General features: G+C 52.9%; 49 protein-coding genes and 2 tRNA genes (2 of these 51 only partly in view). 32 read left to right on the top strand and 19 right to left on the bottom strand.

The window, feature by feature from the left end; genetic code table 11:
• The 6 genes from JWF83_RS17820 to orn all read right to left on the bottom strand — a co-directional run.
• Positions 1-2,157, bottom strand: partial view of a molybdopterin-dependent oxidoreductase gene (locus JWF83_RS17820; RefSeq protein WP_413651742.1) — the 5' portion only. Its footprint begins 147 nt before the window's first position; 2,157 of the gene's 2,304 nt are visible here — the first part of the coding sequence; the start codon lies at positions 2,155-2,157; the stop codon falls past the left edge of the window.
• A 32-nt stretch (positions 2,158-2,189) separates the two neighbouring features.
• Complete coding sequence (locus tag JWF83_RS17815; RefSeq protein WP_413651741.1) at positions 2,190-2,951, bottom strand: amino acid ABC transporter ATP-binding protein; 762 nt, start codon at positions 2,949-2,951, stop codon at positions 2,190-2,192.
• The gene (locus JWF83_RS17810) at positions 2,944-3,879 is read right to left on the bottom strand and encodes an amino acid ABC transporter permease (RefSeq protein ID WP_413651740.1); all 936 of its coding nucleotides are present in this window, start codon (positions 3,877-3,879) and stop codon (positions 2,944-2,946) included. The genes JWF83_RS17815 and JWF83_RS17810 overlap by 8 nt, the downstream gene beginning before the upstream one ends.
• Positions 3,879-4,772: an ABC transporter substrate-binding protein gene (locus tag JWF83_RS17805; RefSeq protein WP_413651739.1), complete on the bottom strand. Its 894-nt coding sequence runs from the start codon at positions 4,770-4,772 to the stop codon at positions 3,879-3,881. Before JWF83_RS17805 ends, JWF83_RS17810 begins: the two co-directional genes overlap by 1 nt.
• Before the next feature lie 435 nt (positions 4,773-5,207).
• Positions 5,208-5,283 (bottom strand) — tRNA-Gly (locus tag JWF83_RS17800).
• A 124-nt stretch (positions 5,284-5,407) separates the two neighbouring features.
• Entirely contained in the window at positions 5,408-5,953 is a 546-nt protein-coding gene (orn, locus tag JWF83_RS17795) for an oligoribonuclease (RefSeq protein WP_413651738.1), read from the bottom strand.
• Positions 5,954-6,055: 102 nt separating this feature from the next.
• On the opposite strand from orn, the gene rsgA reads away from it, so the two are divergent.
• The 3 genes from rsgA (at position 6,056) to mscM (ending at position 11,437) form a co-directional block, all read left to right on the top strand.
• Positions 6,056-7,102, top strand: coding sequence for a small ribosomal subunit biogenesis GTPase RsgA (gene rsgA / locus JWF83_RS17790; protein WP_413651737.1), 1,047 nt, complete (start codon positions 6,056-6,058; stop codon positions 7,100-7,102).
• Between the two features lie 99 nt (positions 7,103-7,201).
• Positions 7,202-8,101, top strand: coding sequence for an archaetidylserine decarboxylase (asd, locus tag JWF83_RS17785; protein WP_413651736.1), 900 nt, complete (start codon positions 7,202-7,204; stop codon positions 8,099-8,101).
• A 9-nt stretch (positions 8,102-8,110) separates the two neighbouring features.
• Positions 8,111-11,437 (top strand): miniconductance mechanosensitive channel MscM, encoded by a 3,327-nt coding sequence (mscM, locus tag JWF83_RS17780; RefSeq protein ID WP_413651829.1) that lies wholly within the window; start codon positions 8,111-8,113, stop codon positions 11,435-11,437.
• 34 nt (positions 11,438-11,471) lie between these two features.
• Here mscM and mqo read toward each other — a convergent pair whose 3' ends face one another.
• Positions 11,472-13,118, bottom strand: a complete 1,647-nt coding sequence (gene mqo / locus JWF83_RS17775; protein WP_413651735.1) for a malate dehydrogenase (quinone) — start codon at positions 13,116-13,118, stop codon at positions 11,472-11,474.
• Between the two features lie 156 nt (positions 13,119-13,274).
• Positions 13,275-14,252 carry an elongation factor P--(R)-beta-lysine ligase gene (epmA, locus tag JWF83_RS17770; RefSeq protein WP_413651734.1) on the bottom strand — a complete coding sequence of 326 codons (978 nt, stop codon included), beginning with the start codon at positions 14,250-14,252 and terminating at the stop codon, positions 13,275-13,277.
• 238 nt (positions 14,253-14,490) lie between these two features.
• Here epmA and frdA point away from each other — a divergent pair, with 238 nt between their 5' ends.
• From frdA to JWF83_RS17745, 5 genes are all read left to right on the top strand, one after another.
• A complete protein-coding gene (frdA, locus tag JWF83_RS17765; protein WP_413651733.1) occupies positions 14,491-16,281 on the top strand; it encodes a fumarate reductase (quinol) flavoprotein subunit in 1,791 nt (596 codons plus the stop codon).
• The gene (locus JWF83_RS17760) at positions 16,274-17,008 is read left to right on the top strand and encodes a succinate dehydrogenase/fumarate reductase iron-sulfur subunit (protein WP_413651732.1); all 735 of its coding nucleotides are present in this window, start codon (positions 16,274-16,276) and stop codon (positions 17,006-17,008) included. The genes frdA and JWF83_RS17760 overlap by 8 nt, the downstream gene beginning before the upstream one ends.
• A 10-nt stretch (positions 17,009-17,018) precedes the next feature.
• The gene (gene frdC, locus JWF83_RS17755) at positions 17,019-17,414 is read left to right on the top strand and encodes a fumarate reductase subunit FrdC (protein ID WP_413651731.1); all 396 of its coding nucleotides are present in this window, start codon (positions 17,019-17,021) and stop codon (positions 17,412-17,414) included.
• A 10-nt stretch (positions 17,415-17,424) separates the two neighbouring features.
• Positions 17,425-17,781, top strand: coding sequence for a fumarate reductase subunit FrdD (gene frdD, locus JWF83_RS17750; protein ID WP_413651730.1), 357 nt, complete (start codon positions 17,425-17,427; stop codon positions 17,779-17,781).
• A gap of 73 nt (positions 17,782-17,854) precedes the next feature.
• A complete protein-coding gene (locus JWF83_RS17745) occupies positions 17,855-18,379 on the top strand; it encodes a lipocalin family protein (protein WP_413651729.1) in 525 nt (174 codons plus the stop codon).
• A gap of 46 nt (positions 18,380-18,425) precedes the next feature.
• Here JWF83_RS17745 and JWF83_RS17740 read toward each other — a convergent pair whose 3' ends face one another.
• From JWF83_RS17740 to efp, 3 genes are all read right to left on the bottom strand, one after another.
• Positions 18,426-18,560, bottom strand: coding sequence for an entericidin A/B family lipoprotein (locus tag JWF83_RS17740; RefSeq protein ID WP_413651728.1), 135 nt, complete (start codon positions 18,558-18,560; stop codon positions 18,426-18,428).
• A gap of 110 nt (positions 18,561-18,670) precedes the next feature.
• Positions 18,671-18,802 carry an entericidin A/B family lipoprotein gene (locus JWF83_RS17735; RefSeq protein WP_413651727.1) on the bottom strand — a complete coding sequence of 44 codons (132 nt, stop codon included), beginning with the start codon at positions 18,800-18,802 and terminating at the stop codon, positions 18,671-18,673.
• Positions 18,803-18,859: 57 nt separating this feature from the next.
• The gene (gene efp / locus JWF83_RS17730) at positions 18,860-19,426 is read right to left on the bottom strand and encodes an elongation factor P (RefSeq protein ID WP_413651726.1); all 567 of its coding nucleotides are present in this window, start codon (positions 19,424-19,426) and stop codon (positions 18,860-18,862) included.
• Between the two features lie 40 nt (positions 19,427-19,466).
• On the opposite strand from efp, the gene epmB reads away from it, so the two are divergent.
• Positions 19,467-20,495: an EF-P beta-lysylation protein EpmB gene (gene epmB / locus JWF83_RS17725; protein ID WP_413651725.1), complete on the top strand. Its 1,029-nt coding sequence runs from the start codon at positions 19,467-19,469 to the stop codon at positions 20,493-20,495.
• Between the two features lie 79 nt (positions 20,496-20,574).
• On the opposite strand, the gene JWF83_RS17720 is transcribed toward epmB, so the two are convergent.
• From JWF83_RS17720 to JWF83_RS17705, 4 genes are all read right to left on the bottom strand, one after another.
• Entirely contained in the window at positions 20,575-20,922 is a 348-nt protein-coding gene (locus JWF83_RS17720) for a DUF4156 domain-containing protein (RefSeq protein WP_413651724.1), read from the bottom strand.
• Positions 20,923-21,112: 190 nt separating this feature from the next.
• A complete protein-coding gene (groL, locus tag JWF83_RS17715) occupies positions 21,113-22,762 on the bottom strand; it encodes a chaperonin GroEL (protein WP_413651723.1) in 1,650 nt (549 codons plus the stop codon).
• A gap of 47 nt (positions 22,763-22,809) precedes the next feature.
• Positions 22,810-23,103: a co-chaperone GroES gene (locus tag JWF83_RS17710; RefSeq protein ID WP_413651828.1), complete on the bottom strand. Its 294-nt coding sequence runs from the start codon at positions 23,101-23,103 to the stop codon at positions 22,810-22,812.
• 220 nt (positions 23,104-23,323) lie between these two features.
• A complete protein-coding gene (locus JWF83_RS17705) occupies positions 23,324-23,782 on the bottom strand; it encodes an FxsA family protein (RefSeq protein WP_413651722.1) in 459 nt (152 codons plus the stop codon).
• 344 nt (positions 23,783-24,126) lie between these two features.
• Here JWF83_RS17705 and aspA point away from each other — a divergent pair, with 344 nt between their 5' ends.
• From aspA to JWF83_RS17620, 17 genes are all read left to right on the top strand, one after another.
• Entirely contained in the window at positions 24,127-25,563 is a 1,437-nt protein-coding gene (aspA, locus tag JWF83_RS17700; protein WP_413651721.1) for an aspartate ammonia-lyase, read from the top strand.
• A 121-nt stretch (positions 25,564-25,684) separates the two neighbouring features.
• Complete coding sequence (locus tag JWF83_RS17695) at positions 25,685-26,986, top strand: anaerobic C4-dicarboxylate transporter (protein WP_413651720.1); 1,302 nt, start codon at positions 25,685-25,687, stop codon at positions 26,984-26,986.
• Between the two features lie 124 nt (positions 26,987-27,110).
• On the top strand, positions 27,111-27,434 hold the full coding sequence (gene cutA / locus JWF83_RS17690; protein WP_413651719.1) for a divalent cation tolerance protein CutA: 324 nt from the start codon (positions 27,111-27,113) through the stop codon (positions 27,432-27,434).
• A complete protein-coding gene (locus JWF83_RS17685; RefSeq protein WP_413651718.1) occupies positions 27,410-29,137 on the top strand; it encodes a protein-disulfide reductase DsbD in 1,728 nt (575 codons plus the stop codon). Before cutA ends, JWF83_RS17685 begins: the two co-directional genes overlap by 25 nt.
• A gap of 31 nt (positions 29,138-29,168) precedes the next feature.
• Positions 29,169-29,747, top strand: coding sequence for a division control transcriptional repressor DicD (gene dicD / locus JWF83_RS17680; RefSeq protein WP_413651717.1), 579 nt, complete (start codon positions 29,169-29,171; stop codon positions 29,745-29,747).
• Positions 29,748-29,846: 99 nt separating this feature from the next.
• Positions 29,847-29,922 (top strand) — tRNA-Phe (locus tag JWF83_RS17675).
• Positions 29,923-30,748: 826 nt separating this feature from the next.
• Positions 30,749-32,152 (top strand): mannose-1-phosphate guanylyltransferase/mannose-6-phosphate isomerase, encoded by a 1,404-nt coding sequence (locus tag JWF83_RS17670; protein ID WP_413651716.1) that lies wholly within the window; start codon positions 30,749-30,751, stop codon positions 32,150-32,152.
• Positions 32,153-32,166: 14 nt separating this feature from the next.
• Positions 32,167-33,552: a phosphomannomutase CpsG gene (locus JWF83_RS17665; RefSeq protein WP_413651715.1), complete on the top strand. Its 1,386-nt coding sequence runs from the start codon at positions 32,167-32,169 to the stop codon at positions 33,550-33,552.
• A gap of 8 nt (positions 33,553-33,560) precedes the next feature.
• Positions 33,561-34,346 carry an ABC transporter permease gene (locus JWF83_RS17660; protein WP_413651827.1) on the top strand — a complete coding sequence of 262 codons (786 nt, stop codon included), beginning with the start codon at positions 33,561-33,563 and terminating at the stop codon, positions 34,344-34,346.
• Positions 34,347-34,349: 3 nt separating this feature from the next.
• Entirely contained in the window at positions 34,350-35,642 is a 1,293-nt protein-coding gene (locus tag JWF83_RS17655; protein ID WP_413651826.1) for an ABC transporter ATP-binding protein, read from the top strand.
• A gap of 7 nt (positions 35,643-35,649) precedes the next feature.
• Positions 35,650-37,770 carry a methyltransferase domain-containing protein gene (locus tag JWF83_RS17650; RefSeq protein ID WP_413651714.1) on the top strand — a complete coding sequence of 707 codons (2,121 nt, stop codon included), beginning with the start codon at positions 35,650-35,652 and terminating at the stop codon, positions 37,768-37,770.
• Positions 37,771-37,772: 2 nt separating this feature from the next.
• Positions 37,773-40,871 (top strand): glycosyltransferase, encoded by a 3,099-nt coding sequence (locus tag JWF83_RS17645; RefSeq protein WP_413651713.1) that lies wholly within the window; start codon positions 37,773-37,775, stop codon positions 40,869-40,871.
• A gap of 45 nt (positions 40,872-40,916) precedes the next feature.
• Positions 40,917-41,957, top strand: coding sequence for a GDP-mannose 4,6-dehydratase (gene gmd / locus JWF83_RS17640; RefSeq protein ID WP_413651712.1), 1,041 nt, complete (start codon positions 40,917-40,919; stop codon positions 41,955-41,957).
• Positions 41,957-42,853 (top strand): GDP-mannose 4,6-dehydratase, encoded by an 897-nt coding sequence (locus JWF83_RS17635; protein WP_413651711.1) that lies wholly within the window; start codon positions 41,957-41,959, stop codon positions 42,851-42,853. The genes gmd and JWF83_RS17635 overlap by 1 nt, the downstream gene beginning before the upstream one ends.
• The gene (locus tag JWF83_RS17630) at positions 42,853-43,992 is read left to right on the top strand and encodes a glycosyltransferase family 4 protein (RefSeq protein WP_413651710.1); all 1,140 of its coding nucleotides are present in this window, start codon (positions 42,853-42,855) and stop codon (positions 43,990-43,992) included. The genes JWF83_RS17635 and JWF83_RS17630 overlap by 1 nt, the downstream gene beginning before the upstream one ends.
• Before the next feature lie 7 nt (positions 43,993-43,999).
• A complete protein-coding gene (locus tag JWF83_RS17625; RefSeq protein ID WP_413651825.1) occupies positions 44,000-45,121 on the top strand; it encodes a glycosyltransferase family 4 protein in 1,122 nt (373 codons plus the stop codon).
• A 40-nt stretch (positions 45,122-45,161) separates the two neighbouring features.
• A complete protein-coding gene (locus tag JWF83_RS17620; protein WP_413651709.1) occupies positions 45,162-45,950 on the top strand; it encodes a metallophosphoesterase family protein in 789 nt (262 codons plus the stop codon).
• Between the two features lie 331 nt (positions 45,951-46,281).
• Here the strand turns inward: JWF83_RS17620 and JWF83_RS17615 are convergent, their stop codons facing one another.
• The 4 genes from JWF83_RS17615 to JWF83_RS17600 form a co-directional block, all read right to left on the bottom strand.
• On the bottom strand, positions 46,282-47,142 hold the full coding sequence (locus JWF83_RS17615; RefSeq protein WP_413651708.1) for a D-amino-acid transaminase: 861 nt from the start codon (positions 47,140-47,142) through the stop codon (positions 46,282-46,284).
• 40 nt (positions 47,143-47,182) lie between these two features.
• Positions 47,183-48,163, bottom strand: coding sequence for an N-acetyl-D-Glu racemase DgcA (dgcA, locus tag JWF83_RS17610; RefSeq protein ID WP_413651707.1), 981 nt, complete (start codon positions 48,161-48,163; stop codon positions 47,183-47,185).
• Positions 48,160-49,161: an N-acetyltransferase DgcN gene (gene dgcN / locus JWF83_RS17605; protein ID WP_413651706.1), complete on the bottom strand. Its 1,002-nt coding sequence runs from the start codon at positions 49,159-49,161 to the stop codon at positions 48,160-48,162. Before dgcN ends, dgcA begins: the two co-directional genes overlap by 4 nt.
• A gap of 630 nt (positions 49,162-49,791) precedes the next feature.
• On the bottom strand, positions 49,792-49,956 hold the full coding sequence (locus tag JWF83_RS17600; RefSeq protein ID WP_413651705.1) for a hypothetical protein: 165 nt from the start codon (positions 49,954-49,956) through the stop codon (positions 49,792-49,794).
• Between the two features lie 624 nt (positions 49,957-50,580).
• On the opposite strand from JWF83_RS17600, the gene JWF83_RS17595 reads away from it, so the two are divergent.
• The 6 genes from JWF83_RS17595 to JWF83_RS17570 form a co-directional block, all read left to right on the top strand.
• Positions 50,581-51,213: an RraA family protein gene (locus JWF83_RS17595; protein ID WP_413651704.1), complete on the top strand. Its 633-nt coding sequence runs from the start codon at positions 50,581-50,583 to the stop codon at positions 51,211-51,213.
• 69 nt (positions 51,214-51,282) lie between these two features.
• Positions 51,283-52,623, top strand: coding sequence for an MFS transporter (locus tag JWF83_RS17590; protein WP_413651703.1), 1,341 nt, complete (start codon positions 51,283-51,285; stop codon positions 52,621-52,623).
• 52 nt (positions 52,624-52,675) lie between these two features.
• Positions 52,676-54,763: a hydantoinase/oxoprolinase family protein gene (locus JWF83_RS17585; RefSeq protein WP_413651702.1), complete on the top strand. Its 2,088-nt coding sequence runs from the start codon at positions 52,676-52,678 to the stop codon at positions 54,761-54,763.
• On the top strand, positions 54,763-56,445 hold the full coding sequence (locus JWF83_RS17580) for a hydantoinase B/oxoprolinase family protein (protein ID WP_413651701.1): 1,683 nt from the start codon (positions 54,763-54,765) through the stop codon (positions 56,443-56,445). The genes JWF83_RS17585 and JWF83_RS17580 overlap by 1 nt, the downstream gene beginning before the upstream one ends.
• Before the next feature lie 2 nt (positions 56,446-56,447).
• Positions 56,448-57,257 (top strand): SDR family oxidoreductase, encoded by an 810-nt coding sequence (locus JWF83_RS17575; protein WP_413651700.1) that lies wholly within the window; start codon positions 56,448-56,450, stop codon positions 57,255-57,257.
• A gap of 32 nt (positions 57,258-57,289) precedes the next feature.
• Positions 57,290-57,671, top strand: the 5' portion of a protein-coding gene (locus JWF83_RS17570; protein WP_413651699.1) for a pyridoxal phosphate-dependent aminotransferase. It continues 782 nt past the right edge of the window; 382 of the gene's 1,164 nt are visible here — the first part of the coding sequence; its start codon is at positions 57,290-57,292; its stop codon lies off the right edge, out of view.

The raw sequence follows: 57,671 nt of genomic DNA, 5'->3' as shown, positions 1-57,671 counted from the left end.
GGGATTACCATGACGGCACATCGGGCGGGCGGCCAGCGGGTCCACCGGGTCATACCAGGCGCCGGTGGGCAACTGCACCACTCCCGGCATAATCGCGTCGCTGATATCCACGCAGGCCAGCGCAATACCGCGCGTGTTTACAATCTGCACCACATCATGCTGATTAATCCCGCGCTGACGCGCGTCATGCGGGTGCATCCGGCACACTTCTCTGCCGCGCCGTTTCATCTCCATACTGTGCTGACCAAAATCGAGCTGGCTGTGCAGACGCGAAGCGGGCTGATTGGCAATCAGATACAACGGATGCTGTGCGTCCGGCTGTTCCCGCGGCGTCAGCCACTGCCCATGGCCGGGGCAATCCGCATCGGCAAAGCCAGCAATGGTGGCGGAGAAAATTTCAATTTTTCCGCTGGGCGTGGCTAACGGCTGTTGCTGCGGATCGGCGCGAAACGCTTTCAGCATGCGGCCGCCATCCTTAATTTGCGGTAATTCCAGCACCCCCTGCCGCCAGAACTTGTCAAAATCGGGAAGGGTTACCTGCTGCGCGGCCAGCCGCTGCTGCAACTGCTGGTAGTGATAGATCAGCCACTGCCGCGCGCTGCGCCCTTCGGTAAATTCCGCTGCACGTCCTGCACGCCGGGCCAGTTCCGTAAAGATCTCATAGTCATCTTTCGCCTGCCCATATGGCTGCGCCACCTGCTGCATCGCGATCAGATGGCGGTCAGTGGGTGCGCCGCCAATATCTTCCCGTTCCAGCGTCATGGTGCTGGGTAACACCAGATCGGCATGGCGGGCAGTGGCGGTCCAGGCAACTTCGTGGACAATTAACGTATCCAGCTGGCTGAAAGCCTGACGTAAACGCGCCAAATCCTGGTGATGATGGAAAGGATTACCACCGGCCCACCACGCCAGTTTGATTGTCGGGTAGGTCAGATCGCGGCCGTTATAGCGAAACCGCTGGCCGGGGTGCAGCAGCATATCAACAATGCGCGCCACCGGGATAAAACGGTCAATGCCATTTTTTCCCTGCGGCAGAGCGGGAAACGATACCAGGTTATGATGTTTACCATAGTGTCCCAGCGCGCCCAGCGCATAAGCGAAACCACCGCCGGGCAGGCCCGGTTGTCCTAAGGCTGCGGCCAGCACCAGTCCCAGCCATACCGGTTGTTCACCATGCTGCGCGCGCTGTAAGGCATGCGCCACGCTGATCACGACCCGTCGGCCCGGCAACTGTGCCGCCAGCGCTTCAATACGTCCGGCATCGATGCCACAAATCGCCGCCGCCCACTGCGCATCACGCGGCTGGCCGTCGTTTTCGCCGCTGAGGTACGCTGCCAGCGTTTCCCAACCGACACAATAACGCGTCAGGAAGTCCCGATCGTGCCAGCCATTTTTCATCAGCGTGTGCAATAGCGCCAGCATCAATGCCGCATCGGTGCCGGGACGGATCGGGATCCATGCCCCCTGCGCCTCCTCCGGCAGATCGCTGCGCAACGGACTGACCGACAGGAACTGCGTGCCACGTGCCGCGGCGGCGCGGATAAAGCCGCGCTCCGTATGTTCACTCAGGCCGCCGCTGGCAACCTGTGAGTTTTTTAGCGCCAGCCCGCCGAAAGAGAGCAACACATCGGTATGCTGCGCAATCTCTTCCCAGCTGACGCCACGGCGCGCCACTTCATTCATATCGCCGACGATATGCGGCAGGATCACCGCCGCCGCCCCGGAACTGTAGCTGTTTACCGAACGGACATAGCCACCGATCACCGTATTCAGAAAGCGATGAACCTGACTCTGCGCATGATGAAAACGTCCGGCGCTCGACCAGCCGTAAGAACCGCCAAATACGGCCTGTGGACCGAATTCACCACTGACGCGCTGCAGTTCTGCAGCAGCCAGTTGATAAGCCTGCTCCCAGCTAATGGCGAGATATTCGTCCGCGCCGCGCCGGGCATCGGCGCCGGGGCCATTTTCCAGCCAGCCGCGTCGCACCATCGGTTGCCGGACGCGCACCGGATGATTCAGTACGTTTGCAAAGTTTTTTAACAGCGGGCTGGGATCGGGATCGCCGGGGAACGGCGTGATATCAAGACGGTTATTCTGCAGGCGCGCGCTAAACGCGCCCCAGTGGGAACTGTGTACCGCGGATCGGTCAGTCATAACGGAGGTCCGGCAGAGAGAGAAAGATGGCGCTATAACACCGTCGATAAGAAATGGCGAAAACGAACATTTTGCGTGTCATCGAGCACGGTTTTTCCTGGTCCTGACGCGATAATTTTCCCCTCTTCCATAAAAATAATGTTGTCGGCCACCTCGCGGGCAAAACCCACTTCATGGGTTACCACCACCATAGTAATGCCGGAATGGGCCAGTTTTTTAATCACCTGCAGCACCTCCCCCACCAGTTCCGGATCGAGCGCCGATGTCGGTTCATCAAACAGCATCACTTCGGGATCCATTGCCAGCGCACGGGCGATCGCCACACGCTGTTGCTGGCCACCGGACAGTTGCTGCGGCCAGTCATCTTCACGCGTCGCCAGCCCCACCTGTTGCAATAGCGAACGCGCTTTGGCGATCGCCTGCCGACGGCTCTGTTTTTTCACCCGTATCGGCGCATCAATGATATTTTGCAGCACGGTGCGGTGCGGAAACAGGTTGAACTGCTGAAACACCATCCCGGTGCGGCTGCGCTGGGCGGCGATTTGCCGGCTGCTCAGCTCATACAGCGTCTGGCCAGCCTGCTTATAGCCCACCAGTTCGCCGCCAATACGAATGGTACCGCCATCCAGTTTTTCCAGGTGGTTGATACAACGCAGCAGCGTCGACTTGCCGGAGCCGGATGGCCCGAGGATCACCGTCACCGAACCGGCGGGAATGTCGAGATCGATACCATCAAGAATGGTATTGCCGGAGAAACGCTTGGTGACCTTCCGTAACTGAATCGCCTCACCCATTGCTGGTTCTCCCTGACTCCATGCTATATACCGCTACCGGCGTTTTAGGTTTTACGCTTTCCGGCTTCACTTTGCGGCGAATGCTGCTGCGGCTGAAGTGGCGTTCAACATAGTATTGCGCAATCGACAGCAACGAGGTCATCACCAGATACCACAGGGTGGCCACCAGCAACAACGGGATCACTTCATAGGTGCGCTGATAGATAATCTGCGCCGAAAACAGCACATCCTGCAGCGAAATCACGGAAACCACCGCGGTGGTTTTCAACTGGCCGATAACTTCATTGCCGGCGGGCGGTAATATGGCGCGCATCGCCTGTGGCAGGACGGTGTGGCGAAAAATTTGCGCCGGGCGATAGCCCAACGCTCTGGCGGCTTCAATTTGCCCGTTGCCGACACTCTGGATCCCGGCACGCACAATCTCTGCGGCATAGGCGGACTGATGCATCACCAGCGCAATCACCGCCGCGCTAAACGGGCTGATCAGTGAATTAGCCGAGGCGCTCCAGATCTCCCCGACCCACGGCAGCGACAGTGAAATAGTGGGGTAAAGCGCCGCAATGTTGTACCAGAGGAACAGCTGTACCAGCATCGGCACGCCACGGAAAAACCACGTATAGGCCCAGCTGACGGCCACCAGTACCGGGTTAGCCGACAGTCGCATCAGCGCCAGCAGCGTGCCGCCGGCAAAACCGAGGATCACGGAAATCGCCGTCAGCTTCAGCGTCATCAGCACCCCCTGCAGAATCGACTCTTCGGTGAAGCTGGCGGCGATCACCGACCATTCGAAACGGGGGTTATTCATCATTGAGTTAGCGATGGCCAATAGCACCAGCGCGACTAACAGGGCGCTGATCCAGCGCCCGATATAGCGCTTACCGACAATGCGTAGTTCTTCAGTATGCTGCTCTGTTTGCCTGGCGCTCATCACAGGATCTCTTCATTACGCTTCGCTTCTTTTACCGCACCGAAACCAATCGACCACTTATCAAGGATCTGTTGATAAGTCCCGTCTTTGATTAACGAATTTAGCGCCGCCTGAACCGCTTCTTCCAGCGGGGACGCTTTCGGGAAGGCAATCGATACCGGCGCATCATTAACATGAATTTCGCCACTCATGGTCAGTGGCTTAACCTGCTGTACCTGCCAGCTGAGACCTTCAAACGGGCCAAAAAACATCGGCACGCGTCCGCTCACCACCGCCTGCACGCCCGACGGGCGATCCGGGAATACGGCAGTCTTAATCGGCGCTTTGCCCGCTGCCTGACACGCTTTGCTGGCGTCCTCCAGTCGGGTCAGCTGCGTGGTGCCGGCACCGGCGCCAATCTGCTGGCCGCAGACCGCAAGGAATGAGGTGAAAGCAGCAATATTGGCGTCTTTGCGCGAAATCACGCCCAGACGAGAGGCATCGTAATAGCTGACGAAGTCCACCTGGTCCATACGTTTTTTGGTGGCATTAATATTCGATAACGCCACATCGTAGCGGCCAGATTTCAGGCCAGGGATAATATTGTCGAAACCACCGGTGTCCTGCCAGTGCACCGCTACGCCTAATCTGCCGGCAACGGCACTCATAATATCGATTTCGCGTCCGGCGAGAGTCTTATTATCTTCCTGATAAAAAGTGGTCGGCGGAGTGTTCGGATTGGTTCCGGCCAGAATATATCCGCGTTTAAGAATATCCGCCGGTAATTTACTTTTCAGCTGATTATCCGCGGTCACGGTGAAAGTGGTATGCGCCGGCACATTTTGTTCTTCCGCCCATGCCGAAGAGAAACTTCCCGCCATCAATAGCGGCAGCATTAATGTGGATAATTTCATAGAGGAAGCCTTTTCCTGATATAACCAAGACAATCACGTTCGCTGTGGTAAATACAACGAAAAACACAAGGTTGCGTGAGCTATTTTTAATCTAATAAATACAGGCGGAATGCAGAGTTACGGCCTGGAAATTCATTCTGAAGGCATAGCCCATTTGCTGACAAATGATAAAAATGGCTAAGTAAACCCGAATAGCGGATAAGGGCAAGGTGATAACGGCTGGGGGGAACGAATTAAAATTCAGCAGGTAACAAAGGGGCTAAAAGGCTAATGCCAGTCAGTTAAGCTACAGGGTTTCAGATAGCCGTAGGGATAATGCCCCAGACTCCCGGAACAGCTCCGACAGGGAATGCCCCGAATACAGAATGCAAAAAAGGGCCAAAAGGCCCTTTTTCGCTTTGCTTGCCGGGGTAAACACCTCAACAAGACTTAATCTGGAGCGGGAAACGAGACTCGAACTCGCGACCCCGACCTTGGCAAGGTCGTGCTCTACCAACTGAGCTATTCCCGCTTAGGCGTATCGGATGAAATTGTTCATCGGTACGGGGAGCGCATTATACGAGTATTCTGCGCATCCGCAAGCCCCGGCGGCAATTTTTTTATCATCCTGGTGAAAATCTTTCCCGCCGCAGGCGTCAGAGCTGAATAAAATGCTCGCGGTAGTATGCCAGTTCGGCCACCGACTCACGAATATCATCCAGCGCCTGGTGGGTTCCCTGTTTTTTAAAGCCTGGCAGGATCGCCGGTTTCCAGCGACGCGCCAGCTCTTTTAGGGTACTGACGTCAAGGTAACGGTAGTGGAAGTAAGCTTCCAGTTCCGGCATATATTTAAACAGAAAACGACGATCCTGGCCGACGCTATTACCGCAAATCGGCGAGCTATTCGCCGGGCACCACTGCTGCAGAAAGGCGATGGTCGCCAGCTCCGCCGCATGATCGTCATACTGGCTGGCTTTCACCCGCTCCACCAGACCGCTGCCGGTGTGGGTACGCACGTTCCAGTCATCCATTAGCGCCAGCTGTTCATCACTCTGATGCACCGCCAGTACCGGCCCTTCCGCCAGCACATTCAAATTGGCGTCGGTGACCAGGGTGGCGATTTCAATAATGCGATCGCGCTCCGGATCGAGGCCAGTCATTTCAAGGTCGATCCAAATCAGGTTATTTTCATTTCCGCTCATGGTTAATCCCGCAGTTGCCAAAGTCGTCATATTAACGAATAAGGGTGTATCATAGACGTTTTGCCCGGTATGGGCGAACAGCCGTCAGTCCTGTGAGGAAGAGTGAGCAAAAATAAACTGTCCAAAGGTCAGCAACGTCGCGTAAGCGCCAACCACGATCGCCGCCTGAAACAACGTGAGGGCAAGCCAGAACCAGACGATAGCATGTTTGGTGAAGCGCGTGACGGGGTGGTGATTAGCCGTTTTGGCATGCACGCCGACGTCGAGGATGCTGATGGATCGGTGCATCGCTGCAACATTCGTCGCACCCTGCGTTCGCTGGTCACCGGCGACCGCGTGGTCTGGCGTCCCGGTCAGGGAACCATGGTCAAAGGCATTGTCGAAGCGGTGCATGAGCGCACCTCGGTGCTGACGCGCCCGGACTTCTACGACGGCGTAAAACCGATTGCCGCCAATATCGATCAGATCGTGATTGTTTCCGCCATCCTGCCAGAGCTGTCGCTGAATATTATCGACCGTTATCTGGTCGCCAGTGAAACACTGGAGGTGGAACCGCTGCTGGTACTGAATAAAACCGATCTGCTGGATGATAAAGGGCGTGCCTTTGTTGATGAGCAGATGGAGATTTACCGGCATATTGGTTATCGCGTACTGATGGTCTCCAGCCATGAAAAACAGGGTCTGGAAGAGCTGGAAAGCGCACTGACCGACCGTATCAGCATCTTTGCCGGTCAGTCCGGCGTCGGCAAATCCAGCCTGCTGAACGCCCTGCTCGGCCTGGATTTGGGTCGCGATGAGATCCTGACCAACGATGTTTCCGGCGTTTCCGGTCTTGGTCAGCACACCACCACCGCCGCCCGCCTCTATCACTTCCCCCATGGCGGCGACGTTATCGACTCCCCAGGCGTACGCGAATTTGGCCTCTGGCATCTCGAGCCGGAACAAATCACCCGTGGATTTGTCGAATTCCGTGAGTTTTTAGGCGATTGTAAGTTCCGCGACTGCAAGCATGACACCGATCCAGGTTGTGCCATCCGCGCGGCGGTAGAAAACGGTACGATCAATGAGTCACGTTTCTACAATTATCATCGCATTCTGGAAAGCATGTCAGAGATGAAGACGCGTAAGAACTTTGCTAACGAAGAGTGATCTTATGTTACAGGTGGTTGCATAGCCTTATAGATTGCGCACTGCTACAATTCGCCCCCATTTTTCTCTCAACGTCGTGAATTAAGCCAGGAGGCTAACGTGTTGGATCGTATAAAACTCCGCCTGAATTATCTGCTGCCAAAGAAGTGGCTGACTGAATTAGCCGGATGGGGCGCCAGCAAGCGCGCGGGATGGCTGACCAAAGCGGTGATCGATATTTTTGTCTGGTACTACAAGGTGGATATGTCTGAGGCGCAAAAGCCAGACACCGCCGCCTATCGTACCTTCAATGATTTCTTCGTGCGCCCGCTGCGTGACGACGTGCGCCCTCTCGATACTGACCCTAATCTGCTGCTGCAACCGGCCGATGGCGCCATCAGTCAGCTCGGGCATATCGACGGCGACAGCATTTTCCAGGCGAAGGGACATCTCTACTCGCTGGAAGCGCTGCTGGCAGGTAACTACCAGATGGCCGATCGCTTCCGCGACGGTGAGTTTGTGACCACTTACCTCGCACCGCGCGACTATCACCGCGTGCATATGCCATGTAACGGTATTCTGCGCGAAATGATCTATGTCCCGGGCGATCTGTTCTCGGTGAATCCACTGACTGCGCAGAATGTGCCGAATCTGTTTGCACGTAATGAACGCGTCATCTGCTACTTCGATACTGAGTTTGGCCCGATGGCCCAGATCCTGGTGGGCGCGACGATCGTCGGCAGCATCGAAACCGTCTGGTCAGGCACCGTGACGCCACCGCGTACCGGGGTGATTAAACGCTGGAGCTGGCCGGGCGCCGATGAAGATGGCGCCGTGGTGCTGTTAAAAGGTCAGGAGATGGGCCGTTTTAAATTGGGCTCCACGGTTATCAACCTGTTTGCCCCTGGCCGGATAAAGCTGGCAGAGAGTCTGACGCCAGAAGCTAAAACCCGTCTGGGCCAACCGCTGGCGATCTCATTGCAGAAGACCGATGCGGACACTGTGTTACATCACCCATAGCAGACTCCTATTGTGCGCCTGATTCTCTCAATATTGCTGGGCTGCTGTTTAAGTTTGCCCGTTTTCGCCGCCGGCTTGCCGGATGAGTCCCAGGTTAAGCAGGAGCTTGATCAGGCTAAGTCTGGCAAGAGCTCAGCGGGACAGACCGAGCTGGTGCAAACGCTGGAGACCGCCCTTAACTGGCTGAATGAGCGCAAAGCCTCGCTCGATCTCACCCAGCAATATCAGCAGGTGATCGACGATTTCCCGAAGCTGTCACGTGAACTGCGCCAGCAGATCACCAGTCTGACGGACAGCACCAGGCCGGTACGCGCCAATATGAGCAGCGCCGAGCTGGATCAGGAGATCCTGCAGATTAGCAGCCAGCTGCTGGAAGAGGGCCGTCAGGCCCAGCAGGAGCAGGATCGCGCACGGGAAATCAGTGATTCGCTGTCACAACTGCCGCAGCAGCAGACCGAAGCGCGTCGCGCGCTAAGTGACGTTGAGCGGCGGCTACAGTCACAGCCCAGCCCCACGACGCCGCTGGCGCAGGCGCAGGCTTACGCGCGTCAGGCGGAGTCCGCCGCGCAGAAAGCGCGGGTGGATGAGCTGCAGCTGGCCCAGCTGTCGGCGAATAACCGTCAGGAACTGGCGCGGATGCGCGCCGAAGTGCATCAGAAAAAAGCCGCCCAGCTGGATAACTACCTGCAGGCGCTGCGTAATCAGCTAAACAGCCAGCGCCAGCGCGAAGCGGAGCTGGCGCTGGAGCGCACCGAACAGCTGGCGGAAAACAGCGGCGATCTGCCGCCGGGCATCACCGAACAGTTCCGCGTCAACCGCGAGCTTTCCGGCGCGTTGAATCAGCAGGCGCAGCGCATGGACCTGATGGCGTCGCAACAGCGTCAGGCCACTAACCAGACCATTCAGGTGCGTCAGGCGCTGAGTACCATCCGCGAACAGTCACAGTGGCTGGGCGCCTCCAATTTGCTGGGTGAAGCCCTGCGCGCCCAGGTCTCACGTCTGCCCGACATGCCGAAATCCCAGCAGCTGGATAGCGATATGGGTCAGCTGCGGGTGCAGCGCCTGAACTACGAAGATCTGCTTAATCGTCAGGCACAACTCAGGCAGCAAAAGCAGGAGAATGGCGAGGAACTGACCAACGAACAGAAACGGATTCTGGAAGCCCAGCTGCGCACCCAGCGTGAGCTGCTCGGCTCGCTGATCTCCGGCTGCGATACCCTGATTCTGGAAGTCACCAAACTGAAGGTGGCCAACAGCCAGCTGGAAGACGCGCTGACCGAAATCAAACAGGCCGCCCACCGCTATCTGTTCTGGACGGCGGACGTCAGCCCGATCGGTCTGAGTTATCCGATCGATCTGGCCCACGATCTTACCCGCCTGCTGTCGCTGGATACTCTGGGTCAGCTCGGCGGCGCTTTTGTCATGATGGTTACCAGCCGGGAAACGGTACTGCCGATTATCGCGGCGCTACTGCTGGTCGGCATAAGCATCAGTTCACGCCGCCATTACCATGCGTTCCTCGAACGTGCCACCAGCCGCGTGGGAAAAGTGACGCAGGATCAGTTCAGCCTGACCCTGCGCACGGTCTTCTGGTCGATTGTCGTCGCCTTGCCGCTGCCGGTACTCTGGGCGGCGCTGGGCTACGGTTTGCAACATGCCTGGCCCTATCCCATCGCCGTGGCGATTGGCGATGGCGTCACCGCCACGCTGCCGGTACTGTGGGCGTTTATGATCAGCGCCGCCTTTGCCCGGCCGCAGGGGCTGTTTGTGGTGCATTTCCGCTGGCCGCAGCTACGGGTAGCGCGGGCGATGCGTTACTACTTACTGTCGATCGGCTTTATTGTGCCGCTGATTATGCTGCTGATTGCTTTCGATAATCTGGAAGATCGCCAGTTTTCCGCGACCCTCGGCCGGCTGTGCTTTGTGCTGATTTGCGGCGCCCTGAGTCTGGTAACCGTCAGCCTGAAGCGTGCCGGGCTGCCGCTCTACCTGGATAAAGAAGGCAACAGCGATAACTTTCTGAATAAGATTCTGTGGAATCTGATGTTCTGTATTCCGCTGATCGCCGCGCTCGCCTCCTGCATTGGCTATCTGGCTACCGCCCAGGCGCTGCTGGCAAGGCTGGAAACCTCGGTCGCTATCTGGTTCCTGCTGCTGATCATCTACCATATTATCCGCCGCTGGATGCTGATTCAGCGCCGTCGTATCGCCTTTGACCGTGCGCGTCAGCGCCGTGCCGATATGCTGGCGCATCGCGCCCGTGGTGAAGAAGAGAGCTCGCATAATGGCGAGGGCGTAGAGGTTGATGAACCGGTTATCGACCTTGACGCCATCAGCGCCCAGTCGCTGCGGCTGGTGCGTTCCATTCTGACCCTGATAGCGCTGGTTTCGGTGATTGTGCTGTGGTCGGAAATCCATTCCGCCTTCGGCTTTCTGGAGAATATCAAGCTGTGGGACGCCAGCACTACGGTACAGGGTGTGGAAAGCATTGAACCCATTACCCTCGGTGCGGTACTTATCGCTATCCTGGTGATTATTATCACCACCCAGCTGGTACGCAATATGCCCGCCCTGCTGGAGCTGGCGCTGTTACAGCATCTGAATTTAACCCCGGGCACCGGTTATGCCATCACCACACTGACCAAGTATCTGCTGCTACTGATTGGTGGCGTGGTCGGGTTCTCAATGATTGGCATTGAGTGGTCGAAATTGCAGTGGCTGGTCGCCGCCCTCGGTGTCGGTTTAGGCTTTGGCTTGCAGGAGATTTTCGCCAACTTTATCTCGGGCCTGATTATTCTGTTTGAAAAACCGATTCGTATCGGCGATACCGTCACCATCCGTGATTTAACCGGCAGCATTACCCGGATCAATACCCGCGCCACCACCATTACCGACTGGGACCGTAAAGAGATTATCGTGCCGAATAAGGCCTTTATCACCGAGCAGTTTGTTAACTGGTCGCTGTCGGACTCGGTGACACGTGTGGTGCTGACTATTCCGGCGCCGGCCGCCGCCAACAGCGAAGAGATCAGTCATATCCTGCTGCAAGCCTCAGAGCGCTGTACCTATGTGCTGGATACGCCGCAGCCGGAAGTGTTCCTGGTCGATCTGCAGCAGGGCATCCAGCTGTTTGAGTTGCGTATTCATGCCGCAGAGATGGGGCACCGTATGCCGCTGCGTCACGAGCTGCATCAGCTGATTCTGCACGGATTCCGTGAGCATGGTATTGAGATGCCGTTCCCGCCCTTCCAGGTGCGAATGGAGACGCTGGGACGTAAAACCCCCGCCAGCAATGGCGCGCCAGCGGCAAGAACCTTTAAATCCGGGGGATTGTAAGCCCCGCGCCGCGGATGCGGCGCGGGAGACCCGCTTACAGCGCCATATCGTGCTGTGGGCTGGTGGTTACTTTTGGCTGAGCTGGCGCTTCAGCCGTTTTCTCTGTCATCTGAATCACCGGCGGCTTTGTCAGCTGCAGTGTCGCGGCAGTATCATCCCAAACCTGCTGGGTCAGCGCGACATTATCATTCAGCTTCTGGCCGAAGCTCGGCACAACTTTACGGATTTTGCTCTGCCACTCTGGCGTTTTGAACTGTTCAGGGAACAGTTTTTCCATCACGCTCAGCGCAATCGGAGCGGCCGTTGAAGCTCCCGGAGAAGCGCCCAGCAATGCCGCCACGGTTTTCTGCTGATCGGTGACAATTTCAGTACCCAGCTTGAGTACGCCGCCTTTCGCTTCATCTTTTTTGATGATCTGCACGCGCTGGCCAGCCTGAATCAGCTTCCAGTCCTCTTTCTTCGCGTCCGGGTAGTACTCTTTCAGCGCAGCGAAGCGATCGTCATCATTTAACATCACCTGACCGATCAGATATTTGACCAGGTCAAAGTTATCCATCCCGACATGGGTCATTGGCAGGAAGTTACTGGTGGTGGTGGTGCTCAGCAGATCAAACAGCGATCCATTCTTCAGAAACTTGGTGGAGAAGGTGGCAAAAGGACCAAACAGCACCACTCTTTTGCCATCGAGGAAACGGGCATCCAGATGCGGTACCGACATCGGCGGCGCACCGACCGAGGCCTGACCGTAAACCTTCTCCTGATGACGGCTGGTTATCGCCGGATTGTCCGCGACCAGGAAGGAGCCGCCGACCGGGAAACCGGCATAGTTATCGGCTTCAGGAATGCCGGTTTTTTGCAGCAACTTCAGCGCGCCGCCACCGGCGCCAATAAACACATATTTAGCATCAACCGCGCGTTGCTCACCGCTGTTGCCATCTTTAATCGTGACATGCCAGGAGTTATCGCTATTACGCTTAAAGTCGGTAACTTCTGCCGAGGTCTGCAGCGTGAAGTTGTGGTTCTTCTTCAGGCTGCCAATCAGCTGACGGGTAATTTCACCGTAGTTGACGTCAGTTCCCACCGGCGTCCAGGTCGCCGCCACTTTCTGCTGCGCGTCACGCCCTTCCATAACCAGTGGCGCCCACTGCTGGATCTGCTGGTGATCGGTAGAGAACTGCATGCCCTGGAACAGGGTGGTTTTTTGCAGTGCTGCGTAGCGCTTCGTCAGATACTCAACGTTCTTATCACCCCAGACAAAACTCATATGTGGCGTGGAGTTAATGAAGGAGTGCGGATTATTCAGCACGCCGCTCTTCACCTGCGCCGTCCAGAACTGACGTGAAATCATAAAGGCTTCATTGATCTCCAGCGCTTTGCTGACATCAATGGTACCGTCCGGGCGCTCAGGGGTATAGTTGAGTTCCATATTGGCCGAGTGGCCGGTGCCGGCATTGTTCCAGCCATTGGAGGATTCGAGCGCGACCCCATCCAGCTTTTCAACCATAAGTTGTTTCCAGCCGGGCTGCAGCTCTTCCAGCCAGGTGCCCAGCGAGGCACTCATGATGCCGCCGCCGACCAGCAGCACGTCTGTTTTTTGTGGTGAGGTTTCAGCGCGCGTCGCTGAACAAATCAGCAATGCTGAGAGGGAAATCGCGGTAACTAATTTTGTTGCTTTAGGCATGCTAAATCTACACTTTGTTACTTGATGATATTAAAAAGTACGCAAAGTTTAAAATATTGTTATCGCCAGGTTGGAGAGTTTTTAGTTTTTTAATTAAAAATAATGATGCTTATTGTGTTAATGACCAAAGGCGGCATCTATGCCGCCCCTGGTGTATCAGCAGCGATCGACCGCGAATGCCAGCACATCGCTTAAACTTTCGGCTTTTAGCGCCAGCATCACCAGACGATCCACGCCCAGCGCCACGCCTGAACAATCCGGCATACCGTGCTCCAGCGCATCCAGCAGATTGGTGTCGATCGGCTGCTGCGGCAAGCCACGCGCTGCACGACGGCGGTTATCCTGCTCAAAACGCTGACGCTGTTCGCGGCTGTCGGTCAGTTCGCGGAAGCCATTCGCCAGCTCAATGCCTTTGTAATAGACCTCAAAACGCTCCGCCACCCGATGATCCTCGGTACTGATTTCGGCCAGTGCCGCCTGGCTCGCCGGAAAGTGATAAACAAATGCCGGTTTATCCTGACCAATTTTCGGCTCGACACCGAGCATAAAGAGCAGTTGCAGCAGGGTATCACGATCCTCTTCGGCATTCGCCAGATCGCCGGCGCCCAGTTTATCCGCCACTTCACGCAGCTGGGTTTTATCCGCAGATAACGGATCCATATCCAGATGGCGAATAAACGCCTGCTGATAGGAGAGCGTTTCCGCGCTGTCGCACTCCAGTACCTGCTGCAGCAAATCGTCCACTTCATTCATCAGCCGATACATATCGTAATGCGGACGGTACCACTCCAGCATGGTGAATTCCGGATTATGATGGCGCCCCGCTTCTTCGTTGCGGAAGCTGCGGCACAGCTGGTAAATCGGGCCGCTACCTGCCGCCAGCAGGCGCTTCATATGGTATTCCGGGCTGGTCATCAGATAGAGATCCAGCCCTGCCGCTGCGCCCGGTCCGACAAAACGTGTCTGAAACGGGAACAGGTGAATATCCGTCACCGTTGCCTGACTCATCGCCGGGGTTTCCACCTCCAGCACGCCACGATCGGCAAAGAAACGTCGAATTTCAGCCATAATTGCTGCACGTTTCAACAAATTGGCAATAGTTGCGCTCGGCCGCCAGCTTGCCGTATCGCTCATGGTGTTCACTCCTCAGTCAAACAGGGGGATGAAGTCTACCCGTATCATCGGGAGCAGACAAACTTCTGTGCATTTTCCCACCCAAATAGCCGAACACATCAAATTCCCACACTATTTACCGGCTTATACTGCCTGCGTCGAAAGAAAGAGTTTCCACGCCTTAAATGGCCAATTTGTGGCGAAAAGAGCCTTTCGCTGCATACATCCGAATACATCGACCTGAAACAGGGAGGGAACCGTGCAAACCTTTAATGCCGATTTGGTGATAGTGGGCGCCGGTGGCGCCGGGCTGCGCGCAGCAATTGCCGCAGCTGAAGCAAATCCACAGATGAATATTGCACTGGTATCAAAAGTGTACCCCATGCGCAGCCATACCGTGGCTGCTGAAGGTGGCTCCGCCGCCGTCACCCAGGAATCCGACAGCTTCGACTTCCATTTTCACGATACCGTTGCCGGTGGCGACTGGTTGTGCGAACAGGATGTAGTCGACTACTTCGTCAGGCAGTGCCCGCGCGAAATGACCCAGCTGGAGCTGTGGGGTTGTCCGTGGAGCCGCAAAGCTGATGGTTCCGTCAACGTGCGCCGCTTTGGCGGTATGAAGATCGAGCGTACATGGTTTGCCGCCGATAAAACCGGCTTCCATATCCTGCACACCCTGTTTCAGACCTCGCTGAAGTACCCACAGATTAAACGCTTCGACGAACATTTTGTTCTCGACTTACTGGTCGATGACGGTCAGGCGCGCGGTCTGGTGGCGATGAATATGATGGAAGGCAGCCTGGTGCAGATCCGCGCCAATGCGGTGGTTCTGGCCACTGGCGGCGCCGGTCGCGTCTATCGCTATAACACCAATGGCAGTATCGTCACCGGTGATGGTATGGGCATGGCATTTCGTCATGGCGTACCGCTACGCGATATGGAATTTGTCCAGTATCACCCGACCGGCCTGCCGGGTTCCGGCATCCTGATGACCGAAGGCTGTCGTGGTGAAGGCGGCATTCTGGTGAACAAAGATGGCTACCGCTATCTGCAGGATTACGGCATGGGGCCGGAAACACCGCTCGGCGAACCACGCAACAAGTATATGGAGCTGGGGCCGCGCGATAAAGTTTCCCAGGCTTTCTGGCATGAATGGCGCGCCGGTCGCACCATATCAACGCCGCGTGGCGATGTGGTGTATCTCGATTTACGCCATCTGGGTGAAAAGAAACTGCTGGAACGCCTGCCGTTTATCTGCGAACTCAGCAAAGCCTATGTCGGCGTCGATCCGGTTACCGCGCCGATCCCGGTACGCCCGACTGCCCACTACACCATGGGCGGTATTGAAACCAATCAGCAATGTGAAACCCGTATTCACGGGCTGTTCGCCGTCGGCGAATGTTCCTCAGTCGGTCTGCACGGCGCCAATCGTCTCGGCTCCAACTCGCTGGCGGAACTGGTGGTATTTGGTCGTCTCGCCGGTGAACAGGCGGTTGAGCGCGCACAAAGCGCCAGCGCGGCCAACAGTACCCTGCTGGATGCGCAAGCCAACGATATCAGCCTGCGCTTGCGTGGTCTGGTCAATCAGAGTGGCAGCGAAAACTGGGCCACGCTGCGTGACGAGATGGGCACCGCAATGGAAGAGGGTTGCGGTATCTATCGCACCACCGAACTGATGCAGAAAACCGTCGATAAGCTGGCAGAGCTGAAGCAGCGTTTTCAGCGGGTGCGCATCAGCGACAGCTCCAGCGTATTTAATACCGAGCTGCTGTACAGCCTTGAACTGGCGCACGGTCTGGAAGTGGCGGAGTGTATGGCGCATTCGGCGATTAATCGTAAAGAGTCCCGTGGCGCGCATCAGCGTCTGGATGAAGGTTATACCGAGCGTGACGACGTTAACTACCTGAAGCATAGCCTGACCTTTTATAACCCTGGCGGCGCACCACGTATGGAGTATGACGCGGTGAATATCACCCGCTTACCGCCAGCGAAGCGTATGTACGGCGGGGAAGCCGACGCGGCTGATAAAAAGGAGCAGAAACATGTCTGAGATGAAAACCCTGAAAGTTAACGTACAGCGTTATAACCCGGAACAGGACCTTGTACCGCGTAACGAGATCTATCAGGTGCCGTACGATGAGCAGACTTCGCTACTGGATGCGCTGGGCTATATCAAAGATAACCTGGCCTATGACCTCGCCTGGCGCTGGTCGTGCCGGATGGCGATTTGCGGCTCCTGCGGCATGATGGTCAACCGCGTACCCAAGCTGGCCTGTAAAACCTTTTTGCGTGATTACCCCAATGGCGTCACGGTAGAACCGCTGGCGAATTTCCCGGTTGAGCGCGATCTGGTGGTCGATATGACCCACTTTATCGAAAGTCTCGAAGCGATTAAGCCATGGATTATTGGTAACGATCGCACGCCAGAACAGGGACCGAACCTGCAGACGCCGGCACAGATGGCGAAATACCATCAGTTTTCCGGCTGTATCAATTGCGGGCTGTGCTATGCCGCCTGCCCGCAGTTTGGCCTCAATCCGGAGTTTATCGGTCCGGCGGCGATTACTCTGGCGCACCGTTACAATCTCGACAACCGCGATAAAGGTAAAGCACAGCGTATGCCGCAGCTGAATGGCGAAAATGGCGTCTGGCGCTGTACTTTTGTCGGCTACTGCTCGGAAGTCTGTCCGAAGCATGTCGACCCCGCCGCCGCGATTCAGCAGGGAAAAGTGGAGAGCAGTAAAGACTTTATGATCGCTATGCTGAAGCCACAATAAGGAGACCCCGATGATCACTAAACGTAAACCCTATGTCCGCAGCATGAAGCGTGACTGGTGGCAACAGCTGGGATTTTATCGTTTCTATATGCTGCGCGAAGGCACCGCCATCCCGGCGCTGTGGTTCAGTATTGAACTGATTTTCGGTCTGTTTGCCCTGAAAAATGGCGCGGAAAGCTGGGCCGGTTTTGTCGGCTTCCTGCAGCACCCGGTGGTGTTATTGCTCAATATCATCGCGCTGCTGGCCGCGTTGCTGCACAGCAAAACCTGGTTCGACCTGGCGCCAAAGGCGGCAATTATCGTAATCAAAGATCAAAAAATGGGGCCAGCGCCGGTGGTGACGGCGCTATGGGCGGTGATGCTGCTGTTCACCGTGGCGGTTCTTGCCATTGCGCTATTTGCTTAAGGAGATGCCAGTGAAACCACAACCTCGTCGTTCTGATGAACCGATCTTTTGGGGACTGTTTGGTGCCGGTGGTATGTGGGCGGCAATTGTCACCCCGGTGCTGTTGCTGCTGATCGGTTTGCTGCTGCCGCTGGGCGCTTACCCTGGTGGCGCCCTCGACTATCCGCGTCTGCTGACATTTGCGCAGTCATGGATTGGCCGATTGTTTATTCTGTTGATGATTGTGTTGCCCGTCTGGTGTGCGCTACACCGTCTGCATCACTGTATGCACGATCTGCAACTGCATATCCCGGCAGGTAAATGGCTGTTTTACGGCCTGGCGGCCATTCTCAGCGTGGTCACGCTGATTGGGGTAGTCACCCTGTAACTGTACGTCATGCGGCCCGACAGCGGGCCGCTAATCATCTATACTTAAGCTATTCATCATAAAGGAATAGCTTATGCAACTGTGGAAAACGCTGGCTGCCGTTGCCGGCACCCTACTCTCTGTCGCCTGCAGCACCACCCCACCGAAAAATGTCACGGTTATTGAAGGCTTCGATGCCGATCGTTATCTCGGTCGCTGGTACGAAATCGCCCGTCTCGACCACCCTTTTGAGCGTGGACTGGATCAGGTTACGGCAACTTACAGCAAACGTGAGGATGGCGGCCTGAAGGTGGTCAATCGCGGCTTTAATCTGAAGAAACAGCAGTGGCAGGAGAGTGTCGGTAAAGCTTACTTTACCGGTGATACCCGGCGCGCGGCGCTGAAAGTATCGTTCTTTGGCCCGTTCTACGGCGGCTATAATGTGATTGCGCTGGATGAACACTACCAGCATGCGCTGGTTTGCGGGCCAAATCGCGACTATCTGTGGATTTTGTCACGCACACCGCAACTGGATAGCACGGCGAAACAGCAGTTGGTGGCACAAGCGCGTCAGGCAAACTTCCCGGTGGATAAGTTAATCTGGGTGGCGCAGCGCTAAGCATTACCCTGCCCGGTACGGGCGATAGCCGTACCGGTACCACAGATTACTCAGCGCTTTTTTGAATCGCTTTACCACCTGCCTGCACATCCTCGCCAACGCCACGTGTGGTATTACAGGCAGACAGCAGAGTGGAAAGGATCAGTACGGAAAAAATCGCTGCAATACTCTTCTTAAACATAACAATTTCCTTTTAGTAGAAATATAAACACAACGCTATAAGCATAGGCGGTGAATAACCACTCTGCTCACGACATGTCGTTAAAAGAAGATTTTTCAGAAGAAAGGAAATTAATCCGCTGCGCGCGAGATGGCGCCGCCCAGGTGGCGAACATCCTCGCCGAAACCATGGAAAGTATTGCAGGCGCTAAGCGCAGTGGTCATCAACAACGCGATGGCGATCAATTTAGCGAGCTTAATCATCGTCCAGTACTCACATTGAAAAAGAGAGGCGTACCAGCAGTACGCCCTTCAGCAAACTTATTTTACGCGTGACACATATTCGCCAGAACGCGTGTCAACTTTGATCACTTCGCCAATCTGCACAAACAATGGCACTTTAACCGTTGCGCCGGTAGACAGCTTCGCGGGCTTGCCGCCGGTACCTGCGGTATCACCCTTCAGACCTGGATCGGTATCAACCACTTCCAGCTCAACGAAGTTTGGCGGTAATACCTGAATCGGACGGCCATTCCACAGCGTCACGATACACTCAGCGTTGTCCAGCAGCCATTTCACCGCATCACCGACAGCTTTCTCATCAACCTGATGCTGTTCAAAGGTTTCCGGGTGCATGAAATGGAAGAATTCACCGTCGTTGTACAGGTAATTCAGGTTGGTATCTACCACGTCAGCGCCTTCAGCGGAGTCGGTAGATTTAAATGTTTTCTCAACGCGGCTACCGGTCAGCAGGCGACGCATTTTTACACGTGCAAAAGCCTGACCTTTACCAGGTTTAACAAACTCACTGGATTCGATAGCGTAAGGCTCGCCTTCGAACATGATTTTAAGACCGGGACGGAAATCGTTGCTAGAATAAGTCGCCATAAAGGCCCTCTAATATGAATACTGGTACTTAGCCAAAAAAATGGCAAACATTGTAACCCTAAATACCCCCGACAGAGAAGGTTGGTTGCAGCAACTTGCTGATGTAATCACTGAACCGAATGAATTATTGCAACTTTTAGCTCTCGATTCACATCCTGAGCTGGTTGCCGGACGTGACGCACGACGGCTTTTTGCCCTGCGCGTGCCACGCGCCTTCGTCGGGAGGATGAAAAAAGGCGATCCGCAGGATCCGCTACTACTGCAAGTTCTCACTGCGCAGCAAGAGTTTGTTAATGCGCCTGGCTACAGTACTGACCCGCTGGATGAACAGAGTAGCGTGGTACCCGGACTGCTGCATAAGTATAAAAACCGGGCGCTGCTGCTGGTGAAAGGCGGCTGTGCGGTTAACTGTCGCTACTGCTTCCGCCGCCATTTCCCCTATCAGGATAATCAGGGTAATAAGCGTAACTGGCAGACCGCTATCGACTATGTGCGTCAGCATCCGGAACTGGACGAGATCATCTTCTCCGGCGGCGACCCGCTGATGGCGAAAGATTACGAGCTGGACTGGCTGATTAGCCAGCTGGAATCGATCACGCATCTGAAGCGGCTGCGCATTCACAGCCGCCTGCCGGTGGTAATCCCGACGCGCATTACGGAAGGTCTCTGCCAGCGTCTGGCGCAATCGCGTCTGCAGGTGCTGCTGGTCACCCATATTAACCATGCGCAGGAGATTGACGACGCGCTGCGTCACGGTATGAAGATGCTGAAACGCGCGGGCGTCACGCTGCTCAATCAGAGTGTCCTGCTGCGCGGAGTGAATGACAACGCCGCCACCCTGGCGGCGCTGAGCAATGCGCTGTTTGATGCCGGCGTACTGCCCTACTATCTGCATGTGCTGGATAAAGTTCAGGGCGCAGCGCACTTCTACGTGCCCGATGACGAGGCGCGTGCCATTGTGCGTGAGTTGCTGGCGATGGTATCGGGTTATATGGTGCCGAAGCTGGCACGCGAGATTGGCGGTGAGCCGAGTAAAACGCCGCTGGATTTGCAGTTACGTCAGGAATAGCCACATCAGGCAGCCGGTATTAATGCCGTCAACCTCCCCGGAACGGGAGCCATAGATGGCTCCCGTACGCTGTTTCAGGTTACGGGCACTTATAAACCTGGCCGCTCATTTTGCTGTCCAGCGGTGCAAAGCTGGACCAGATATTCTGCGTTGGACTGGTGGCGCCGTAAATCACATTGCCGCCCATTTCAGCCGCACGGTTACGTAAATCGTTGGCTGCACCACGCAGCGAGCTACCTTCACCACCGGAACCACTCAGCCAGTTGCTCTGCGATCCCGTCACATTACCCAACAGCTGACAGCTACTTGCCGGCTGTTTATCGGTAAAAGTCACGCGCTGGCCAGCTGAATCCAGCTGTTGAGTGCTGCCACAGCCTGTCAGCAGCAGCGCCGCGACAGCGAGTCCCGGCAAGACGTTAATCCGCATTTTGTTCCCCATTTATTATCATCAGAGTCAGGCAGCAGCGTATCAGAAAACCCCGGGTTTTCTTGCACATCCCTTGCCAATTCATCCATTCAGTATCAGCCCTGCGCCATTACTTATACTATCTTCGCCTGAAAAAGAAAAACCCCCTGCCATTACTGACAGAGGGTTCCGCTGCAAAGCGAGGGGGGGATTACATCATACCGCCCATACCGCCCATGCCGCCCATACCACCACCAGCGCCACCTAAATCAGGTGCATCGGTTTTCGGCAGGTCAGTCACCATACATTCGGTGGTGATCATCAGGCCGGCAACAGAAGCCGCGTACTGCAGAGCAGAACGGGTCACTTTAGTTGGGTCAAGGATACCGAAGTCGATCATATCGCCGTACTCTTCGGTCTGGGCGTTGTAACCGTAGTTACCTTCGCCTGCTTTGACTTTGTTAGTCACTACCGATGGTTCTTCACCGGCGTTAGCCACGATCTGACGCAGTGGTGATTCCATCGCGCGCAGCGCAACTTTGATACCGACAGTCTGGTCTTCGTTCTGACCGACCAGGCCAGTCAGACGGGAAGCAACACGCACCAGCGCAACGCCACCACCAGCAACCACGCCTTCTTCAACCGCCGCACGGGTAGCGTGCAGGGCATCTTCAACGCGGGCTTTCTTCTCTTTCATTTCAACTTCAGTTGCCGCGCCCACTTTCAGTACGGCTACGCCGCCTGCCAGTTTCGCTACGCGTTCCTGCAGTTTTTCTTTGTCGTAGTCAGACGTCGCTTCTTCGATCTGCTGACGAATCTGCGTGACGCGATTAGCGATAGTGGCTTCTTCGCCGACGCCATCAATAATGATGGTGGTGTCTTTGTTGATCACTATACGTTTAGCCTGGCCCAGATCTTCCAGAACCGCTTTTTCCAGCTCCATACCGATCTCTTCAGAGATCACGGTACCACCGGTCAGGATAGCGATATCCTGCAGCATTGCTTTACGACGGTCGCCAAAGCCTGGTGCTTTAACCGCAGCCACTTTAACGATGCCACGCATGGTGTTAACCACCAGAGTAGCCAGCGCTTCGCCTTCAACATCTTCAGCGATGATCAGCAGTGGCTTACCGGCTTTAGCAACGGCTTCCAGTACTGGCAGCATTTCACGGATGTTGGAGATTTTTTTGTCAGCCAGCAGGATGAACGGGGTTTCCAGTTCAATTGAACCTGTTTCTGGCTTATTGATGAAGTACGGAGAGAGGTAGCCACGATCAAACTGCATACCTTCAACTACGTCCAGCTCGTCCTGCAGACCGGTGCCTTCTTCAACGGTGATAACGCCTTCTTTACCCACTTTTTCCATCGCCTGAGCGATCAGGGTGCCGACGGTTTCATCGGAGTTAGCAGAGATGGTACCAACCTGAGCGATAGCTTTAGAGTCGGAACAAGGAACAGACAGCGCTTTCAGCTCTTCGACCGCAGCGATAACCGCTTTGTCGATGCCGCGCTTCAGATCCATCGGATTCATACCAGCTGCAACCGCTTTCAGACCTTCGTTAACGATGGACTGTGCCAGTACGGTTGCGGTAGTGGTGCCGTCACCTGCAGCGTCGTTCGCTTTAGAGGCAACTTCTTTCACCATCTGCGCGCCCATGTTTTCGAACTTGTCTTCCAGCTCGATTTCACGCGCAACAGAAACACCATCTTTAGTGATGGACGGCGCACCAAAAGATTTATCCAGCACCACATTACGGCCTTTCGGGCCCAGGGTAACTTTTACTGCATCTGCCAGAATGTTCACACCACGCAGCATTTTTACGCGCGCGTCATTACCGAATTTTACGTCTTTAGCTGCCATTTTGAAATTTCCCTTAAATTCGTTTCGTTCAGTGAATTACGCGTAAATTACGCTTCAACAATTGCCAGAATGTCGCTTTCGGAGATGATCAGCACTTCTTCGTTGTCGATTTTTTCAGTTTTCGCGCCGTAGCCTTCGTTGAAAATGACAACATCGCCAACTTTCACGTCCAGTGGTTTCACATCTCCGCTTTCGAGGATGCGGCCATTGCCAACCGCCAGAACTTCACCGCGGGTCGATTTCGCTGCCGCAGAGCCGGTCAGAACGATGCCGCCAGCAGATTTGGATTCAACTTCTTTACGCTTAACAATTACACGATCGTGCAATGGACGAATTTTCATGTGATAGCTCTCCTTTGAGAAGTCCAATCTATTTTGGGATGAAAGCCGCGCATTTTTGCTATCGGCCTCGTGACGGAAGAGATAGGGCCAGAGTCGACCGCTTTCAAGGGCAAAAAAATAATTTTTTTTCTTTTCACACGAATAACCAACGATTGCGGCCTTTGCGCGGACAAAAAAATGGGTGGAGCAGGCTCCACCCAGGGTGTTGATCTCAGTACAGTTAGCGATCCTGACGGTCGTCATGCTCAATACGATCGACATTTTTACGTTCAAACTCGCCGTCAAAGGTCTGCCCGCTAGCCGGGCCAGCGCCGGTGCCGCGCCAGACGCGCAAATGCGGCATCAGTTTTAACGTCAGATGTTTCTGTACCGGCGGCAGCAACAGCAGCAGGCCGAGAAGATCCGTGAAGAAGCCGGGCAGCAACAGCAGGAAGCCGGCGATAATCAGCGAGACGCTTTTAATCATCTCGGCTGCCGGACTTTCACCCGCCGCCATCTTCTGCTGCATCAGCATAAAGTTTTTCACTCCCTGATTTTTCACCAGCGACACGCCGATGCAGGAGGTGAACACCACCAGCAGCATGGTGAGCAGTACGCCCAACACATGTGCGACCTGAATAAAGAGCGAAATTTCAATCCAGGCCAGCAGAAAAAACACTAATAAAGGTAACCAGCGCACAGTAATCTCCTGGCTGTAGAGGCCGCCCCGCAGCGTGCGCGACGGCAGAAAATGGCGATCTTAGCGATCCTATCCAAATAGATGGTAGCGCCCGGCGGCTTTTTCAACCTGAAATGTGGAATTTCCTCTATGGACTTATTTTTGCGCTTAAGATCACATATCGTTAACACCGCTTCGTTAGCAAAGTGCCGGAAAGTGATCTGGGTTCAGGCATTTCTAACATAACAGCATATGATCGTGCTCACTCTGCCGATAACGGATAATATGTCGGCGCGGGTTCTCCACGACGAAATAATCACTACATTTATGATTATGTAACCGGTAGCTATAACAAGAAGGTTCCCATGGTAAATAACATTCGTATCGAAGAAGACCTGTTAGGCATGCGGGAAGTTCCGGCTGACGCCTACTATGGTGTTCATACTCTGCGTGCGATTGAAAATTTCTATATCAGTAACAGCAAAATCAGCGATATCCCTGAATTTGTGCGCGGCATGGTAATGGTGAAAAAAGCAGCGGCAATGGCGAATAAGGAACTTCAGACCATTCCGCGCAATATCGCCAACACCATTATTCAGGCCTGTGATGAAGTCCTGAATAACGGCAAATGCATGGATCAGTTTCCGGTCGATGTTTACCAGGGCGGCGCCGGAACCTCCGTTAATATGAATACCAATGAGGTGCTGGCAAACATTGGCCTTGAGCTGATGGGCCATCAGAAAGGTGAGTATCAGTTCCTCAACCCAAACGACCATGTTAATAAATGTCAGTCCACCAACGATGCTTACCCTACCGGTTTTCGTATCGCGGTTTATAGCTCGATCCTGAAACTACTCGATGCCATTGCGCAGTTAGGCGAAGGCTTCGAGCGTAAAGCGGTGGAATTTGAATCGATCCTGAAAATGGGCCGTACCCAGTTGCAGGATGCCGTGCCAATGACCCTGGGCCAGGAGTTCCACGCATTTAATGTGCTGCTGAATGAAGAGATCCGAAGCATTCTGCGTACCGCTGAGCTGCTGCTGGAAGTTAACCTTGGCGCAACGGCGATCGGTACCCGTCTGAATACCCCGGAAGGCTATCAGCATCTGGCGGTACAGAAGCTGGCGGAAGTCAGTAGCCTGCCTTGCGTCCCGGCGGAAGACCTGATTGAAGCCACCTCCGACTGCGGCGCTTATGTCATGGTGCACTCGTCGCTGAAACGCCTGGCGGTGAAACTGTCGAAAATCTGTAACGACCTGCGCCTGCTCTCTTCCGGCCCGCGCTCCGGCCTGAATGAGATCAACCTGCCGGAATTGCAGGCTGGCTCATCGATCATGCCAGCCAAAGTGAACCCGGTGGTGCCGGAAGTGGTGAATCAGGTGTGCTTTAAGGTGATTGGTAACGATATTACCGTCACCATGGCGTCCGAAGCGGGTCAGTTGCAGCTGAACGTTATGGAGCCGGTGATCGGCCAGGCGATGTTTGAGTCCATCCATATCCTCACTAACGCCTGCTACAACCTGCTGGAGAAATGCGTTAACGGCATTACCGCCAATAAAGCGGTCTGTGAGGCTTACGTATTTAACTCCATCGGCATCGTAACCTATCTCAACCCGTACATTGGCCACCATAACGGCGACATCGTCGGTAAGATCTGTGCGGAAACCGGTAAGAGCGTCCGGGAAGTGGTGCTGGAGCGCGGTCTGCTGACCGAAGCGGAACTCGACGATATTTTCTCGATTCAGAACCTGATGCATCCGGCTTACAAAGCCAAACGCTATACCGATGAAAATGAACAATAAAATAATTATATTTTAGTTATTCAGAAGGCACGTCAGTTCTCCGAACGGCGTGCCTTTTTCATTACTGTAACCTACAAATCATTAACGGTTGGTTATCAATAGCCACCCTAAGGAGCACATTATGATCACAGTTGAGTTGATCATCGTTCTGTTGGCCATCTATGCCGGCGCCCGTCTGGGCGGGATTGGCATTGGATTCGCCGGCGGGCTGGGCGTACTGGCATTGACTCTTGGCTGCCAGATAAAACCCGGCGCGATTCCCTTCGACGTGATTGAAATTATTATGGGGGTGATCGCCGCGATCGCCGCGATGCAAGTGGCGGGCGGAATGGACTATCTGGTCAGTCTTGCCGAGCGCCTGCTGCGTCGCCATCCACGTTATATTACCTTTCTCGCGCCGCTAGTTACCTACCTGATGACTCTGCTGGCCGGAACCGGTCATACCGCATTTTCCACCCTGCCGGTCATTGCCGAAGTGGCAAAAGAGCAGGGGGTGCGCCCTTCGCGTCCGCTGTCGATCGCCGTGGTCGCCTCACAGATCGCCATTACCGCCTCGCCGATTTCCGCCGCGGTGGTGTTCTTTGCCGGTATTCTGGAACCGAAAGGCATCAGTTACCTGTCACTGCTGGCGGTGGCCATTCCTTCAACCATGGCGGCGATTTTTTTCGCTGCGCTGATCACCAACTTCCTCGGTAAAGAACTGAAAGATGACGAGGTGTATCAGGCACGGCTGGCGAAAGGTGAAGTGGTGCTGCGCGGCGCCAGCGTCTTTGAGGAGAAACCGGGGGCGAAACGCTCGGTGGTGCTGTTCTTACTGGGGATCGCCGCGGTGATTTTCTACGCCACCGCCATCAGCGATACCGTCGGTCTGATCAGCAATCCGCTGTTGCCGCGTAACGAAGCGATTGTGGTGTTTATGCTGACCGTGGCGACGCTGATCTGTGTGAGCTGTAAAATCGATACCAGTGAAATTCTCAGCGCCAGTACGTTTAAATCGGGTATGAGCGCCTGTATTTGCGTACTGGGTGTGGCATGGCTGGGCGACACCTTTGTTAAAGCGCATATCAGTGATATTCAGACCGTTGCCGGTCAGCTACTGCAAAGCTATCCGTGGATGCTGGCGCTGGTGCTGTTCTTCGCCTCCACCCTGCTCTATTCACAGGCGGCCACCGCCAAGGCGCTGATGCCTGCCGCCCTGATGCTCGGCGTCTCCCCGGTGACGGCGGTGGCCTCTTTTGCCGCGGTATCGGCGCTGTTTGTGCTGCCAACCTATCCGACACTGCTGGCGGCGGTAGAAATGGATGACACCGGTTCAACGCGTATTGGCAAATATGTATTTAACCACTCATTCCTGATCCCCGGCGTCATTGCGATTAGCCTGTCAGTGCTGTTTGGCTTTTTCTTTGGTCACCTTATTTTGTAACAACATCACGTCGTTCCCCCCATTCCGGGGGGAATCTCCTTTTCCGTCGCGCTATTTACATCCTGAAAAAGTCTGGGCAAACACCTCGTGATATAGTCTGCCGATATCACTGAAGGAGTCTGCTATGAGCCAGTCCACTGCCGTTGTCGTGCTGTGCACCGCCCCGGATGAAGATAGCGCCCAGGAGTTGGCCGAACAGGCGCTGGCGGCAAAACTCGCCGCCTGTGTCACCCTGCTGCCTGGCGCCACCTCACTATATTACTGGGAGGGTAAACTTGAGCAGGCGGCCGAAGTGCAGATGCTGCTGAAAAGCGATGCCGCCCATCAGCAGGCGCTGCTGGCATTACTGAAAGCCGCACATCCCTACCAGACACCGGAACTGCTGGTTTTACCGGTACCAGATGGAGAGAGTGATTACCTGTCATGGCTCAGCGCATCATTAAGTTAGTTTTTATTCTGCTGTTCGGCCTGTTCAGCGTTCACGTCAGTGCCGCGTTGTTCGGACAAACCGGCAATAGCCAGTTTGTGCCGGTGAATCAGGCCTTTGCTTTTGACTTCAGGCAACAAGGCAACCAGCTGACGCTGAGCTGGCAGGTCAAACCTGGTTACTACCTGTATCGTCAGCAGATCAGCATTGAACCCCATGCCAGCCAGCTGGCGCCATTTACGCTGCCTGGCGGTCAGGCACACGAGGATGAGTTCTACGGTAAAACCGAGATCTATCCGGATACTTTACGCTTACCGCTAACCTTACTGCAGGCCGATGGCGACGCCACGGTACGGGTGACTTATCAGGGCTGCGCCGCAGCGGGTTTCTGCTATCCGCCGGAAACCCGTGATATTCCGCTGAATAAAGTGGCGGCCAGCGCGGTATTGTCAGAGGTCCGTCACCAGGCTGGCGCCCTGCCGTCACCGGCGGCCAGCGCCCCGGTCAGCAAACTGCCGTTTTCACCGTTGTGGGCGCTGCTGATTGGCATTGGCATCGCCTTTACTCCCTGTGTGCTGCCGATGTACCCGCTGATCTCCGGGATTATTCTCGGCAGTAGTCGGCGGCTGTCATTTGCGCGTCTGCTGGCGCTGGCGCTGGTGTATGTGCAGGGGATGGCGCTGACCTACACCCTGATGGGGGTTATTGTCGCCGCCGCCGGGTTACGCTTCCAGGCGGCCCTGCAACATCCTTATGTGCTGATCGCCCTGTCGATGCTGTTTGTGCTGCTGGCGCTATCGATGTTTGGCCTGTTCAGCCTGCAACTGCCTTCCGCCCTGCAAACCCGACTGACGCTATGGAGCAATCGCCAGCAGGGCGGTTCGCTGCCCGGGGTATTGCTGATGGGCGCGCTGGCGGGGCTGATCTGCTCACCCTGCACCACCGCGCCGCTTAGCGCCATCCTGCTGTATATCGCCCAAAGCGGCAATATGCTGGCCGGCGCGGGCACGCTCTATCTGTATGCCCTCGGCATGGGGCTGCCGCTGATTGCCGTCACCCTGTTTGGCAACAAACTGCTGCCAAAAAGCGGTCCGTGGATGCAGACGGTGAAAGAAGGCTTTGGTTTCGTCATTCTGGCGTTGCCGGTATTTTTACTGGAACGGGTGGCTGGCGAACCCTGGGGGCTGCGCCTGTGGAGTCTGCTTGGCGCCGCGTTCTTTGGCTGGGCGTTTATCATCAGCCTGCGCGCGGCTAAAGGCTGGCTGCGTGCGTTGCAGTTACTGCTGCTGCTGGCGGCGCTGATCAGCGTACGTCCGCTGCAGGACTGGGCCTTTGGCATATCCCAGGCTGTCAGCAGCGCGGCACATGTTAACTTTACCCGTATCGCCAGCAGTGACGATCTGAGCCAGGCGCTACAGAATAATCCAGCTAAAGTCAGTATGCTTGATCTGTATGCCGACTGGTGTGTAGCCTGTAAAGAGTTTGAGAAATACACCTTTAGCGATCCGCAGGTGCAAAGCTTACTGGCCCCGGTTCAACTGTTACAGGCTGATGTCACGCGCAACAGTAGCAGTGACAGCGCGTTGCTGACGCGTTTACAGGTGCTGGGATTACCGACTATCCTGTTTTTTGATGCCAGCGGTAAGGAAATCCCTGATTCTCGCATTACCGGTTTTATGAATGCCGCGACCTTCTCCGCACATCTGCAGAAGGTCACGCGCTAAACGAAAGATACGCATTCAAGAGGAGCGTCACTTGCAACGTGAACAAGTACTCGAGCATGCGCTAAACGTGCTTGAGCAGAACGGACTGGCCGCCACCACATCCTTATTGATGCTGGCTGGCGATGTGGACATCTCCGAACAACAGCTACAGCGCTTCTGGCCCGATCGTGATGCCCTGCTTTACGACGCCCTGCGTTTTCATGGTCAGCAGATTGACAGCTGGCGTCGCCAGTTACTGCTGGATGAAACGCTGAACGCAGAAGATAAGTTGCTGGCGCGTTACCGGGTGCTGGAAGAGTCGGTCAAAAATGGTCGTTTCCCCGGCTGCCTGTTTATTGCCGCCTGCAGTTTTTATCCGCAGAGCGACCATCCAATTCACCAGCTGGCGGAGCAGCAGAAACGCGCCTCCTGGGAGTATACCCATCAGTTGCTGAGCGAGCTGGAGACCGATAATCCAGCGCTGGTCGCCGAACAGATGGAGTTGATTCTGGAAGGCTGTCTGAGCCGGCTGCTGGTAAAACGTCAGGTACAGGATGTTGCTACCGCCCGTCGCCTGGCGGAAGATGTGCTGCGGTTTGCCCTTTGCCGGAAAAACGGCGCATTAACCTGAGTAAGATTTGCACCAGCTGGCTGAAAATCAGGCAGTCAGCGTATTTTTAACAGAAAGCCGTTGACGGCAGACGGCCTTTACGGTTTAATGCGCCCCGTTGCCCGGATAGCTCAGTCGGTAGAGCAGGGGATTGAAAATCCCCGTGTCCTTGGTTCGATTCCGAGTCCGGGCACCATTTTTAAAGAAACCAGCCTGATGGCTGGTTTTTTGCTTTCCGGGGCGCCGCTTTGTTCGCTTAACTGATGCCCCCCCCTCGCTGTCCGGGGCAGAAAGCGAAAAAAAGGATTATTTCCCCTGCAACTGCCAGGTAATTATCTTAATTTCTAATTAAAAAAACTTTATTCGCAGCTGTTTTTTTACCCTCGCGATGAGAAAAGTCATCAACAAAGATATCGCATTATAACCCCCCTCCCCAGACTGCCACTCCAGTATATACTGGCACTGAAGAGCAGATCGCGGAACTAATAAATATCGCTACCCACATCCGCAGATAAAAATCTCCCCCAAAAAACCAATTACCATAGATAATAAACACTTAGAAAAAACATCAAAAATAAAAAATGCCCGACCCGTCACGATTTACATAAATAGCTTATTAAACTTTACCGGCATTCTTTACCATTACCCTTTTCTGGGATATTTATATGTTATGCAATTAGCACAAGAATTAATTAATATTTTAGCAATTGGTTGCTGTAAGCCAGGGGCGGTAGCGTGAATATTGCTTTCAGGCAGCACAAACCTTCCGCCAATAATGTGTTGACTATGCAGCGATAAAATAAGCCTGGTTACATCGAACCATGGCACTAAAGCAACGATATAACGCAGCGGTAAAATCATCAGCGTTAAGACCAGAATAAAATTAACTTCTATTGAAGATATTATACAGCAAAGAAGCAGACTGTGCGGCCATTAGCCATTAATTATCATTAAGTATAGCAAGTTAGATTCACTGATTGTATTGCAGATCACTTTATCCAGGACTTAAATAAGGATAAACAATGTTATTACCTGTAATTCTGGCAGGTGGCACCGGTAGTCGTTTGTGGCCAATGTCGCGTGAACTTCATCCGAAGCAATTTCTGCGCCTGCACAATATGCATTCAATGTTGCAAGAGACACTCAAACGTCTGGAGGGTGTTGAAACCGATGCGCCGGTGGTCATCTGTAATCAGGACCACCGTTTTATCGCCGATGAACAACTGCTGCAAATGGGGATATATTCACATAGCATTATTCTAGAACCGATTGGCCGCAATACCGCGCCAGCGATTGCGCTGGCGGCACTGCACGCGGTCGCCTCGGGCCATGATCCGGTAATGCTGGTACTGGCCGCCGACCATATTATTACCGATGTCGCGGCGTTTCACTACGCCCTCGCGGTCGCTCTGCCCTATGCAACACAACAAAGTTTAGTGACTTTTGGCATCACGCCCAGCGCGCCGGAAACCGGCTACGGTTACATCCTGCGTGGTGAGAAGTGCGGAGCTGATGGTCTGGCCTGCCGCGTACAACGCTTCGTAGAAAAGCCGAATCTGACTACGGCGCAAAATTACCTGAATTCCGGAGAATACTTCTGGAATAGCGGTATTTTCATTTTTCGCGCGCAACGCTACCTGGAAGAACTGGGTAAGTTCCGTCCTGATATTCTTCAGGCCTGCCGCCTTGCCTGGCAAAACAGTGAATTTGATAAAAACTTTATTCATATTAACGCCGCCGCATTCCGCCATTGTCCCGATGAATCTATTGACTATGCGGTAATGGAAAAAACCCATGATGCCGTAATGATCCCCTTAGATGCTGGCTGGAGTGATGTGGGCTCCTGGAGCGCACTATGGGAAGTGAGTCCAAAAGATGATGCCGGTAATGCGCTGACTGGCGATACCTTTTTGCATAATGTGCATGACTGCTACATCAACACCGATGAAAAACTGGTTGCGGCGATTGGCGTCGATAACCTGGTAATTGTGAACACCAAAGATGCGGTATTAGTGATAAATAAACCCAACGTCCAGGATGTCAAAAAAGTTGTTGAAAAGTTGAAAAAAGATCGGCGCAGTGAATACAGAACGCATGCAGAGATTCATCAACCATGGGGAACTTGCGATCTGTTGTCTGCTCAGAAATATTGCAATGTAAACCGTATTACGCTCAACCCGGGGAAATCCTTATCTTTTCAGCTGCCCGCTCAGGACAGAGAACACTGGGTTATTCTGACCGGCACGGCGAAAATAACCAGCGGCGATCAAACGATTGTCCTGTGCGGGAACCAGTCAACATTAATAACCGGCGGTGAAATTTATTGTCTGGAAAATCCTGGAAATACGCCTCTGGTGCTTATTGAAATACAGACAGCGTCATCTGGCAGAGACGATGAAAATATTCGTATTCAGGGTCACAGATAATTTCCGGGGGGTGCATGAGTCAGTTAATGAATTGCTTCAAAGCCTATGATATTCGTGGTGAGCTGGGCGCGGAGCTGAACGAAGAGATAGCCTGGCGTATTGGTCGCGCCTACGGTGAATATTTGCAGCCACGACATGTGGTAGTAGGCGGCGATATGCGACTGACCAGCGAAGCACTGAAACTGGCCGTGACGCGGGGACTGCAGGATGCTGGCGCGGATGTCTACGATATAGGCATGACCGGAACAGAGGAGGTTTATTTCGCCACTTTTCATCTGCAGATGGATGGGGGCATTGAAATTACCGCCAGCCATAATCCAATCAACTACAACGGCATGAAACTGGTAGGCGCAGGCGCGCGACCGATCAGCGGCGATAGCGGATTGCGTGCGATCCAACAACTGGCGCAGGATCGCTATTTCCCCGCGATTAAAGCGGCCAGGCGCGGTAGCTATCAGCGTATTTCCCTGCTGGAAGCCTATGTCGATCATCTGATGGGCTATATCAATCTGACCCATTTCAGTCGCCCAATGAAGCTGGTGTTCAACTCTGGCAACGGTGCCGCTGGCCATGTGATTGACGAAATCGAAAAACGCTTCCGCCAGGCTGAGGTGCCAGTACAGTTTATCAAAGTGCATCACCGGGCAGATGGCAACTTTCCTCACGGCATCCCCAATCCCCTGCTGCCGGAATGCCGCCAGCCGACAGCCGACGCGGTTCGCGCCACTCAGGCGGATATCGGCATCGCCTTTGACGGCGATTTTGACCGTTGCTTCCTGTTTGATGAACATGGCGACTTTATCGATGGCTATTACATCGTTGGCCTGCTGGCGGAACTGTTCCTGCAAAAACAGCCGGGGGCGCGCATCATCCACGATCCCCGCTTAACCTGGAACACCATCGATATTGTGCGCAAGGCGGGAGGCGTGCCGGTGATGGCGAAAACCGGCCATGCCTTTATCAAGGAGCGTATGCGGCAGGAAGATGCCATCTATGGCGGCGAGATAAGCGCGCACCACTATTTCCGTGATTTTGCCTATTGCGATAGCGGCATGATCCCGTGGCTACTGGTAGCGGAACTGCTGAACCTCAGGCAATCGACGCTGAGCGCGCTGATTGCCAGGCGGATGGCCGCTTATCCGGCGTCGGGGGAAATTAACCGCAGGCTCGACGATGCGCCGGCGCGCATTGAAGCCATTCGTCATCGTTACGCCAGCGCCGCACGCAGCATCAACTTCATCGACGGCATCAGTATGGAGTTCGATAACTGGCGCTTCAACCTGCGCTGCTCTAACACCGAACCGCTGGTACGCCTGAATGTGGAAGCAAAAGGGGATGCGCGCCTGATGGCGGAGAAAACCGCTGAACTGCTCAGCCAACTGGATGGTACGCACGCATGATTATCCCTCTGTTAAACGGTCTGAGCCGCTATCGCGGTTTTATTACCGACAGCATCAAACGTGACTTTCAGTCGCGTTATCAAAGCAGTTTTCTTGGCGTGTTATGGCTGGTGCTGCAACCGGTGGCGATGATCGTGGTGTATACGGTGATTTTCTCGGAAATTATGCGTTCACGTTTAGCCGGTATGTCAGGGCCTTTCTCCTACAGCATCTACCTGTGTTCCGGCGTGCTGACCTGGGGATTATTCACCGAGACACTCAATGGCCTGGTAAACGTGTTTATCGCTAACGCCAACATACTGAAAAAACTCAGTTTCCCGCGTATTTGTCTGCCGGTTATTGTCGCCAGTTCGGCATTTATTAACTTTCTGATTATTTTCACCCTGTTCATTATTTTTCTGTTGCTGATCGACAGCTTTCCTGGCTGGTCACTATTGAAGGTATTACCGATTCTGGCGATCCAGATGCTATTCACCATTGGGCTGGGGATTATCCTCGGCGTAATGAACGTTTTCGTGCGTGACGTCGGGCAATTCGTCAGCATCGTCATCCAGTTCTGGTTCTGGCTGACGCCGATTGTCTACGTCGGAAAAATTCTGCCGACATGGGTGCAGGAGATCCAGGCGTACAACCCAATGGCCATCATCGTGATGGGGTATCAGAACATTTTTGTCTACCACACCGACCCCGACTGGAAATCCCTCTCCGCAGTCTTCAGCGTCGCCATGCTATTGGTAATCCTTGGCTGGACGATGTTCAGGAAACATGTGGCCGATATTGTGGATGAATTATAAATGATCAGTATTGCGGTAAATAACGTTGGCAAAGCCTATAAATACTACGCTTCCAAATGGTCGCGCATTGCAGAAAAGCTGCAGCCAGGTAATGCCGGGCGCCACACCAAAAAATGGGTGCTGAAGGAGATCTCCTTCACGGTACAGGCGGGCGAATCGGTCGGCATTGTCGGCGTCAACGGTGCGGGTAAAAGCACGCTGTTAAAGCTGCTGACCGGCACCACTCAGCCCACCTGCGGGAATATTCAGATCCATGGCCGGGTGGCGGCGTTGCTGGAGCTGGGGATGGGGTTCCATCCGGATTTCACCGGCAGACAGAACGTTTATATGGCGGGTCTGATGATGGGGCTGGGCCGCGATCAGATCAGCGTAATGATGCCGGAGATCGAGCGTTTTGCTGATATCGGCGACTATATCCGCCAGCCGGTGCGCATCTACTCCAGCGGAATGCAGATGCGCCTGGCGTTCGCCGTCGCCACCGCTGCGCGCCCGGATATTCTGATTGTCGATGAGGCGCTGAGTGTCGGAGATTCACGCTTTCAGGCCAAATGTTATGCGCGCATCGCAGAATTTAAGCAACAGGGCACCACGCTGCTGCTGGTGTCGCACAGCGCCGGTGATATCGTCCGCCATTGCGATCGCGCGATTTTCCTGAAAGACGGCGTTATCGGTCTGGACGGCACCGCGCGTGACGTCACCAATCGTTATATGGACGAGCTGTTCGGCAAGCAGGAAAAGGTGCACGCCGTTGCGGCGGCTGACGTAGCGCCGGAAACGCCACTGGCGGACAATCAGGGAGACGTGTTTCATACCCGCCATGGCTACCGCCCGGAGGAGTATCGCTGGGGACATGGCGGCGCACGTATTATCGACTATCAGATTAGCAGCAATGGCGTGCCATACCCGGTAACCATCGACAATGGTGCGCAAACCGACGTCTATCTGAAAGTGCAGTTTGACGTCGATTTTGACAGTGTAGTGCCGGGCATATTGCTGAAAACCCTCGACGGCCTGTTCCTGTATGGCACCAACTCCTTCCTCGCCTCGGAGGGCCGCGAAAATATTGCGGTGGCTCGCGGCGAGGTGCAGGTATTCAAATTTTCATTCCCTCTTCATGTCAACAGCGGCGATTACCTGCTTTCACTGGGTATTTCAGCCGGTAACCCACGGGGGAATATGACCCCGCTGGATCGCCGCTACGATTCGGTGATGCTGCATGTCAGTAAGCACATGGAGTTTTGGGGGGTGATCGACCTGAATGCCCGCTTCGAAAGTTACCCTAAAAAAACAGGTTAAATCGATTATGAGCCAAACGTTATCACAGCGGGTTACTGCTCTGCCTGAAGTTTATCAGGCTATCTATCGCCACCCGGAATGGGATCGGCAGGCCGCGCGCGATTGCCAGCCGCGGCTGGAGGTAATTAGCGACGTCTGTCAGCGGCTGTCCGCCGAGCTGAAACGCCCACTGCGCATACTCGACCTCGGCTGCGCGCAAGGCTTTTTTAGCCTGAGCCTGGCCAGCCAGGGGGCGACAGTGACCGGTATCGATTTCCAGGCGGAAAACATCGCGCTCTGCCGCGCGCTGGCGCAAGAAAACCCGGAGCTGTCGGTCACCTTTATTCAGGGACGAATTGAAGAAATGATCGCGGAGCCGCCGCCCGGCCAGTATGACCTGGTGCTGGGGTTAAGCGTGTTTCACCATATTGTCCATCTGCATGGTTGGCCGCAGGTGCAGCAATGGCTCGCCCGGTTAATGGACGCGGTACAGGTGGCGATTTTCGAACTGGCGCAGCAGCAGGAACCGCTCTATTGGGGGCCTTCACAGCCGGACGATCCGCGCAGCCTGATCGAACACTGCGCCTTTTATCATCAAATTGCAGCGTTCGATACCCATCTGTCGCCGGTTCACCGTCCGATGTTCGTCGCCAGCAACTACTGGCTGCTGCTGGGCGATATCTGCTGGCGTTTCGATGAATGGCGAAATTATCCGTATCGTGGCGTGTATCGGGAAATGCACTATGGCAGCCGCCGTTACTATTTCAGTGACCGGTTCGTCGGCAAACTCATTGATTTCACTTCGCCGGACAACCGCATACCAGCAGAAATCCTCGATCGCAATAAGGCTGAGCTCTGTCAAGAGGTGAACATACTACAGCATCCGCCAGCGGGCCTTTACGTACCACAGCTGTTCGCCCACGGCAAAGACCAGCATCAGGGCTGGCTGCTTATGTCACGTCTGGAAGGGGAACTGTTGTCCGAACTGCAAATGACGCACACGGAGTTTAGCGTCGATAAAGTGCTGGCAGATATATTACAGCAGACGGCGGCGCTGGAGCACGCCGGCTTGTACCACGACGATATTCGCGTCTGGAACGTGATGTACAACAACCAGCAGCAGAATTTCATGCTGATTGACTATGGTTCCATCAGCGAAGTGCCGCAAGATTGCGTCTGGCCGCACAATATTTTTCAGGCTTTTTTTATCTTTGTGAACGAATTGTTGATCCCCGGCCTGGTCCATCCCGGTGCGGCGCGGCCAGTGTTGCTGAGTCCGTTCCATCTGTCGCCCCCCTATGCCAGCTGGTTATATGCCTTCTGGCAAACGCCGGTAGCCGGATGGAGCTTCAGATTGCTGGCTGACCTGTTCGCCTGCCGCGCATCCCTGCCGGCTCCCGACGTCAGCCAGAATGGCCTCGAGGCCTGGCTGAAAGCACAGGAGTTACATCTGCTGCAGCAGGCGCAGCAGAATACCGATCAGAGCCGGCAGCTGGCGGCGCTGGTGCAGCAGGAACAACCGACGGACGCAGATCGTCTGGCTCTTCTTGAGCAGCAATGTCGGCAACTGGAAAATGGTTACCAGCGCTACGAGCAAACATTACAGGATTTGTCGGTACACCTGGCCGTGGTGGGAAAAGAGGATCTGCCAACAAGGGAAGGTGGTAAATATTATTATCTCTATCTACAAAAGAAAAAAGAGTTAAACGAATTTAAAAGAAAGTTTAGACAACAGCACTCACAGGAAATAAAACTCCTGCAAACCATAGAAGAGATGGAACATGATGCCTGGCTGGCAAGACATGAAGTAGCGTTAATATACCAGAGTCAATTCTGGAAAATAACATCTCCGCTGAGATTTACGTTTAGATACACCAAAAAATTTTATCTTTTCTGCAAACACTTCGACAGAGAAAAATCACCAAAAATATTATTTATCTTTATCCTCAATAAATTAGACAAGACCCCTGATTTAAAGCACAGATTAAAATCCATTGCAAAGAAAATTGGGCTTGGCAATACCATACGCAACATTATCTATAAAAACACCGACCCCAAAAACAATATAGTACCGAACAACATTTCGGAATCTGCAAGAATGATTTATAGCAGAATAAAAATATATAAGTTTAATGAAGACAAGGATTAATAATGCGTATAGTAATTGACATGCAAGGATGGCAGGGATCCAGCCAAAAAAGGGGCATAGGACGCTATACAATCTCATTAATTAAAGAATTCGTACAAATTAATAAAGCAGATGAAATAATACTCAGTTTTAATGGCGCATTCAAAGAATCAATTAAATATTTTCGCCAGATAGTAAAAAATGGTAATTTCAAAATTACAACATGGTTCCCTGTTGCACCTGATTCATGCTCCTTTGAATCAAACAAATGGAACCACGAGGTCTCTGAGGAAATATATAAAAACTTTCATAACTCACTGGCACCAGATTTTTTACTTATCACCAGCATGTTTGAAGGGCTGGGTGACAATTGCATTATTGACATTTCTGAAAAGAGAAATTACCTGACTGGCGTAATACTTTATGATTTAATTCCGTTTATACACCCGGATATTTATCTGGATAATGATGTTCTGCGAAACTGGTATGATACGCAATGCAACCATCTGAAAAAAAGTGATTTTTTATTAAGCATATCAGCTTCGGCACGCAACGAGGCGACAAAACATCTCAACTGGGATGAAACAAAGGTCATCAACATATCTGCCGCGGCAGATGATATATTCCGCCCAATTATTGTAAGCGATAGAGAAAAAAAAGAAATAGAGAACCGCTTATCTATCAGAGACAACTTTCTCATGTTTACCGGCGGCGAAGACCCCCGAAAAAACATGGAAAAACTGATTGAAAGCTATAGCCTGTTACCCGCTAACATCAGAGAAAAACATCAGTTAGTGATTGTTTGCTCGATAACTGACGGAGCCCGGAGCAGGCTATATTCCCTGGGCAAGTCGCTTAACCTTCAGGAGGGGCAACTGGTGATTACGGGTTATGTTAGCAATAATGACTTAGTCACCTTATATAATTTATGTCATGCATTTATTTTCCCTTCGTGGCACGAAGGATTTGGTCTTCCGGTGCTTGAAGCCATGCTTTGTGAAAAGCCTGTTATTACCAGTAATGTTTCAAGCCTGCCTGAAGTTATTAATTACAAAGATGCGCTATTCGATCCCACAAACCAAAAAGATATCGCCGATAAAATGCATATGGTTTTAACGAATGATAACTTCAGAGAACAATTCCTTCGCCATAGCAAAGAACAAGTCAAAGTATTTAGCTGGAATATCTCCGCGCAAAAGCTAGCCAACGCCATAAATCAGTTTATTAGTAGCAATCAAAAACCCACACTTAACATTAAGCACAACGACGCCGGCGGGAAGATAAAAAAACGACTTGCTTTATTTTCGCCAATGCCTCCCGAACAAAGCGGCATTAGCCATTACTGTGTTGAATTACTCCCCAGCCTTGCCAGATTTTATGATATTTCAATCGTTCATGACAATGCAGAGGTTATACAATACTGTAAAAAAAATGGTCTTAAAACCGTTACGACTAACGATTTTAAAACCAATGCATCATTATATGACAGAGTTGTGTACCAGTTTGGCAACTCATATTTTCATCAACATATGACAGAGTTATTACAAGCCTACCCTGGCGTGGTAATTTTGCATGATTTTTTCCTTTCCGGCTTGTATAACCACGCGGTGAGCCTTCCCAATTCTTACAGAACATTCAATGATATACTGTATGAATCTCATGGTTATAATGCTGTGATATGCAATAACGAGCATGTAAATAATGAACCGGCAATCGTCAAATACCCCTGCAATAAACTTGTATTTGAAGCAGCAAAATCAATTATCTTTCATTCAACGTCAGCAATAAACCTCACAAAGAAGTGGTATGCACACCGATATCTCAGCAAATTAAATTCGGTACCACTCTTGCGAAAAAACGCGAGGTTTCTGCAAAAATCCGAAGCCAGAAAAAAACTCAACATTGATACTGAAGAGATAGTTATCATTTCACTTGGCTTCCCGGCGCCAACCAAATTAAACCATTTAATTATAGAATCCTTTGATATGGCGAATATTTCCCATAAAAAGACCAGGCTGGTATTTGTCGGACAAAAATCTGAAAGTGAGTATGCAAATAAACTTAATCAGCTTATTGCCGATAGTCGTGGTAAAAATAGCATTTTCATAACTGGCTGGGTGAGTGAAGACCAATATAAACTTTGGCTGAATGCGGCAGATATAGGCATTCAGTTAAGAACCATGTCACGTGGTGAGACCTCAGCCACCGTACTTGATTGTATGAACTATGGACTGGCAACTATTGCCAATGCCCATGGCAGCATGAGTGAGCTGGACCCTTCTGCGGTGGTTCTACTTAAAGATCAGTTTACGGTTGCTGATCTTAAAATTGCCATTGAAAAACTTGTGGCAGATGAGGTATTAAGAAACAATCTTGGCGAGCAGGCAAAAAAGGTTATTGAAAACTATCATGCACCTGATTTTTGCGCCAAAAAATATCATGAAATAATAGAAAAAACCTATCTCAATGATGAAGAAAAGATTAATTATAATCAATACAAGAGCAGTATTTTAGTGGCAAATGATTCACAGATGCAGCACCTCGCCCAATCATTAGCCAATACATTTCCGGCTAATAGAGACGACAATATATATATCGACATAACATTATCACAACAGTTCGGTATTTCTAATGAATTACAAGACTTTCTTTTCACTTTATCTGAAAACATACCAGAAAGTATGAGAATAGAACCTGTTCGCTTTAGCAAATCCGAATTCATTAAGGCCATGAGTTTCTCATCAAAAGTATTTGATATCAGTAGATTAACTATAATTGAAAATCCAACCGGTGTGGTGAGCGGTGCTCATTTTATTATTTACAATCCAACCGCTGAACACTTACTCAATATTGCTGACTATTGTTATATGTTATCAACCGCTAACCGCATTACCTTCCTGTTTTGGGAGGAGGATATAGTTTTTACTGAACAATGGTTAGCCAAATTAGCCAAAAAAGATCATGAAATCATTATTGATTTATTGAGTATTGGTGACGTTTGTTTTCCCGATAATATCATTGAGACATCACCAGCCACTATAAATAACCACGCCCCTCTGACCAGAAAATGGCAGATAAAACATCTTTCAGCAGAAACATATCCCCGACAACTCATTGGGTAAAATTAAACTGCATAAACATAAAGTTGCAATCAGAGAGGGTCATCTATGTCGCGGAAAATCGCTATCATCACCGGAATCACTGGCCAGGACGGCGCCTATCTCGCGGAATTATTGCTGAGTAAGGGTTATCAGGTCTGCGGCACCTACCGCCGCACCAGTTCAGTTAATTTCTGGCGTATAGAAGAGTTAGGGATTGAAAAAAATCCCAACCTGCAACTGGTTGAATATGATTTAACCGATCTGTCGGCCACCCTTCGCCTGTTACAAGACAGCGGCGCCACAGAGATTTACAACCTGGCCGCCCAGAGTTTTGTTGGCGTCTCCTTCGCACAGCCGATCACCACCGCCGAGATAACCGCGCTGGGTACCCTGAACCTGCTGGAGGCGATTCGCATTGTTAATCCGCGCATCCGTTTTTATCAGGCTTCAACTTCAGAAATGTTTGGTATGGTCCAGGCCGTGCCACAGCAGGAAGATACCCCCTTTTATCCGCGCAGCCCGTACGCCATCGCAAAGTTATACGCACACTGGATGACCATTAACTATCGCGAAAGTTACGGTATTTTTGCTGCCAGCGGCATCCTGTTTAATCACGAGTCGCCACTACGCGGCCGTGAGTTTGTCACGCGCAAAATCACCGACGCCGTAGCCAAAATAAAACTGGGAAAACTGGATGTGTTAGAGCTGGGTAATCTGGACGCCAAACGTGACTGGGGCTTTGCCAAAGAATATGTGGAAGGTATGTGGCTGATGTTGCAGGCAAAAACTGCAGACACCTTTGTTCTGGCCACCAACCGCAGCGAAAGCGTGCGCGATTTCGTGACCATGGCCTTCCGGGCGGCAGGCTATACCCTGCAGTTTAGCGGCAAACAACAGCAGGAAGTCGGCATTGATATTGCCAGCGGAAGAATCCTCGTACGCGTCAATGCGAAATACTTCCGCCCCGCAGAAGTGAATCAGCTGCTCGGCAACCCGGCGTACGCCAGAGACATTCTGGGCTGGCAGCCGAAAACCACGCTGGAAGAGTTGTGCCAGATGATGGTGGACCAGGATCTGCGCCGTAACCAGCATGGGTGCTCTTTCTGATGTCTGGTATCGGCAAACGTGCCCTGATAACCGGCATCCACGGCTTTACTGGCCGCTATATGGCCAGGGAACTGGCTGCCGACGGATACCAGGTTTTCGGACTGGGGCGACAACCGGCAAGCCAGCCAGATTATTTCCAGCTGGACTTGCGCAATGCTGACCGCCTGACTGAGGTGCTGAAGCAGGTCAGACCGCATGTGGTGATTCATCTGGCGGCTATCGCCTTTGTCGGTTATGGCAACGCCAATGCATTTTATCAGGTCAACGCAGTTGGCACGCGCAATCTGCTCCAGGCGCTCTGCCGTTGCGCTTCTTCGCTGGATGCCGTGCTGATTGCCAGTAGCGCCAATGTTTATGGCAATAATCAGGCAGGTAAACTGAAGGAAAATACCCCGCCGAACCCGGAAAACGATTATGCCGTCAGCAAGCTGATGATGGAGTATATTGCTAAATTATGGATGGATAAATTGCCGCTATTTATTACCCGGCCATTTAACTATACCGGCGTCGGTCAGGATAATAATTTTTTACTGCCGAAAATCGTCAGCCATTACCGCAATAAATCGCTGACCATTGAGTTGGGGAATATCGATGTCTGGCGCGACTTCACAGACGTGCGCGCGTTGGTCAGGGCTTACCGGCACTTATTGCAGGTAAAACCACTGGGCGAAATAATCAATATTTGTTCCGGCAGCATGTATTCACTATCTGAGATAGTCGCACTGTGTGAAAAAATTACCGCTCATCATTTACAGATTAAAATTAATCCCGCACTGGTTCGGCAAAATGAAGTGAAAACTTTATGTGGCGATGCGACGAAATTACAGGCCCTGCTTAACGACTGGAAGACACCGCCGCTGGAGACGACATTGCGCTGGATGCTGGAAAGCGAATAATGAAAGTTATCTTAGGCACCGACCCGATTAAATTTCCGTTAACCGGAATTGGTCGTTATACCTGTGAACTGGCACATGGTTTAATGCAGCAGGCTGAGATAGAAGAGTTGTGGTTTCTTCATGGCCGCACTCTGCAACATCAGCTTCCCCGGCAGCAGGAAAGCCACCCTTTTCCCCGTGGCATGGCCATGACGCAACGGCTGCAAAAGAATCGGCTCGCAGCTGAACTTTATCGTCTCACCGCGCCATGGCTGAAAACGCAGGTTTTGCGTAAACACCCTGATGCGATTTATCACGGGCCAAATTTTTATCTGCCCCCCGGAGTGGACCATTGCGTCGCGACATTTCACGATCTCTCGGTATTTACCTGGCCGCAATGCCATCCGCCAGAGCGGGTGCGATTTATGCAAAAAGAGTTACTGCAGACCATCAAACGTGCGGCCGTCCTGATTACTGACTCTGAGTTTACGCGCCGGGAAGTGGCGCAATATTTTAATCTGCCGCTGACGAAAGTATTTTGCGCCAGCTTAGCCAGTAGTGAGGAATTTTACCCGCGTCAGGCCGCCGGCGTGAGTCAGGTTATCGCCGGTTATGGCTTAACTTTCAACCAGTACTGTTTATTCACCGGTTCAGTAGAACCGCGTAAGAATATTGAGACACTATTAAATGCTTACGAAAAGCTGCCGCCTGCGCTACGTCTGACGGTTCCGCTGGTGATTATTGGTTTTAGCGGCTGGGGGAGTGAGGCGTTGCATTATCGTTTTCAGCACGCACAGGCGGCAGGCTGGCTGCACTATGCCGGCTATGTTAACGCTGCCGACTTGCCTTGTTTATTCGCCGGCGCCAGAAGTTTTCTTTTCCCCTCATTGTATGAAGGCTTTGGTTTACCGGTTCTCGAAGCCATGGCCTCCGGCGTACCGGTGGTCTGTTCTGACAGTGCTTCTCTGCCTGAGATAGTCGGCGACTGCGCATTGATGTGTGCGGCAAAAGATGTTGAACAACTCTCGCAGCTGATTCAGCGAAGTATTGAAGATGAAGCCTGGAGAGAACACGCCAGCGCCAGCGGTCTGGCGCGTTCCCGGCTATTCTCCTGGCAACGTTGCGCGCAACAAACCCTCCACGCCTACCGGCAAGCCTGAGATTATTATGTTGAAAATCCTGCACTTCTATAAATCATATTATCCGGATTCTTTTGGTGGCATTGAACAGTTTATTTTTCAACTCAGTGAGGCCGGCATCAGCCGCGGTATCGTTTCAACCATCTTATCGTTAAGCAGTCGCACTGATATTGATCAGCGGCTGATTGGCTCTAATAACGTGCATTACGCCACAACCAATTTTGAGATTGCCTCGACGCCATTTTCGTTCGCGGCAATTGCCCAATTTAAACAGTTAGCCGCCGAGGCGGATATTATTCATTATCACTTCCCCTATCCTTTTATGGATATGGTGCATTTCATTACCCATGTTAACAAAACCTGCGTGGTAAGTTACCACTCGGATATTGTCAAACAGAAATTAGCGCTGAAAATATACACCCCATTGATGAACCGCTTTTTGCGTTCGGTAGATTGTATTGTGGCCGCTTCACCAAACTACGTCACCACCAGCCCTACCCTGCAAAAATTCCTGCCAAAGGTAATGGTTATTCCTTACGGTCTGAATAAAAATTTATATCCGGAAGCGGATGAAAAACATCTTCACCGATGGCGCCAGCGGCTGGGCGAGCGCTTTTTCCTGTTTATTGGCACCTTTCGTTACTATAAGGGGCTGCATATTCTGCTTGATGCCCTTAAAGAGACAGGTTTCCCGATGGTTATCGTTGGCGCCGGCCCCATTGAAGCGAAACTGAAAAAACAAGCCCGTAGACTGGGGCTGGAGAATATCTATTTTCTCGGCGCACTGCCCGACGAAGATAAAGTGGCGCTGCTGCGGCTGTGTTATAGCGTGGTATTTCCTTCACATCTGCGTTCTGAAGCCTTTGGTATAACCCTGCTGGAAGGCGCGATGTTTGGCAAACCGATGATATCCAGTGAAATAGGCACCGGGACCACCTATATCAATATTGATAAACAAACCGGGCTGGTGGTACCGCCTTCTGATGCGGCAGCATTACGCGCCGCGATGGTCGCCCTGTGGAACAATCCGCTGCTCGCCGGTTATTACGGTGAGAATGCAGCAAAACGTTTCCAGGCGCTGTTCACCTCAGAGCGCATGGCAGAGAGCTATATTGCCCTTTATCAGCATTTGATGAAACGTCATACCTGACCGTCAGGCAGGCCACCATTTTTGCAACAGGTGTAACAAAATGAACCGTCGTGAATTTATTTTACTCACCTCCGGCATCCTGTTGACGGGATGCGATGACGCCGGCCCTTTTTCCTCTCCCCCAATCCTGCGCTTTGCTGTCGCCTCAGATGGTCACTACGGTGAACCCAACACCCCTTCCGGACACAATTACGCCACGCTGGTCTCGGCAATCAATGATTTTCACCGTAAAAATCATCTTGATTTCTGCCTGATCAACGGCGATATCGTTCATGACAATCAGGCATTTTTTATCCCGGCCAGGGCTTATCTTGAGCGTTTGCAAATGCGCTATCTGGTCAGTAAGGGCAATCATGACAAAGTGACTGAAGATGAGTGGCGATCCATTTGGGGTTTACCGGCAAATTTCGCGTTCACCCTCGACCAGCACGCTTTTCTGATTCTGACGACATCCAATGAGCAGGGTGCGTGGTTATGTCCGGATCTGGGCTGGCTGCAACAGACGCTTTATACGCACAGAAATAAAAAGAATATTTTTATCTTTATGCATATTAATCCGGCGGCGCAAGCCAAATTTGCCGTCGATTGCCAGCAAATCATGGCGGTGTTAGCTGAATACCCCAGGATACGCGCGGTATTTAATGGCCACGATCACGATCAGGACAACGTACTGGTTAAAAATAATATTCCATTTATCTTTGACGGCCACTTTGGCGGTTCCTGGGGCACTCAATACCACGGTTTTCGTATTGTTGAGATCAGGGCAGATAATACGTTACTCAGCTATATGATGAACCCGCAGATGAAAATCAATCAATTCCAGTTATAAAGGTCTGTTCGCCGCCGGGCACCAAAACCACTACATATTCGCTATAAGCCATGCACAGAAAGAGTAGCGAAATTGTTTGTTATGCAATATTGATTGCAACCTGAACGCCGGTTTGCCGTTGTTCACCCAGTCGATAAGCGATAGCCGCCGATAGCGACTGCCCGGTCGAGGCGCAGTGACGAAACAAGATCCGCGCATACGACTGGGCAATCACGGCTTTTACGCCAGAGGCCTGTAGATTACAGAACTCAGTTCTCGTTAACGGTGTGAATGGTGTCCAACTTTTGGGGTGCAGACCATTTCCGCTCCCCCACACCGGCGGAGTCACTCATTACTGCACCTGCTGCTTCACCATATCAACATAGATTTCACGCAGACGACGGGTGATGATGCCTGGTTTTCCATCGCCAATGGCAACGCCATCCAGCGCAACCACCGGTAACACAAAGGTGGTCGCGGAACTGATAAAGATTTCTCTGGCGTGGAGGGCTTCTTCCGGCGTGAACAGGCGCTCTTCCAGTTTAATATCGTTACTGGCGGCAAGTTTCAGCAGCGAATGGCGGGTAATACCATGCAGAATATCGTTACTCAAAGGACGCGTTACGACGGTGTTGTCATGCAGTACGATATAGCAATTGCAGGAGCTGCCTTCGGTGATAAAGCCGTTTTCCACCATAAAGGCATCATCTGCATGCTGATGGTGCGCATACTCTTTCGCCATACATGCCGCAAGCAGACCAACGGTTTTAATATCCCGCCGATGCCAGCGGATATCCGGGCAGGTGACCACCCGCAGTCCGGTTTCTGCTTTGGGATTATCAATAACCGCACGCGCCTGAGTAAACAATACCAGCGTCGGTTTTACCTCTGCTGAAGGAAAATGAAAATCACGATCGCCGGCATTACCGCGACTTAGCTGTAAGTAAATTGCCCCTTCCGCCAGGTTATTCTTCGCGATAAGCGCATAATGAATATCCTTCAGTTCAGCGGGCGTCACCGGCAGCGTAAGGGCAAGTTCGCGACAGGAACGTTGCAGGCGCTCAATATGCCCCTCAAATTCCGCCAGTTTGCCATTAACCACCGCAGTCACTTCATAGACCGCATCAGCAAACAGAAAGCCACGGTCAAAAACAGACACTTTCGCTTCCTGTTCCGCAATATACTGACCATCAATATAAACAAGACGTTGCATTAAAATACTCCTTCTAACCGTTCAGTGTCGACTGGCGCATTTAGCCCCACAGTGCCGCGTCTGGCGCCGCAATTTCACTGCCGTTATAACGCAGCCCGCCAGAACGATCGTGTTGTAATAACAACGGACCGTCGAGATCGACCACATTCGCCCCCTGAGCCACGATAAAAGCCGGCGCCATCGACAGTGAGGTACTCACCATACAGCCGACCATTATCTGCATACCGGCCGCCACTGCGCTGGCACGCAACCGTAAAGCCTCCGTCAGCCCGCCGGTTTTATCCAGCTTGATGTTTATCATGTCATAGCAACCCGCGATGGCTGCCAGCGAATGACTATCGTGACAGGACTCATCGGCACAGATCGGAATCGGGTGCGGCAATTCAGCGAGGATCCGCTCCTGACCCGCCGGCAATGGCTGCTCGATCATCACCACGCCCAATGCCGCCAACTCTGGCACCAGACGCAAATAGAGGCTGGCATCCCAACCTTCATTCGCATCAACAATAAGACGGGCAGCCGGAGCGCCTTTGCGTACCGCTGCGACTCTGGCTAAATCATCTTTATCTGCCAGTTTCAGCTTAAGCAGCGGGCGATCGGCGTTGTTTTGCGCCGCTCTGAACATCGATTCCGGGCTATCCAGCGAAAGCGTATAAGCGCTTTCCAGCCGCTGGGGCGCCGGCAGATTCAGACGCTGCCAGATACGCTGGCGCGACTGCTTGCACTCCAGATCCCAGAATGCACAGTCAACCGCGTTGCGCGCGGCGCCTGCGGGTAAACATTCCTGCAGCGTTGCCCGATCGAGTCCATTACGAATATCGCTGCTGAGCGCAGAGATTTGTTCCATCACGCTTTCGATGGACTCTCCGTAACGCGCATAGGGCACGCATTCGCCATAACCGCTGGTTTCACCGGCTTTCAGCGTAACAACCACCACATCAGCCTGAGTTTTGCTGCCGCGCGCGATGGTGAATACTCCCTGCAACGGCCAGCTTTCATGGGATATTTGAATATCGGTCATAGGTCGGCCAGTTGATCGACAATACGCCCCACGCCCTGCCGGAATGGATCCACCACCGGCAGAGCAAATTTCTGCTCCAGATCGGCCATTAATTGCAATGCCTCGTCTTCCTGCAGCGCAGCACTATTAAGTGAAATCCCGACAAAGCGCGCATTCGGGTTGGTGAGCCTGGCCATTGTCAGATTCAGCGCCATACAGGCGGCCAAATCCGGAATTGGGTAGTCCACGCCACGCATGGTTTTACGTGTCGGTTCATGACACAGCACCAGGGCGTCCGGTTGCGCGCCGTGGATAATCCCGGCGGTGACGCCAGCAAAGGAGGGATGGAACATGGAGCCCTGACCTTCAATAACATCCCAGTGATGTTGATCATTAGCGGGTGCGAGCGTTTCCACGGCACCGGCAATAAAATCGGACACCACGGCATCAATGCTTACCCCGGCACCGCTGATCAGAATCCCGGTTTGTCCCGTCGCGCGGAAGGTTGCATTACCGCCGCGGGCCAGGATCTCTTTTTCGATGGCCAGCGCGGTATACATCTTGCCGCACGAGCAATCCGTACCGACCGGCAGTAACCGTTTCCCGCTACGTTTGCGCCCGTTAGCAACCGGGTAAGTTTGCGACGGATGACGCACGTCGAACAGCGAGCGTCCCAGTTTGGCCGCTAATTCCCGCAGTTCAGGGACATCTGATAGGCGGTTGTGCAGCCCGGCGGCGAGGTCCATACCACTTTCCAGCGCCTGGCGTAGTACGCTAATCCACTGTTCTGAAATAATGCCGCCGCGGTTGGCAACGCCAATCACCAGAGTTTGCGCGCCTGCGGCACGAGCGGCGCTAATATCCATATCCGGCAGTTCACAGTCAGCATGGCAGCCTTCCATTCTGTATTGGCCAATGCAATATTCCGGGTGCCATTGCTTAATGCCGATCGCCACTTTAGCCGCTAACTGATCGTGTGCATCCCCCAGAAATAACAAATAAGGTTTTTTGATATTCATTATTTACCCTCATAAATACAGAGAAAGGTTGATTAAAAGGTGTTTGGTATAAAAATTAACTTGATAAATAACTTTCGCTTTAAATCGATAATAAAGATTAATAGATTGTTGTCAATATGGACAATAAGTTAGCTATAGAAACTGCCATTTAGCCTTTTTATTAAAATAAAAAGCCTTAAATATATTAAATTACGATATTAAATATCGAGATCAATGTCTATTTTCAAATGCGACGGATTTTTATAAAAACCATAAATTAATTTTTATAAAAAATAATTTAACATGTTGATTTTAATTGTCTTTTTATCAAAAACACAAAAACAACCCTGTTCCGGGATGGTGAAATGACTTATTATGGGGCCCCAAAATAAAGCAATGTTGCTTGTTGTTTTCAAATTGTTAAGCAGAAATGGTTTTTATGTCACCAGTTTTTTTGGCTTTAATGCTTTGGCAGCTAATCAGAAAAATTAACAAATAAAGATAAACAGGCCACCAGAATAAATACCGGCAATGCGCCAGATGAAAAAGGAATGTGCATCAGGTGATATAAGCAATACCATTACCCTCTTCCCGCCGGGTAAATAAACCTTAGCGCTGAACATTACGCGGTATCAACAGGATCGCGCCCTGCTATGGTTGCCGCAAACCGGCAATCAGTTTCAGCGGCGTGCTGTTGTCACCACCGACAGGGCGACGATAGCGCCAGCTGCAATATTGCGGCTGAGAGGGTTCAGGATCATCTGCCAGCCAAAGGCGTAGCAGATATCCTGAATGTGAATATAGAGGTGGGCGCACGCATTACCTCCCTCCTTTCACCAACAAAGGAGCAGGCGACAACACACCCGGAGCCGACATCCGACCGGCGGCACTCCCCTGGGGGAACCCCAGGGGAGCCATCATTTTGTTATCCTGCTGGGGATCTGATGGCCCGACCGTATCGCGACTTTATGCCAGTGATATGAAGCGATTTCTTCTTCACTGCCCTCACCTGTTGCACCTTAATAAGGCAATACAGCCTCAGTTGTTGCTGTTTAACATACTGTTTTAATGTAAAACAATACGGATATTTATTTATAAAAAAAACAGCTGCACTATATTTGTGAAAAAAAACAAATTAATTAATCATGGCGCACCACTTTCGTGCATTGCAGTTTTTTCGTTAGATAGGAAAATCATATACCTGAATAAATCAGATTTATTTCAATAAAAAACTCATCATAAAAAATCACAATTTAATCTTTTAACCATATGATAAATAACAGTTTATTTTAAAAATAAAAAATAGCAATTCCCTTGACAGACAATGAATAAAAATATCATCCAGCCAATATCCCGGTAAAAAATCCATTTCCACAACCCCAACTAAAATGATAATAATTTCTCACTTGATAACAAATTATCACTTAAAAGGTAATTAACATGTCTCTTGAAAATGCTGAGGTACGCATTGCTCCACGCTGGCAACGACCATCCATGGAGTGGCTGGATGCTTTCGCGCCTTTTCCGGTCGCCAATATTGGCGATGCCATGGAGCGACTGAATATGTGCGATGGCGGTATTTCGCCGCTGACGACTAACAGCAGCTTTACCGGCTTTGCTCTGCCGGTGCAGGTCACTGCCGGTGATAACGCTGCGGTGATCCTGGCTCTCGACCACGTTCAGCCGGGCGATGTGGTGATGATTAACGGGCTTGGCCATCTTGATCGCGCCCTGGTTGGTGAACAGCTGACACAGCGGTTTCAGCATGCCGGCGCCCATGCCCAGGTGATTGATGGCGCAGTACGTGATCAGAAAATTATTGCGTCTACCGGTCTGCCCACCTTCTGTCGTGGCACAACTCCTGCAGGTCCCTACAAGAACGGGCCCGGTGTGATTGGTGAACCGGTCGCCATTGGCGGTGTGGTGTGTTGCGCCGGGGACATTGTGGTTGGCGATGACGACGGCCTCATCATTATTCCTTTCTGGCGTGCTGAAGAGGTACTACAGAAAGTTAAAGAAGTCGCCAGACGCGAAGCTGAAATGACCGCAGAAGTCACGCAAAAATATCGCTAACTGGCAGGTAAAGACAATCGGCGCCTTAGCGGGCATCCGGGAAACTTCACACGATTGCAGGGCATGACAATGACGAAATCACAGACGGTATCGATGGATTACGCTTTGCCGAGGGATGGGGTAACAAAAAACAACGTGGTCAGGCGTGCATCGCTGGCGGGCGGAGTAGGTTCCTTTGTTGAATGGTACGACTACGGGATTTACGGGCTGTTGGTCAGTACCCTGGTATTGGTTTTTTCCGCCAGCGAGATGAGTCTGACCGATGCCGGACTGATGCTGACCTATGTGGGATTTACCGTCAGCTTTGTGGTTCGTCCTTTCGGTGGTCTGATTTGTGGTTACCTCGGTGATAAAATTGGCCGCCAGAAATTGCTGGCCATTCTGCTGCTGATGATCTCCCTGGCAACCGCCGCTATTGGCCTGTTGCCAGGTTATCAATCAATCGGCTGGGCGGCTCCCGCACTATTAATCTTCCTGCGAATGATTCAGGGCTTTTCCGCCGGCGGAGAAGTGTCTGGTGCCGGTTCATTTGTTGCTGAATACGCTGAAGATAACCGCCGTGCGGTAGTAATGGCGCCGCTGGTGATGGGATCATTTATTGCCCTGCTTTTTGGCAGCCTGTTAATCACCGGATTACTTAACGTTTACGGCAGTGAAGCGATGAGAGAATGGGTTTGGCGTGTCCCGTTCTTACTGGCGATTCCGATGGCGCTGATCGGCGTGTATATCCGCACCCGTATTCAGGACACGCCACATTTTCAGCTGGTGAAGCAGAACAAGCGGGTGGTAAAAAACCCCATCCGCACAGTGCTCAGCTCGCGTAAACATCTGAAAGCCATCGGACTGGCGATAACCCTGCCAGCCGTTAACGGCCCCGGCTATTATATCCTGTTTGTTTATATGCCAACCTATCTGAATAAGGTGATGCACTTCACCCAAATCCAGAGCCTGATGGTTACCGCTTGTGGTCTGCTGACCATTATCGCCACCATCCCGATGATGGCATGGCTTTCCGATCGCCTTGGTCGTCGACCACTGCTGATTGCCTCCGCCATCGGTATGGCCGTGCTGGCCTGGCCATGCTTCTGGTTACTGACGCTGGGGATGATGCCGCTCGCCTGTATGGCCGCCATTCTTCTGGCCTTTGCGTTTGCCGGCCATGCCGGGGTAATCCAGGCGACGCTGGCCGAAATGTTCCCTACCAACGTGCGTTACAGCGCCTATAGCATCGGCTTCAACCTTTCTACCGTCATCTTTGGTGGCTCGGCGCCGCTGCTGATGACCTGGCTTATCGGACTCACCGGTATCGCCAGCATCCCAAGCTATATGGTGATGCTGACGGCAGCACTCACCCTGATCAGTACCTTTTACCTGAAAGAAACCGCGGGCAAGCCTCTGCGTGATGAATAACGGCGGCAACACACAGTTAACAGAACAAAACAGAACATCAGTCGAGGTAATTATGAAACATGCATCACCATGGCGCATGGGGTTTGATATTGGCGGCACCTTCACCGATCTGGTGCTGTTAAATGACGCCACAGGTCATGCCATCCGCCATAAAACACTGACTACGCCGGATGATCCGTCAGAAGGCGCCTATACCGGTCTGACACAACTGTTGGAAATGGCCGGATTAGCGGCCAATGAAGTGAATACCATCACCCATGGCACCACGCTGGCGATTAATGCCCTGCTTGAACGTCGCGGCGCCAAAACGGCCTTTGTGGTGACCCGTGGCTTCCGTGATGTACTGGTACTCGGGCGTGAATATCGTTACGACATCTATGATCTGAATGGCGCACCGGCGCAGCCACTGCTGCCCCGCTCACAGGCATATGAAATTACTGAGCGAATGACCAGCACAGGGGAAGTCTTGACGCCGCTGGATGAAAATGAAGTGGTGTCGCTGGCGGCAGAACTGAAAGATAAAGGTTACGAAGCCGTTGCGGTGCTGTGTATGCATGCCTATGCCTGGCCGGAGCACGAAAATCGTATTGAAGAGATTCTTTCACGCCTGCTGCCGGGCGTATCCATTTCCGTTTCACATAAAGTTTCCCGTGAAATTCGGGAATACGATCGCGGCGTACTGACGGCGATGAACGCATTTGTACAGCCCAAAGCGCGCCGTTATATGGCCCGCCTCGAGAAGAAGCTGCGTGACGGGGGATTCACCTGCGACTGGCTGGTAATGGGTTCCAACGGCGGATTGATGGCGCCACAGGTTGCTGCAGACTACCCAACACGCATTATTGAGTCCGGGCCAGCAGGAGGTATCGTCGCTACTGCCGCCTTTGCCCGCCGGAATGGCCATCAGCAAGTGCTGGCATTTGATATGGGCGGCACCACGGCGAAAGCCTGCGTGGTACGCAACGGCCAGCCGTCGATTACTACTGATTACGAAGTGGGTCGTGCCGACCGGCTGCTGAAAGGCAGCGGCTTACCGGTGAAGTTGCCGGTAGTCGATATGATTGAGATTGGTGCCGGTGGTGGCAGTATTGCCCGGGTGGATTCGCTGGGATTACTGGAAATCGGCCCGGAAAGCGCCAGTGCCTACCCAGGCCCTGCCTGCTATGGCCGCGGCGGCGAATTACCAACCGTAACCGATGCCAACCTGGTTCTTGGCCTGCTCGATCCGGAGGCTTTTCTCGGTGGGCGCATGACGCTGGAGACGGCAGCGGCACGTCGGGCGATCGCCCGCATTGCCGAACCACTGCATCTCAGCATTGAAGATGCCGCCTGGGGTATCCATCAGGTCGCCAACCATAAAATGGCTGAAGCACTGCGTACCCATGCGGTGGAAAAAAACGTCAGTCCTGCGCAAATGACGATGCTGGCTTTTGGCGGCGCAGGCCCAAGTCACGCCTGGTCGCTGGCCCGTCTGCTGGATGTTAAACGGGTTTATTTTCCCAATGGCGCTGGTGTCTATTCCGCCTTTGGGCTGCTTACGGCACCGCCGAGTGCCGATTTTGTGCGCAGCGATCGCTGCCGCCTGCTGCCAGGTATCGACTTCCACGCCATCGATGCGCTGTTTGCCGCCGGTTTTAATGAAGCCTTTACCACCCTGGCGGCGGCCAATGTCGATCCGGCCACCGCCCAGCTGCAGAAACTGGCGGATGTGCGCTATGTCGGTCAGGGTTCCGAGCTGACCGTGGCGCTGCCAGCCACCTTCAGTGAACAGGATGACGTACAGTCACTGGTTGATGCCTTTGAGGCCGCGCATCTGGCGCGTTTCGGCCGTACGCTGCCGGGACTGGAGGTGGAAGTGGTGAACTGGCGTGGACGAGTGCAGACCACACCGCCAACCCTGAATACCGCAGATAAACCCGACCTGGCAGAATCCGATGCCCGCGAAAAAACCCTTCCGGTATACCTCGGACGCGACACCGGCTTCGGCAATTGTCGCGTTATACCGCGTAGCTTACTGATCGTCGGTGAAGCGGTTTCCGGACCGGCATTGTTGCAGGAAAAAGAGTGCGCGATCTATGTCGGACCGGGTGCGTCCGCCACGCTTGATGAACAAGGCAATATCCTGATGGAGCTGAAATAATGACAACTTCAACCGCGGAAAACCTGCGCTTCCTTGACGATCCCATCAGCCTGCGAATTACCTGGGATCGGCTGGTCAGTATCTCCGAAGAGGCGGCCGCCACGTTGGTTAATATGGCGTTTTCCAGCATTATCCGTGAAGTCGGTGACTACTCCTGCCTGCTGATGGATGCAAAAGGAAACTCCCTGGCGCAACCGAAAACCAGCGTTCCGGTGTTTATCGGTACACTACCAGCCACGGTACGGCATCTGCTGGCCAAATATCCCGCTGACACCCTGAAACCAGGTGACAGCCTGATTACCAACGATCCCTGGCTGGGAACCGGACATCTTAACGATGTCACCATTGTCACGCCGGTATTTCGACACGGAAAACTGGTGGCTTTTACCGGTTCGGCGGCGCATATGTCCGATATTGGCGGCTCGCTAAATATGGGTTCTTCACGCGATATGTTTGAAGAGGGTTTTCTGATCCCCCCCAGCAAACTAATGATTGCCGGTGAGGTCAACCAGCAATTGCTGGATCTGCTGCTGGCCAACGTTCGCTCACCGGATCAGGTGGAAGGCGATTTACATGCCATGCTGGCTGCCAACCAGATTGGCGCTAATGGACTGCTGGGTCTGATGGATGATCTGCAGCTTGATTCCGTTGAACCGCTGGCGGAGAAAATCCACTCGCTGACGGAAAATGCGATGCGCAAAGCGATCGCGGCAGTCCCTGATGGTCGTTATGAAGCATCAGTGGATATCGGCGATTATGAAGGCGATATCCACCTCAATGTTGCGGTCATTGTCACCGGCAGCGAGATCGTAATTGACTATACCGGTTCGTCTGCTGAATCAATGTTTGGCAGTAACTGTCCGATGTCCTTCACCTATGCCTACAGTGTCTATCCGCTGAAATGCCTGCTGGAACCTTTTCTGCCAAATAACGAAGGGTGCTTTAAATCCATTCGCGTTACCGCACCTGAAGGCTCGATTGCCAACGCCCGTCCGCCGCGAGCAGTAGAGATGCGTAACCGTGTCGGCCATATGGCGCATGCTGCCATCTTTAGCGCGCTGGCGGAAATTATGCCAGAGCGAGTGATGGGGCATTCCGGTAGTGCGCCGGTAACCTGCGACGTCTTTGCCGGTCAGTTTAACAATGGCCAGCGCTTCGTCGAAAGCCTGTGCGTCAATGGCGGAACCGGTGCCCGTCCGGCGGCCGATGGCATCGTGACCGGTTTCCCTGGCAATATGTCCTCAACGCCGATTGAGCTTATCGAGTCTTCCACTCCACTGTTATTCAAAGAAAAAGCCATTGTTCCGGATTCCGGCGGCGCCGGACGTTACCGCGGTGGTGTGGCGCAACGAATGGTGATCCTCAATACCAGTAATTATCCGCTATCTCACAGTATGTTCTATTCACGCCAGAAACACCCGGCTCTGGGCGTGCTCGGCGCTGCTGCCGGTGCCGGAAACTTTATAGCCATCAACGGCAAAGCGCTGGAAAAACCGGTTGGCCGCCATGACGTCCTGCCCGGTGATGAAATTACCATTCAGATGCCCGGCGGCGGCGGCAAAATGCCGGTCGAACAGCGTGACCGAAACGCCATCCGGTTTGATTTGCAGGAAGGCTATATCACTAAAGAAGGTGCTTTACGCGATTACGGCATCTCAGCAGAAGAACTGGCAGGGAAATAACTATGGAATCGTTAAAGGGAAAAAACATCATTGTTACCGGTGCGGGTAGCGGTATTGGTCAATGCGCCGCGGAACTGCTGGCGGCCCAGGGGGGGCGGGTGGTGCTGGTCGGGCGCCGTCAGGAGGTGCTGGAGCGTGTAGCCAGTGGCATTCGTGAAAACGGCGGTGAGGCCTGGGTCTGTGCGACCCATATTGAAAATAAGCCAGAGGTTGAGTCGCTGATCGACTGGGTGCATCAGCAACTGGGCCCGGTCGATATTCTGGTGAATAACGCTGGCAGCGCCAGCAAAACGCTGAATGCGCGCTGGATTGCCGAAGAAGAGTGGGAACAGGTACAGAACGTTAATCTTAAGGCGGTATTTCTGCTAACGCAGGCGGTACTGCCGGACATGCTAGGCCGCGACGGCGGCACCATTATCACCGTTTCCTCACTGGCTGCCCTGCGTCCTAACCTGCTGGGAGGCGCGGCATATGGCGCGGCAAAAGCGGGAGTACGCAACTTTATGACCTATCTGCACAATACCTTCCGTAATCAGGGTATTCGCGCTACTTCGATCCTGCCGGGAGAGGTGAACACGCCGATTATGGATAATCGCGCCAACCCGCCGCTGGAAAGTATTCGCCAACAGATGGTGCAACCGCAAGACGTGGCAGAAGCCATTCTGCTGTGTGCCACTCTACCGCCACGCACGGTAGTTGAAGAACTGATTATCGCGCCGACCTGGTTACGCGATATCTCCGGCGATCTGGAAGTCAGCCGCTGGCAGGGCGCGCCGCCGGAATGCCGTGCTGAACGTGCAAAGTCGTTGTGAAATAACACTGATAATGATGAAAAAGGTGAACCATGTCTTCTGTTATTAAAGCGGGAGCCTTCAGGGCTTCCGAAGCGGTATTACGCGTCGAACGTACCTCGCTGCGCGTGCAGCAACCGGCATCAAGCAGCGATATGGTGTCGCTGGCAATGGGAGAGCCGGACTTTGCTACCCCACCGCGTATTGTTCAGGCAGCGGCTGATGCACTGATGAACGGCTTTACCCATTATGCTCCGCTGCTGGGTGACAAAGATCTGTGCCAGGCACTGGCGGCTGAAGTCTCCGCTCAGTCCGGAGTGCCAGTAAAACCGGGTGAAGTGCTGGTTACACATGGTGGTACCGCAGGCCTGGCGGCAGCGATACTGTCGATGGTGAATCCTGGCGATCGGGTGGTGATCCCGGATCCCACCTACT

The sequence above is a fragment of the Pantoea sp. B65 genome (genome assembly GCF_047308185.1).
In the GTDB taxonomy this organism is placed as follows: domain Bacteria; phylum Pseudomonadota; class Gammaproteobacteria; order Enterobacterales; family Enterobacteriaceae; genus Erwinia.
Note: the sequence above shows the minus strand (reverse complement) of the source record. Positions and strands in the feature narration are given on the sequence as shown.

Excerpts from the sequence above, each read along its gene's own strand:
- dgcN (WP_413651706.1), bottom strand. The coding sequence starts at position 49,161 with ATGAATATCAAAAAACCTTATTTGTTATTTCTGGGGGATGCACACGAT.
- JWF83_RS17575 (WP_413651700.1), top strand. The coding sequence starts at position 56,448 with ATGGAATCGTTAAAGGGAAAAAACATCATTGTTACCGGTGCGGGTAGC.
- JWF83_RS17585 (WP_413651702.1), top strand. The coding sequence starts at position 52,676 with ATGAAACATGCATCACCATGGCGCATGGGGTTTGATATTGGCGGCACC.
- JWF83_RS17710 (WP_413651828.1), bottom strand. The coding sequence starts at position 23,103 with ATGAAAATTCGTCCATTGCACGATCGTGTAATTGTTAAGCGTAAAGAA.
- JWF83_RS17735 (WP_413651727.1), bottom strand. The coding sequence starts at position 18,802 with ATGATTAAGCTCGCTAAATTGATCGCCATCGCGTTGTTGATGACCACT.
- JWF83_RS17635 (WP_413651711.1), top strand. The coding sequence starts at position 41,957 with ATGTCTGGTATCGGCAAACGTGCCCTGATAACCGGCATCCACGGCTTT.
- JWF83_RS17630 (WP_413651710.1), top strand. The coding sequence starts at position 42,853 with ATGAAAGTTATCTTAGGCACCGACCCGATTAAATTTCCGTTAACCGGA.
- JWF83_RS17720 (WP_413651724.1), bottom strand. The coding sequence starts at position 20,922 with ATGCGGATTAACGTCTTGCCGGGACTCGCTGTCGCGGCGCTGCTGCTG.
- JWF83_RS17810 (WP_413651740.1), bottom strand. The coding sequence starts at position 3,879 with ATGAGCGCCAGGCAAACAGAGCAGCATACTGAAGAACTACGCATTGTC.
- gmd (WP_413651712.1), top strand. The coding sequence starts at position 40,917 with ATGTCGCGGAAAATCGCTATCATCACCGGAATCACTGGCCAGGACGGC.
- JWF83_RS17650 (WP_413651714.1), top strand. The coding sequence starts at position 35,650 with ATGAGCCAAACGTTATCACAGCGGGTTACTGCTCTGCCTGAAGTTTAT.
- JWF83_RS17740 (WP_413651728.1), bottom strand. The coding sequence starts at position 18,560 with ATGTTTAAGAAGAGTATTGCAGCGATTTTTTCCGTACTGATCCTTTCC.
- JWF83_RS17590 (WP_413651703.1), top strand. The coding sequence starts at position 51,283 with ATGACGAAATCACAGACGGTATCGATGGATTACGCTTTGCCGAGGGAT.
- dgcA (WP_413651707.1), bottom strand. The coding sequence starts at position 48,163 with ATGACCGATATTCAAATATCCCATGAAAGCTGGCCGTTGCAGGGAGTA.
- cutA (WP_413651719.1), top strand. The coding sequence starts at position 27,111 with ATGAGCCAGTCCACTGCCGTTGTCGTGCTGTGCACCGCCCCGGATGAA.
- JWF83_RS17595 (WP_413651704.1), top strand. The coding sequence starts at position 50,581 with ATGTCTCTTGAAAATGCTGAGGTACGCATTGCTCCACGCTGGCAACGA.
- efp (WP_413651726.1), bottom strand. The coding sequence starts at position 19,426 with ATGGCGACTTATTCTAGCAACGATTTCCGTCCCGGTCTTAAAATCATG.
- JWF83_RS17815 (WP_413651741.1), bottom strand. The coding sequence starts at position 2,951 with ATGGGTGAGGCGATTCAGTTACGGAAGGTCACCAAGCGTTTCTCCGGC.
- JWF83_RS17805 (WP_413651739.1), bottom strand. The coding sequence starts at position 4,772 with ATGAAATTATCCACATTAATGCTGCCGCTATTGATGGCGGGAAGTTTC.
- JWF83_RS17625 (WP_413651825.1), top strand. The coding sequence starts at position 44,000 with ATGTTGAAAATCCTGCACTTCTATAAATCATATTATCCGGATTCTTTT.
- JWF83_RS17580 (WP_413651701.1), top strand. The coding sequence starts at position 54,763 with ATGACAACTTCAACCGCGGAAAACCTGCGCTTCCTTGACGATCCCATC.
- JWF83_RS17665 (WP_413651715.1), top strand. The coding sequence starts at position 32,167 with ATGAGTCAGTTAATGAATTGCTTCAAAGCCTATGATATTCGTGGTGAG.
- JWF83_RS17645 (WP_413651713.1), top strand. The coding sequence starts at position 37,773 with ATGCGTATAGTAATTGACATGCAAGGATGGCAGGGATCCAGCCAAAAA.
- epmB (WP_413651725.1), top strand. The coding sequence starts at position 19,467 with ATGGCAAACATTGTAACCCTAAATACCCCCGACAGAGAAGGTTGGTTG.
- JWF83_RS17620 (WP_413651709.1), top strand. The coding sequence starts at position 45,162 with ATGAACCGTCGTGAATTTATTTTACTCACCTCCGGCATCCTGTTGACG.
- JWF83_RS17615 (WP_413651708.1), bottom strand. The coding sequence starts at position 47,142 with ATGCAACGTCTTGTTTATATTGATGGTCAGTATATTGCGGAACAGGAA.
- mqo (WP_413651735.1), bottom strand. The coding sequence starts at position 13,118 with ATGCCTAAAGCAACAAAATTAGTTACCGCGATTTCCCTCTCAGCATTG.
- JWF83_RS17695 (WP_413651720.1), top strand. The coding sequence starts at position 25,685 with ATGATCACAGTTGAGTTGATCATCGTTCTGTTGGCCATCTATGCCGGC.
- epmA (WP_413651734.1), bottom strand. The coding sequence starts at position 14,252 with ATGAGCGATACGGCAAGCTGGCGGCCGAGCGCAACTATTGCCAATTTG.
- JWF83_RS17745 (WP_413651729.1), top strand. The coding sequence starts at position 17,855 with ATGCAACTGTGGAAAACGCTGGCTGCCGTTGCCGGCACCCTACTCTCT.
- aspA (WP_413651721.1), top strand. The coding sequence starts at position 24,127 with ATGGTAAATAACATTCGTATCGAAGAAGACCTGTTAGGCATGCGGGAA.
- JWF83_RS17670 (WP_413651716.1), top strand. The coding sequence starts at position 30,749 with ATGTTATTACCTGTAATTCTGGCAGGTGGCACCGGTAGTCGTTTGTGG.
- JWF83_RS17685 (WP_413651718.1), top strand. The coding sequence starts at position 27,410 with ATGGCTCAGCGCATCATTAAGTTAGTTTTTATTCTGCTGTTCGGCCTG.
- JWF83_RS17760 (WP_413651732.1), top strand. The coding sequence starts at position 16,274 with ATGTCTGAGATGAAAACCCTGAAAGTTAACGTACAGCGTTATAACCCG.
- orn (WP_413651738.1), bottom strand. The coding sequence starts at position 5,953 with ATGAGCGGAAATGAAAATAACCTGATTTGGATCGACCTTGAAATGACT.
- groL (WP_413651723.1), bottom strand. The coding sequence starts at position 22,762 with ATGGCAGCTAAAGACGTAAAATTCGGTAATGACGCGCGCGTAAAAATG.
- frdC (WP_413651731.1), top strand. The coding sequence starts at position 17,019 with ATGATCACTAAACGTAAACCCTATGTCCGCAGCATGAAGCGTGACTGG.